Annotated in this window: 48 protein-coding genes (2 of these 48 cut by a window edge); 9 read left to right on the forward strand and 39 right to left on the reverse strand. The window is 59.7% G+C overall.

Features of this window, described 5'->3' with window-relative positions:
* A protein-coding gene (gene map / locus HED64_RS15270) for a type I methionyl aminopeptidase (protein WP_168152851.1) crosses the window boundary here: on the forward strand, positions 1 to 227 show its final stretch. Its footprint begins 538 nt before the window's first position; only the last 227 of its 765 coding nucleotides appear in the window; the start codon falls outside the window, past its left edge; the stop codon is at positions 225 to 227.
* Between the two features lie 102 nt (positions 228 to 329).
* Here map and rbfA read toward each other — a convergent pair whose 3' ends face one another.
* The 5 genes from rbfA to HED64_RS15295 form a co-directional block, all read right to left on the reverse strand.
* Complete coding sequence (gene rbfA / locus HED64_RS15275; protein WP_132361589.1) at positions 330 to 767, reverse strand: 30S ribosome-binding factor RbfA; 438 nt, start codon at positions 765 to 767, stop codon at positions 330 to 332.
* Positions 768 to 905: 138 nt separating this feature from the next.
* Entirely contained in the window at positions 906 to 3,803 is a 2,898-nt protein-coding gene (gene infB / locus HED64_RS15280; RefSeq protein ID WP_168152852.1) for a translation initiation factor IF-2, read from the reverse strand.
* A 162-nt stretch (positions 3,804 to 3,965) separates the two neighbouring features.
* Positions 3,966 to 4,334, reverse strand: a complete 369-nt coding sequence (locus HED64_RS15285) for a YlxR family protein (RefSeq protein ID WP_342590743.1) — start codon at positions 4,332 to 4,334, stop codon at positions 3,966 to 3,968.
* Positions 4,335 to 4,517: 183 nt separating this feature from the next.
* Complete coding sequence (gene nusA, locus HED64_RS15290; protein ID WP_168152853.1) at positions 4,518 to 5,492, reverse strand: transcription termination factor NusA; 975 nt, start codon at positions 5,490 to 5,492, stop codon at positions 4,518 to 4,520.
* 1 nt (position 5,493) lies between these two features.
* Entirely contained in the window at positions 5,494 to 6,072 is a 579-nt protein-coding gene (locus HED64_RS15295) for a ribosome maturation factor RimP (protein WP_132361595.1), read from the reverse strand.
* 119 nt (positions 6,073 to 6,191) lie between these two features.
* Here HED64_RS15295 and HED64_RS15300 point away from each other — a divergent pair, with 119 nt between their 5' ends.
* The gene (locus HED64_RS15300) at positions 6,192 to 7,412 is read left to right on the forward strand and encodes a hypothetical protein (protein ID WP_168152854.1); all 1,221 of its coding nucleotides are present in this window, start codon (positions 6,192 to 6,194) and stop codon (positions 7,410 to 7,412) included.
* Between the two features lie 145 nt (positions 7,413 to 7,557).
* Here HED64_RS15300 and HED64_RS15305 read toward each other — a convergent pair whose 3' ends face one another.
* The 13 genes from HED64_RS15305 to HED64_RS15365 form a co-directional block, all read right to left on the reverse strand.
* Positions 7,558 to 8,328 carry a sulfite exporter TauE/SafE family protein gene (locus tag HED64_RS15305; protein WP_168152915.1) on the reverse strand — a complete coding sequence of 257 codons (771 nt, stop codon included), beginning with the start codon at positions 8,326 to 8,328 and terminating at the stop codon, positions 7,558 to 7,560.
* A 47-nt stretch (positions 8,329 to 8,375) separates the two neighbouring features.
* Complete coding sequence (locus tag HED64_RS15310) at positions 8,376 to 10,175, reverse strand: proline--tRNA ligase (protein ID WP_168152855.1); 1,800 nt, start codon at positions 10,173 to 10,175, stop codon at positions 8,376 to 8,378.
* A gap of 301 nt (positions 10,176 to 10,476) precedes the next feature.
* Positions 10,477 to 11,340, reverse strand: coding sequence for a hypothetical protein (locus HED64_RS15315; protein ID WP_168152856.1), 864 nt, complete (start codon positions 11,338 to 11,340; stop codon positions 10,477 to 10,479).
* Positions 11,341 to 11,657: 317 nt separating this feature from the next.
* Positions 11,658 to 12,860 carry a hypothetical protein gene (locus tag HED64_RS15320; protein ID WP_168152857.1) on the reverse strand — a complete coding sequence of 401 codons (1,203 nt, stop codon included), beginning with the start codon at positions 12,858 to 12,860 and terminating at the stop codon, positions 11,658 to 11,660.
* Positions 12,861 to 13,372: 512 nt separating this feature from the next.
* Positions 13,373 to 14,209: a hypothetical protein gene (locus HED64_RS15325; RefSeq protein WP_168152858.1), complete on the reverse strand. Its 837-nt coding sequence runs from the start codon at positions 14,207 to 14,209 to the stop codon at positions 13,373 to 13,375.
* Positions 14,210 to 14,396: 187 nt separating this feature from the next.
* A complete protein-coding gene (locus HED64_RS15330; protein ID WP_168152859.1) occupies positions 14,397 to 15,203 on the reverse strand; it encodes a hypothetical protein in 807 nt (268 codons plus the stop codon).
* Positions 15,204 to 15,285: 82 nt separating this feature from the next.
* On the reverse strand, positions 15,286 to 16,194 hold the full coding sequence (locus tag HED64_RS15335) for a GNAT family N-acetyltransferase (protein ID WP_168152860.1): 909 nt from the start codon (positions 16,192 to 16,194) through the stop codon (positions 15,286 to 15,288).
* Positions 16,148 to 17,293 carry a flavodoxin-dependent (E)-4-hydroxy-3-methylbut-2-enyl-diphosphate synthase gene (gene ispG / locus HED64_RS15340; protein ID WP_425351810.1) on the reverse strand — a complete coding sequence of 382 codons (1,146 nt, stop codon included), beginning with the start codon at positions 17,291 to 17,293 and terminating at the stop codon, positions 16,148 to 16,150. The genes HED64_RS15335 and ispG overlap by 47 nt, the downstream gene beginning before the upstream one ends.
* 169 nt (positions 17,294 to 17,462) lie before the next feature.
* Positions 17,463 to 17,762: a YciI family protein gene (locus tag HED64_RS15345; RefSeq protein WP_168152862.1), complete on the reverse strand. Its 300-nt coding sequence runs from the start codon at positions 17,760 to 17,762 to the stop codon at positions 17,463 to 17,465.
* Between the two features lie 111 nt (positions 17,763 to 17,873).
* Positions 17,874 to 18,500: a TetR/AcrR family transcriptional regulator gene (locus HED64_RS15350; protein ID WP_168152863.1), complete on the reverse strand. Its 627-nt coding sequence runs from the start codon at positions 18,498 to 18,500 to the stop codon at positions 17,874 to 17,876.
* The gene (locus HED64_RS15355) at positions 18,497 to 19,546 is read right to left on the reverse strand and encodes a saccharopine dehydrogenase family protein (protein WP_168152864.1); all 1,050 of its coding nucleotides are present in this window, start codon (positions 19,544 to 19,546) and stop codon (positions 18,497 to 18,499) included. Before HED64_RS15355 ends, HED64_RS15350 begins: the two co-directional genes overlap by 4 nt.
* A gap of 260 nt (positions 19,547 to 19,806) precedes the next feature.
* On the reverse strand, positions 19,807 to 20,787 hold the full coding sequence (locus HED64_RS15360; protein WP_168152865.1) for an aldo/keto reductase: 981 nt from the start codon (positions 20,785 to 20,787) through the stop codon (positions 19,807 to 19,809).
* Positions 20,788 to 20,934: 147 nt separating this feature from the next.
* Positions 20,935 to 21,774, reverse strand: coding sequence for an SDR family NAD(P)-dependent oxidoreductase (locus HED64_RS15365; protein WP_168152866.1), 840 nt, complete (start codon positions 21,772 to 21,774; stop codon positions 20,935 to 20,937).
* 148 nt (positions 21,775 to 21,922) lie between these two features.
* Between HED64_RS15365 and HED64_RS15370 the strand changes: the two genes are divergently transcribed.
* On the forward strand, positions 21,923 to 22,822 hold the full coding sequence (locus tag HED64_RS15370; RefSeq protein WP_168152867.1) for a helix-turn-helix domain-containing protein: 900 nt from the start codon (positions 21,923 to 21,925) through the stop codon (positions 22,820 to 22,822).
* Between the two features lie 176 nt (positions 22,823 to 22,998).
* On the opposite strand, the gene HED64_RS15375 is transcribed toward HED64_RS15370, so the two are convergent.
* Positions 22,999 to 24,579, reverse strand: coding sequence for a glycoside hydrolase family 68 protein (locus HED64_RS15375; protein ID WP_342590744.1), 1,581 nt, complete (start codon positions 24,577 to 24,579; stop codon positions 22,999 to 23,001).
* 285 nt (positions 24,580 to 24,864) lie between these two features.
* Here HED64_RS15375 and HED64_RS15380 point away from each other — a divergent pair, with 285 nt between their 5' ends.
* A complete protein-coding gene (locus HED64_RS15380) occupies positions 24,865 to 26,493 on the forward strand; it encodes a glycoside hydrolase family 32 protein (protein ID WP_425351809.1) in 1,629 nt (542 codons plus the stop codon).
* A 7-nt stretch (positions 26,494 to 26,500) separates the two neighbouring features.
* Here HED64_RS15380 and HED64_RS15385 read toward each other — a convergent pair whose 3' ends face one another.
* The 6 genes from HED64_RS15385 to HED64_RS15410 form a co-directional block, all read right to left on the reverse strand.
* Positions 26,501 to 27,535: a LacI family DNA-binding transcriptional regulator gene (locus HED64_RS15385; RefSeq protein ID WP_168152869.1), complete on the reverse strand. Its 1,035-nt coding sequence runs from the start codon at positions 27,533 to 27,535 to the stop codon at positions 26,501 to 26,503.
* Positions 27,536 to 27,691: 156 nt separating this feature from the next.
* The gene (locus HED64_RS15390) at positions 27,692 to 29,071 is read right to left on the reverse strand and encodes a M50 family metallopeptidase (RefSeq protein ID WP_342590745.1); all 1,380 of its coding nucleotides are present in this window, start codon (positions 29,069 to 29,071) and stop codon (positions 27,692 to 27,694) included.
* The gene (gene dxr, locus HED64_RS15395) at positions 29,068 to 30,288 is read right to left on the reverse strand and encodes a 1-deoxy-D-xylulose-5-phosphate reductoisomerase (protein WP_168152917.1); all 1,221 of its coding nucleotides are present in this window, start codon (positions 30,286 to 30,288) and stop codon (positions 29,068 to 29,070) included. The genes HED64_RS15390 and dxr overlap by 4 nt, the downstream gene beginning before the upstream one ends.
* A gap of 170 nt (positions 30,289 to 30,458) precedes the next feature.
* Entirely contained in the window at positions 30,459 to 32,078 is a 1,620-nt protein-coding gene (locus HED64_RS15400) for a tripartite tricarboxylate transporter permease (RefSeq protein WP_425351811.1), read from the reverse strand.
* A 15-nt stretch (positions 32,079 to 32,093) separates the two neighbouring features.
* Positions 32,094 to 32,597 carry a tripartite tricarboxylate transporter TctB family protein gene (locus HED64_RS15405; RefSeq protein WP_168152871.1) on the reverse strand — a complete coding sequence of 168 codons (504 nt, stop codon included), beginning with the start codon at positions 32,595 to 32,597 and terminating at the stop codon, positions 32,094 to 32,096.
* Entirely contained in the window at positions 32,594 to 33,601 is a 1,008-nt protein-coding gene (locus tag HED64_RS15410; RefSeq protein WP_168152872.1) for a Bug family tripartite tricarboxylate transporter substrate binding protein, read from the reverse strand. The genes HED64_RS15405 and HED64_RS15410 overlap by 4 nt, the downstream gene beginning before the upstream one ends.
* A gap of 316 nt (positions 33,602 to 33,917) precedes the next feature.
* Between HED64_RS15410 and HED64_RS15415 the strand changes: the two genes are divergently transcribed.
* Both HED64_RS15415 and HED64_RS15420 read left to right on the forward strand, forming a co-directional pair.
* Positions 33,918 to 35,438 (forward strand): sensor histidine kinase, encoded by a 1,521-nt coding sequence (locus HED64_RS15415; RefSeq protein ID WP_168152919.1) that lies wholly within the window; start codon positions 33,918 to 33,920, stop codon positions 35,436 to 35,438.
* On the forward strand, positions 35,435 to 36,115 hold the full coding sequence (locus tag HED64_RS15420) for a response regulator (RefSeq protein ID WP_168152873.1): 681 nt from the start codon (positions 35,435 to 35,437) through the stop codon (positions 36,113 to 36,115). The genes HED64_RS15415 and HED64_RS15420 overlap by 4 nt, the downstream gene beginning before the upstream one ends.
* On the opposite strand, the gene HED64_RS15425 is transcribed toward HED64_RS15420, so the two are convergent.
* Complete coding sequence (locus HED64_RS15425; protein ID WP_168152874.1) at positions 36,112 to 36,645, reverse strand: MaoC family dehydratase; 534 nt, start codon at positions 36,643 to 36,645, stop codon at positions 36,112 to 36,114. The genes HED64_RS15420 and HED64_RS15425 overlap by 4 nt on opposite strands.
* A gap of 179 nt (positions 36,646 to 36,824) precedes the next feature.
* Positions 36,825 to 37,988, reverse strand: a complete 1,164-nt coding sequence (locus tag HED64_RS15430; protein ID WP_168152920.1) for an acyl-CoA dehydrogenase family protein — start codon at positions 37,986 to 37,988, stop codon at positions 36,825 to 36,827.
* A 279-nt stretch (positions 37,989 to 38,267) separates the two neighbouring features.
* Here HED64_RS15430 and HED64_RS15435 point away from each other — a divergent pair, with 279 nt between their 5' ends.
* Positions 38,268 to 38,882, forward strand: a complete 615-nt coding sequence (locus HED64_RS15435) for a TetR/AcrR family transcriptional regulator (protein ID WP_168152875.1) — start codon at positions 38,268 to 38,270, stop codon at positions 38,880 to 38,882.
* A gap of 16 nt (positions 38,883 to 38,898) precedes the next feature.
* A complete protein-coding gene (locus HED64_RS15440) occupies positions 38,899 to 39,384 on the forward strand; it encodes a GNAT family N-acetyltransferase (protein ID WP_210149784.1) in 486 nt (161 codons plus the stop codon).
* Between the two features lie 87 nt (positions 39,385 to 39,471).
* On the opposite strand, the gene HED64_RS15445 is transcribed toward HED64_RS15440, so the two are convergent.
* The 11 genes from HED64_RS15445 to HED64_RS15495 form a co-directional block, all read right to left on the reverse strand.
* Entirely contained in the window at positions 39,472 to 41,175 is a 1,704-nt protein-coding gene (locus HED64_RS15445) for an ABC transporter ATP-binding protein (RefSeq protein WP_168152877.1), read from the reverse strand.
* The gene (locus tag HED64_RS15450; RefSeq protein WP_168152878.1) at positions 41,172 to 42,212 is read right to left on the reverse strand and encodes an ABC transporter permease; all 1,041 of its coding nucleotides are present in this window, start codon (positions 42,210 to 42,212) and stop codon (positions 41,172 to 41,174) included. Before HED64_RS15450 ends, HED64_RS15445 begins: the two co-directional genes overlap by 4 nt.
* 40 nt (positions 42,213 to 42,252) lie before the next feature.
* The gene (locus HED64_RS15455; protein ID WP_168152879.1) at positions 42,253 to 43,770 is read right to left on the reverse strand and encodes an ABC transporter permease; all 1,518 of its coding nucleotides are present in this window, start codon (positions 43,768 to 43,770) and stop codon (positions 42,253 to 42,255) included.
* 115 nt (positions 43,771 to 43,885) lie between these two features.
* A complete protein-coding gene (locus HED64_RS15460) occupies positions 43,886 to 45,688 on the reverse strand; it encodes an ABC transporter family substrate-binding protein (protein WP_168152880.1) in 1,803 nt (600 codons plus the stop codon).
* Between the two features lie 452 nt (positions 45,689 to 46,140).
* Positions 46,141 to 47,844 carry an ABC transporter ATP-binding protein gene (locus tag HED64_RS15465; RefSeq protein WP_168152881.1) on the reverse strand — a complete coding sequence of 568 codons (1,704 nt, stop codon included), beginning with the start codon at positions 47,842 to 47,844 and terminating at the stop codon, positions 46,141 to 46,143.
* Positions 47,841 to 48,845 (reverse strand): ABC transporter permease, encoded by a 1,005-nt coding sequence (locus tag HED64_RS15470; RefSeq protein ID WP_168152882.1) that lies wholly within the window; start codon positions 48,843 to 48,845, stop codon positions 47,841 to 47,843. The genes HED64_RS15465 and HED64_RS15470 overlap by 4 nt, the downstream gene beginning before the upstream one ends.
* The gene (locus HED64_RS15475) at positions 48,838 to 49,764 is read right to left on the reverse strand and encodes an ABC transporter permease (protein WP_168152883.1); all 927 of its coding nucleotides are present in this window, start codon (positions 49,762 to 49,764) and stop codon (positions 48,838 to 48,840) included. The genes HED64_RS15470 and HED64_RS15475 overlap by 8 nt, the downstream gene beginning before the upstream one ends.
* A gap of 171 nt (positions 49,765 to 49,935) precedes the next feature.
* Complete coding sequence (locus tag HED64_RS15480) at positions 49,936 to 51,573, reverse strand: peptide ABC transporter substrate-binding protein (RefSeq protein ID WP_168152884.1); 1,638 nt, start codon at positions 51,571 to 51,573, stop codon at positions 49,936 to 49,938.
* Between the two features lie 245 nt (positions 51,574 to 51,818).
* Entirely contained in the window at positions 51,819 to 53,165 is a 1,347-nt protein-coding gene (locus HED64_RS15485) for a dihydrolipoamide acetyltransferase family protein (protein WP_168152885.1), read from the reverse strand.
* Positions 53,162 to 54,169 carry an alpha-ketoacid dehydrogenase subunit beta gene (locus tag HED64_RS15490; RefSeq protein ID WP_168152886.1) on the reverse strand — a complete coding sequence of 336 codons (1,008 nt, stop codon included), beginning with the start codon at positions 54,167 to 54,169 and terminating at the stop codon, positions 53,162 to 53,164. The genes HED64_RS15485 and HED64_RS15490 overlap by 4 nt, the downstream gene beginning before the upstream one ends.
* Positions 54,166 to 55,296, reverse strand: a complete 1,131-nt coding sequence (locus HED64_RS15495; RefSeq protein ID WP_168152887.1) for a thiamine pyrophosphate-dependent dehydrogenase E1 component subunit alpha — start codon at positions 55,294 to 55,296, stop codon at positions 54,166 to 54,168. Before HED64_RS15495 ends, HED64_RS15490 begins: the two co-directional genes overlap by 4 nt.
* 186 nt (positions 55,297 to 55,482) lie before the next feature.
* Between HED64_RS15495 and HED64_RS15500 the strand changes: the two genes are divergently transcribed.
* Positions 55,483 to 55,968: an Lrp/AsnC family transcriptional regulator gene (locus HED64_RS15500; protein WP_168152921.1), complete on the forward strand. Its 486-nt coding sequence runs from the start codon at positions 55,483 to 55,485 to the stop codon at positions 55,966 to 55,968.
* Between the two features lie 112 nt (positions 55,969 to 56,080).
* Here the strand turns inward: HED64_RS15500 and HED64_RS15505 are convergent, their stop codons facing one another.
* Positions 56,081 to 57,671 carry the 3' portion of a solute symporter family protein gene (locus HED64_RS15505; protein WP_168152888.1) on the reverse strand. The gene runs 38 nt beyond the window's last position, so only the last 1,591 of its 1,629 coding nucleotides appear in the window; the start codon falls outside the window, past its right edge; the stop codon is at positions 56,081 to 56,083.

Consider the following 57,671-nt stretch of genomic DNA (forward strand, 5'->3'; position numbering starts at 1 on the left):
CGATGCACCAAGATCCACACATCGCCAATATTGGCCGCCCCGGACGCGGCTACAAGCTGCGCGCCGGGCTGCTGCTGGCCATCGAACCGTGGGTCATGTTGGACACCGCCACACTAAAAACCGATGCCGATGGCTGGACGCTCAAGAGTGCCACCGGTGCGCGCACCGCGCACACCGAACACACCATCGCCATCACCGAGGATGGCCCGCGCATCCTCACCCACTAGCTGCGAGATCGATTTCAGCAGTCAACAAAAAGGTCGTCCCGGCATCCACTCTCAAGTGGATGCCGGGACGACCTTTTCAGCTGGTGAAGCTAGGCCTAACGCTTAGGCGTTTTCCTCTTCTTCTTCATCACGCTTGTACGGATCTGCTTCTCCAGCAAAATCCTTGCCCTGGGCCAGGGCTGCAACTTCTGCATCCTTGGCCTTGGCTGCCCGAAGAAGGTCTTCGAGGTTCGAGGCGTTCACCGGGATCTCGTCCGCGATGAATTCAACGGTGGGGGTCAGACGAACCGTCAGGTTCTTTCCGACCTCCTTGCGCAGAACACCCTTGGCTTTTTCCAGGGCTGCTGCTGCATCGGCCTTGGCTTCAGCGTCGCCGAAGACCGTGTAGTAGATGGTGGCGTGCTGCAGGTCGTTAGTAACCCGTGCGTCGGTGACCGTGATGGCCTCCACGCGGGGATCCTTGACTGCCTTGCCCAGTGCTTGGGCAACAACCACCTTGATGCGTTGGGCCAGTTTAGCGGCGCGTGCCGAGTCGGCCATGATCACTCCTTCTTTTTCACGTCTTGAAAACTACGAATACATGCTGTGCCGCGGATGCAAGGGGTGCGTATCCGGCCATCTCTGGCCGAATACGCACCCTTACCTTGCTACCGCTGTACGTCTAAAACCGGTGAGGGTTTAGACGCGGGGCTTTTCGCGCATTTCGTAGGTCTCGATGAAGTCACCGTCGGTAACATCGTTGAACGAGCCCAGGCCGATACCACACTCGAAGTCCGTACGGACCTCGGTGGCGTCGTCCTTGAAGCGCTTGAGCGAGTCAACGGTAAGTCCTTCACCGATGACCTTGCCGTTACGCGTGACACGAGCCTTGGAGTTACGTCGGATGGTACCCGAGCGAACGATCGAGCCGGCAATGTTGCCGAACTTCGAGGAACGGAAGACCTCGCGGACCTCCGCGGTGCCCAGCTGGACTTCCTCGTACTCGGGCTTGAGCATGCCCTTAAGAGCAAGCTCGATGTCGTCGATGGCGCCGTAGATGACCGAGTAGAAGCGCATGTCGACGCCTTCTTTGTCGGCCAGATCTGCAACACGCTCGGCCGGCTTGACGTTGAAGCCGATGATGATGGCATTATCAACGGTCGCCAGGTTGACGTCGTTCTGGGTGATGGCGCCAACACCGCGGTGGATAACGCGCAGCTGCACGCCTTCTCCAACATCGATCTTGAGCAGCGAATCTTCCAGGGCTTCCACGGCACCGGAAACGTCACCCTTGAGGATGAGGTTAAGGGTATCGATCTTGCCATCGGCAACAGCCTGGTCGAAGTCTTCCAGGGTGATGCGCTTACGACGCTTGGCCAGTGCCGCGTTGCGGTCAGCAGCTTCGCGCTTCTCGGCGATCTGGCGAGCGGTGCGCTCGTCATCGGTGACCAAGAAGGTGTCACCTGCACGCGGGACCGAGGACAGGCCAAGGACCTGAACCGGGCGCGAGGGCAGGGCGATATCGAGGTTGTCACCGTTCTCGTCGAACATGGCACGCACACGGCCGTGAGCGGTACCGGCAACGATGGTGTCACCAACTGCCAAGGTACCGGACTGAACCAATACCGTAGCAACAGCGCCACGACCCTTATCCAAGTTCGCTTCGATAGCAATACCGCGAGCGTCCTTGTCCGGGTTGGCACGCATGTCCAACGCGGCATCGGCGGTCAACAGCACCGCGTCAAGCAGCTCGTCGATACCGACCTTGCGCAAGGCCGAGACGTGGATGAACATGGTGTCGCCACCGTATTCTTCCGGAACCAGGCCGTATTCGGCCAGCTGGCCCTTGACCTTGTCCGGGTTCGCTGAATCCTTATCAACCTTGTTCACTGCCACAACGATCGGGACACCGGCGGCCTTGGCGTGGTTGAGTGCTTCAACGGTCTGCGGCATAACGCCGTCGTCCGCTGCAACAACCAACACGGCAATGTCGGTGACCTTGGCGCCACGAGCACGCATGGCGGTGAACGCCTCGTGACCCGGGGTGTCAATGAAGGTGATCGCGCGATCGATTTCCTCGTGCACGTGGTGGATCTGGTAAGCACCGATGTGCTGGGTGATACCGCCGGCTTCGCCCTCAATAACGTTGGACTTACGGATGGCATCAAGCAGACGGGTCTTACCGTGGTCAACGTGACCCATGATGGTGACAACCGGCGGACGTGCCTCAAGCATGTCCTCGGTTTCTGCTTCAAGTTCAGCGTCGAAGTCGATCGAGAACGAGGCGAGCAATTCGCGCTCTTCGTCCTCGGGGGAAACGACGGTGACAACGTAACCGAGCTCGGTACCCAAGACGTCAAAGGTGGCCTCATCCAGTGACTGTGTGGCGGTAGCCATTTCTCCCAAGTGGAAGAGCACTGTCACAAGAGCTGCCGGGTTGGCGTTGATCTTGTCTGCGAAGTCGGTGATCGATGCGCCACGGCGCAAACGAATCTCGGTGGATCCGTTGCCGCGAGGCACCGAAACGCCGCCAAGGCTCGGAGCACTCATCTGCTCGAGTTCCTGGCGCTTAGCGCGCTTCGACTTACGCTGCTTGCCACGGCCTGCGCCGCCCTTACCGAAGGCACCCTGCGTACCACCGCGACCGCGGTTCGGACCGCCGCCGCCCTTGTAGCCGCCGCCACCGGTACCTGCACCGGGAGTACCCGGAGCTCCGCCCGGGGCGCCGCCCGGACGTGCCGGACCGCCACGGCCGCCGCCGCCACCGGGACGTCCACCGGCCGGAGCCGGACGTTCGGTGCGGTTAGGCATCATGCCGGGAGTAGCGCGAGCGCCTCCCGGGGTGCGCGGACCTGCGGCACCTGCCGGACGCGGAGCGCCCGGACGGGGGCCACCGGAGCCTGCTGCCGGGCGGGGTCCGCCGGCACCTGCTGCGGGACGAGGTCCACCGGCACCGGCCGGGGGACGCGGTCCACCCGGACGCGGTCCAGCGGCGCCTGCGCCACCGGAGTTACGCATGCCCTGCTGAGGAGCGAACGGGTTGTTACCCGGACGCGGTCCGCCTGGCTTGGAACCCGGGCGCTGGCCCGCGGGACGATCGGTGCGCTCGGTACGCTCTGGGCGTTCGTTGCGGTTGTTCTCACCGGCCGGGCGCATGCCCTGCTGGGAGGAGAACGGGTTGTTACCCGGACGCGGTGCACCGGGCTTGGCGCCCGGACGCGGTGCGGCCGAGGCAGCCTTGGGAGCTGCCGGAGCGGCGGGTGCTGCTGGTGCAGCTGCCGGGGCCGAAGCAACCGGAGCCGAAGCTGCCGGTGCGGCGGGTGCCGCCGGAGCCGCGGCAGGCTTGGAGCCTGCGGGCTTCGGGGCGGAAGCTGCCGGGGCGGCCGGAGCTGCTGGTGCAGCTGCGGGAGCCGGGGCTGCCTTGGGTGCTGCCGGGGCAGCGTTCGGGTACGCGGCGCGCAGCTTGCGCACGACCGGTGCCTCGATGGTTGAGGATGCGGAACGGACGAATTCGCCCATTTCCTGCAGTTTAGTTACTGCATCCTTTGAAGTGATTCCGAGCTCTTTAGCAAGCTCGTGTACGCGGACCTTAGCCACATTTCTCCTGTCTGAAGGTCCGCGCCCACTTTTAAAAAGTTTTTGGCACGAACCAACGTTTACTGTCTAGCCCAGCATCCAAATCGGATGCCACAGGCGCTGTGGCGCTTAACCGATGTGTCATCGTTAGGCGCTCATCGCTTGGAACTCATCGGGTTTCCATCAGTTTTCTGACCCGCTTTCAGGTTGGACGTTCGTAAAGGCCGGTTTCCCAGGTTGGGTCCTGTCCTTGGCCCTCGACTCCGATACCAGAGCGGAAACATCCACGTTCGTCCTGAAAGACCGCGCGAATGCTCCGCGCTTCACGGCGCGTTGAGCACAATCCGGGTTCGGGTGCAGCCAAGCACCTCGCCCGGCGAAACTCCGAGTAGGATCCGGCACGGGAATGGATTTGCCATTCTCGACCGTCAACACCCAGCGCTTCAGCTGGTTCTGGTCCACCACCTCGCGGCAACCAATGCACGTGCGCTGCGGCTGTTGCTGCAATGACACGTTCGGATCTTCTCCCGCATTTGATTTACCACGTTGCACAGTGGACCACAGATAAGTCTAGCGCGTTTCGCGATTTCGTGGAGCGTGCCCTGGCCCACAATGCAGAGCCTCGCCCCGAGGAAGCCGCGATGCGCAAAAAGGCCGCCGCGTCCCGACTACCCTTGGGCCGGTGCACCTAGGGTGTCCGGCGGGTAGCGGGGGCGCGACGGCCCAGCGCATGAATTACTTAGCGTCTACGGCATCCGAGATGATATCGATGCGCCAGCCGGTGAGCTTGGCGGCCAGACGGGCGTTCTGCCCCTCCTTGCCGATGGCCAGCGAGAGCTGGTAATCGGGAACCACAACGCGGGCCGAGCGGGTGTCGGGATCGGTGATGGTCACCGAAACGACCTTCGACGGGGACAGTGCCGAAGCGATGAACTTCGCCGGATCCTCGTTGTAGTCAACAATGTCGATCTTCTCGTCATTGAGCTCGGTCATCACGGCGCGCACACGTGAACCCATTTCACCGATGCAGGCACCCTTGGCGTTAACGCCGGCGATGTTGCCCTGCACGGCAATCTTGGTGCGGTGTCCGGCTTCGCGAGCCAGTGCCATGATTTCCACGGCGCCGTCGGCGATCTCCGGGACCTCAAGTTCAAAGAGGCGACGAACCAGGTTCGGGTGTGAACGCGAGAGCGTAACGGCCGGACCCTTGGGGCCACGGTTAACATCCACGACGTAGCAACGGATGCGGTTGCCGTGGGTGTACTTCTCGCCCGGGACCTGCTCCGGTGGTGGCAGCAATGCCTCGACGGTACCCAGGTTCACCTGGATCATGATCGGGTTGTTGCCCTGCTGGATCTGTCCGGAGACGATCTCGCCGATCTTATTCTTGAATTCACCCACGACGTTGTCATCCTCGGCATCGCGCAAGCGCTGCAGGATGATCTGGCGTGCGGTGGATGCGGCGATGCGGCCGAATCCGGTGGGGGTGTCGTCAAACTCGCCCACCACGGTGCCGTCTTCTTCGGTTTCGGTGGCGAAGATCGTCACGTGGCCGTTGCGGCGGTCAACCTCGGCGCGTGCCTGCGGCATCGCTCCGGGAGACTTCTGGTACGCAATGAGCAATGCCTGCTCAATGGTGGGGATGAGAACCTCGATCGGGATTTCCCGTTCGCGCTCCAGCATGCGCAGCGCGCTCATATCAATGTCCAACTCAGGCCTCCACGTTTTCTTCGTCTTCGTCATCCAGCTCAATGGCCGTGATGTCCGCGCTCTCGGCGCGTGCAAAATCCACCTCGACGTTGCCGCGGCGGATTACTTCAAATGCCAGGGTGCGGGGTTCGCCGACCTTGGGCTTCATGCCTTTTTTGACCGGAATGTCCGGAATGATGGTGATCCCGGAATCGGTCACCTCGATCAGGCGTCCGAGTAGGTTGTCCTCGCCGATCACGTTCACCTTGACCAGGCGCCCGACATTGCGGTGCCAGTGGCGCGGCAGGGTCAATGGGCGTGAGGTTCCGGGAGAGGAAACTTCCAACTCGTACGGAGCGGAGGTATCAAACGGATCGGTATCCAGGGCCTCGGAGATCGAGCGGGACACCTCCGCAATCTGGTCAAGCACAATGCCGTCGGTGCCGTCGATCAAATCGATGACCACGTGCACGATGCGCTGGTCCCCAGCCTTGCGAACCTGCACTTCTTCAAGTACAAGCTGGTGGGAGGCGACGGTGGGCTCCAGTAGCTTGGTGAGGCGTTCTGCCTCGAGCTGGGTGTCTGCCGTGTTACCGGTCATGAAAGTCCTCCCACATTATTCGATGTTGTGAATCCTAGGGTAGCGACTTTTGTGCCGCTACGTCTTCCACCGCGTGGCACAAATCCGTCGCGAGGACCACTCATGGGATGATCAAGGGGATGGATAAGCAGCCACATAACCCCAAAAGTACCGATCCGACCGGGCGCCGTGCCCAGTTTGCGCGCCGCCGTCTCACGGTACTGGTGGTGGGGTTGTTGGTGGCCGGAGCAACGCTCGGTACCGGGATCTTTATGAACCGGGAAACCCCTACATGGCAGCGAATTTTGGGTACCGAGCCGGTAGTTATTCCGGAACCAAAAGCCACCGATGAACTACCCCTGATGCTCGCGTCCGTCACGCAGATGCTGCAATACCCCGACGCTTCCACCGGCGCAAAAACGACCACGGTCTTAGCCGCGACGCAGACGATGCTTCGGGAGCATGTCGAATTACTCACACCGGGCGCTTTGGCCGCCCTCGAGACCGCACAAAGCCCCGCCTCCGACCAAAATTCGGAGCCCGCACCCGTCGCCGCGGTCCCACCGCTGAGCGTCTCGGAGTTTTCTACCGACCTGGCACAGGCGGGTAATGGCCTGCTCAAAGCGGCACTGAGTGCGCAGGAGCAGGAGGCCCGCAGACTTTCGGGGTCGGGCATCGAGTTGGTGCTTCAGGCCCGCAGTGTGCTGGCCGCCAGTGGGGCCAGTGATGCGACGCTCAACGCCCTACCCTCCCCCCTCACGGAGCTAGAAGCATCAACCGAGGCAGCGTCGAGCAAGAGAGCGAAGCAGGGTCCGACCGTGGATCAGGCGGCGCTGGCGTCGATGCCCGCGTTTGTCGTGGATGCCTGTCCTCCGGACACAACTACTGCCACCACCACAGACACAGCTGCGAACGGTTCCGGCGCTGAGCTAGGTGGCATCGTTGATGCCGCCTACCGCATGGGTTATGCCTACAACGTTGCTGGCGCACGGACCAGTGGTGCACTGCGCAGCACGGCATGGGAGCGCTCGGAGGTACTGGTGGATTTTGCTTCGGCGCTGGAGACGAAACTGAATGCCGATCATGACTGTGCACCACTGCGCCAGGCCGCGTATCAATTACCCAAGGACGCGGTCAAGAACCCGATGGATGCGGCGCGTAGCGGTGAGGGCCAATTGGCGCTGCTGCTCCGTGACGGGGCTGCTGGCCAAAGCGGGGAGGCCCGGACGTATCTCTTGAGCGCCGCCTACTCCCAGGCGTTGGCGGCTCGGCAGCTCAGCGGAAAGACCGTGGACTTCACTGCCGTTGAACCTGCAACCGCGGAAAGCGCCGACGAAGCCTCCCCGACACCCGCCAACTAACCGCACACCGGCGCCAGAGCGGTTAAAACACGAGGGTGGCTCTGGTGGCCGTGGATATCTCCACGGCCACCAGAGCCACCCTCGCTGTCTAGACCGGTCATTGCAGGCACTGGCCACTCCCCCGGTTGCCGGGTTGAGCAGCTGCCTACGCGGCGGGGAACAGCACGTCGTAACCGAGCTTGATAATCAGCGCGCCAACAACGCTCAAGAAAACGATCCGGATGAACTTACTGCCCTTGGAGACCGCCATCCGTGCGCCCAGGTAGCCACCTGCCATGTTCGCTGCGCCCAACACCAACCCGATCCCCCAGAGCAGATGCCCGGTGGGAAGGAAAAATGCCAGCGCACCGAGGTTGGTGGCCATGTTCACGATCTTGGCCTTGGCACTGGCCGCCAGGAAGTTGTAGCCCAGCATCGCGACCATGGCGATGATCAAAAATGATCCGGTGCCCGGGCCAATCAGCCCGTCATAACCACCGATAACCAAGCCAATGACACCCGCTACCGCGTAGTGCCGCGAGCCGGTATAGCGCAACTGCGTGAGCTCACCGGCATTTGGCCTAAAGACGGTAAAGAGGCCCACGGCAATAAGTGCGGCGATGATCACGGGTTTGATGACCTCGGCCGGCAGCAACGTGGCCAAAATGGCCCCACCAAAGGAGCCCGCCAACGCCACCATGGCCATGGGAATGGCGGTCTTCAGATCCGGGTGCGCGCGCCGGTAGTAGGTCACGGCACTGGTGGTGGTCCCGAAGATCGAGCCCATCTTGTTGGTGGCCAGGGCCTGCACCGGGGAGATCCCCGGTACCAGCAACAGCGCCGGAAGTTGGAGCAGTCCCCCGCCGCCAACGACCGCATCAACCCAGCCGGCAGCAAAACCTGCCAACACAATCAGCGCGATGGTTCCGGGCTCCATTCCCTGGAGCCCGGAACCATCCAGCAAAGTTGCTGCTTCAATCACGCTTAGCTCTTGGCCAGAGCAATCAGCTGCGCAACCACTTCGTCTACTGCAACGTCGCTTCGCTCACCTGTGGCGCGGTCCTTGACCTCAACCAGACCGTCGGCCAGGCCGCGGCCGATGACCACGATGGTCGGAACACCGATGAGTTCGGCGTCGGAGAACTTCACGCCGGCCGAGACCTTGGGACGATCATCGTAGATGACCTCCACGCCCGCTGCGTGCAGCTCATCGGCGATCTTCTGGGCGGCCTCGAAGAGTTCAACCTGCTTGCCGGTGACCACCAGGTGCACGTCGGCCGGGGCCACGTTGCGCGGCCAGACCAGGCCGTTCTCGTCGTGGTTGGATTCGGCCAGGGCTGCCACCGCGCGGGTAACACCCACGCCGTAGGAACCCATGGTGACAACCTTGAGCTTGCCGTTCTGGTCAAGCACCTTCAGTTCCAGAGCCTCGGCGTACTTGCGGCCGAGCTGGAAGATGTGACCCATCTCGATGCCACGGGCGGTTTCCAGCGGTCCGGAACCGTCCGGTGCCTGATCTCCGGCGAGTACCTCAACACACTCGATGGTGCCGTCGGCGGTGAAGTCGCGACCAGCCACCAGACCGAAGACGTGCTTGCCGGCTTCGTTGGCGCCGGTGATCCAGCTGGTTCCCGAGACCACGCGCGGGTCAAGCAGGAACAGGATCTTGGAGCTTCCTTCAAGGCCGAGCACCTTGGCGTCTTGACCCAGACCCGGGCCGATGTAGCCCTTGATCAGTGTCGGGTTCTTCTTGAGGTCATCCTCGGTTGCTGCCTCGATTTCCACCTCGCCACCGATTTCCAGGTGGGCGGCGATGTTTGCCTCAACACGCTTGAGGTCCACGTTGCGATCCCCGGGCAGCCCGATGGCTACCAGCTGGCGTTCGCCGGTGGGCAGCTTGGCCGCCAGCACCACGTTTTTCAGGGTGTCGGCGGCGCTCCAGGCGCCTTCGGCGCGCGGGGCAACCTCGTTGGCGCAGTTGACCAGAGTCTCGATGGTCGGAGTGTTCGGGGTTTCTTTGACCTCGAAAGCCGCAGCGTTGGTGAAGTCGATGTCCGCCGGTACAACGGTGGTCACTGCCTCAACGTTGGCAGCATAGCCGCCGGCGGAGCGGACGAAGGTGTCCTCACCGATCGGGGTCGGGTGCAAGAATTCCTCGGACTTCGAGCCGCCCATGGCACCGGCGGTGGCGAAGACCGGCAGAACTTCCAGGCCCAATCGGGAGAAGATCTTCAGGTAGGCGCCACGGTGTGCCTGGTAGGCCTCTTCGAGTCCCTCATCATCAATGTTGAAGGAGTAGGAGTCCTTCATGATGAATTCGCGGCCGCGCAACAGGCCCGCGCGGGGACGTGCCTCATCGCGGTACTTGTTCTGAATCTGGTACAGGTACGCCGGCAGATCCTTGTAGGAGCTGTAGAGGTCCTTCACCAGGAGGGTGAACATTTCCTCGTGGGTCGGGGCCAAGAGGTAGTCGGCACCCTTACGGTCGGTCAGGCGGAAAAGTCCGTCACCATATTCGGTCCAGCGGCCCGTGGTTTCGTAAGGTTCGCGCGGCAGCAGTGCCGGGAAGTGAACTTCCTGAGCACCAATGGCGTTCATTTCCTCGCGAATGATGGCTTCCACCTTGCCCAGGACGCGCAGGCCCAGTGGCAGCCAGGTGTAAATTCCGGGAGCGGCACGGCGAATGTATCCGGCGCGGATCAGCAGCTTGTGGCTGGCGACCTCGGCATCTACCGGATCTTCGCGCAGCGTGCGCAGGAATAGGGTGGAGAGCTTAAGAACCACGCTAACTTTCCATTTCCGCGGCCTGTTTCCAGACCACAACATAGTGGGGGCAGATAAATCGTTTGTGCAGCCGGCGCACACCGCTCGATGTAAATCTCAATCGGGATTTTCGTGAGGCAGCGCTGCGGCCAACCACCTCACGATTTCTGCCACACCAAAAATGGTGTGCAGGGCAGCGTGGAGCAGCAAGGCACTTCCCCCATCTTACGTCGCTGCCCGGGTGCCATGTGGCACCCGGGCAGGCGAACTGGTCACCGGAGAACCGCGTGTGGGCTACCCGACTACCGTGGGTCGATCTTTTTTAGTAACCGGCCATGTGCAGCAGAGCCAGGTCGAGGTATTCCTCTGCCCGCGCCACCGCGACATCGGCGTCCTTGGGGCTGACGATGGCGACACCGATGTTGTTTACGCCGTCGTATCCACTGACCGACAACGTCTGAGTTTTTTGTCCCGCCATGTTGATCTCGGTCATGGTGGCGATGGTCTTTTCGGCCTTGGTGTTGGCCTTCCCGGTTTCCACGGCGGCAGTGATCTCTTGCCCACCCATGGTCATGGTGAATTCGCTGCAGTCCTTGGAGCTAGATTCCGCCATCGACTTAGCGGTAGCAATATCGGAGGCATCGTCAAACGAACCGATGCTCACTACCATTCCTGCATCGTTGGAGCTGCGGGGAATGCTGACGGAAACCATGTTCATATGACTCATCAAGTCCATAGATCCCGATGATGCATAAACTCCACATTCTGCGGGGCTGACCTTCATGCTGGCGATCAATTTCTTGCTTTGATCCGCTGAGGCTTTCAGCTCGGCATTTTTAATGATCTTCACGCCGCCCTTCTCGTAGTAGCTTTCGAGCGACTGCGCTACCTCGAGTAGTTCTTGGGCAGTGAGCTGATCTTCGGAAGCGGAGTGGTTGGATCCTGCATCCGCCGAGGCCGAAGCGCTGGAGGACTCGGAGGTCGAACTAGAGCCGGAATCGGACGTGATTTCGGTGGCGGCAGGCGTTGTTGCGGAGGCTTCCGGGGTGGGGCTGGCGGAGGGCTGCACTGTTGCGGACGGACTTGGTGTCGGTGATTCGGCCGAGTCGGAACCCATAAGTCCGGAGCAGCCCGATAATGCGAGCGTTGCGGCGAGCGGCAAGGTCCAGATAGCTATCTTTTTCATCTTTGATCCTCATGTCGTGGGAGTGATTCACGGCGATGACGGCGACGATCCGCTGCCAATAAGGTACACATTACACAATAAAACCAGTTGGCGGAGTAACTCCGTGCCAAGTTCTTCCATTGCTAGTGGTCGGTTGCCTCAACCGGATGTGCTCAAATATCCGATTGCAATTTCCATATCTCCTAACGGACGCAGAGATATTTCGGACAGATATCCGCACTGAACGATGCGCCTTGACGTTATCAAAAATGTTGCTCAAAGAATTGAAGAATATACATTGCGGTCGTCATCTACCGCGAAGGATAAATGGCGAGTTTCTAAGCTGTGGCGGGTCGGACGCTATCGGTCGCTTCATTGCTTCCGACGTTGTCCAGCACTGTCTTTGCTTTTTGGTCAACGAGCCCCATAAATAGTTGTTGGCTAGCACCAAAGATGATGGCCCATGCCAAGATTTGTCCGGAGGTATCCAATGCTGTGAGGCCAGGGATGATTCCGCCGCTCAAAAGCATCAATCCGAGAACAGCAGTCAATGCGCCAATCGGCAATTTGATAAAAGCCAAGGCAATTGCGGGGTTGTAGGGTGTTGAACTTCCAGAAACACGCCTCAATGAGGAAGCCCCCGAAATGGCTGCAGCAACCAACCCAATGAACTCGATGAGAAAAATATCGTGGTTTGATGTAGAACTATTTTTCGCCTCCGTCATGACGGCTGCGTTCTGCTTTTCGGAGTCCACCTTCTCGGCCGCTGTCGCTTCTGGGTTGTCAGCAGGAAGGACAACAGTAGTTTCCAGCGACAAGCAGATGACCTTGGTTGGCTCAGTGTCGACAAAGCAGGGAGACAGCACGGTATGGAATTGACTACCTACAAAGCCCAATGCCACGGTCAGCATTACTAAAATACCTATGGACGTCCAAATGATCCGAACAAAGTTCCTGAGCTTTGCATACTCCACTTGATAGGCCCGATGAGCTGCTTCACTCACAGAAACGAGGTTACTTCTTGTTTCATCATCTAATGCTGGCACCGGCACCGGCACCGGAACAAGATCCGGTAGGGCAGCTGCGGCGGCAGCGAGATTGCCCGCTTGGGTGATCACAGAACGATCTTGGAGGATCTTTTCCAAACGGATGCGGAGTGGATCGTTGGCTGCCAGATGGGCTCTGGCGCTCGCGTGGATGGTTGGCAGATGGCCAATCATGTATGCATCGTTCCCCCTGCGCAGAAGCAAATCTTCTATTGCATGCATGCGCTCCAAGGCCGGACCAGCCGCAATATTTCCGGCCGCTCCAGGAAGCCATCGGCGATCGCCCGAAAGGGCGCGTCCTTTCACAAGATGTTTTTCAATCCCTTTATCTAGACCAGAAAAGGCTACTTGCTGCCCAGGAACGGTTATGTCCGCAGGGTTGCCTTCCTTAACCTCTGTCGCTATCACTTGGAGCTGGTCAAACCTAGAGTTCATCTGCTGAACCCAGCGGTTCCGCCGGCGCATTTTGGTGTTCCATGCACCTAAAGTACTCACAGTTGCTACCTACTCTCTATCGAGCGAGGAAACGATTTGAAAGCCGGATACTTATCCCCACGCAAGCACCCTTCGGCGTGTCCAAAACCTGCAATTTTTTCAGTGTCACTCTTGAGGTGACTCCCCTGATACCCCGTATGTCTGAACCTCGTTGACTTATGGTGCTCCTCAACTCAGCTAAATACTAGAACGGAGTTGGACCGTGTGTACGGCGCGCAGCAGCAACAGTTCAGCAGCCGTTCTCATGTTCCTTCTCTGCATCAGAAGTCGGCTATCAACGACGCCGTCAAAAGGGTCGCTTCTTCAATTCTTCAACAACCACGACGATCTCTCATTTGGTGTGAAAAACCGTGATTGAGCATTTTCATGCCGGCAAAAAAAGTCGAGGAAATCGTGCACCGTTGGCCCGAACGGTACAAAGTTTGCAGCTAGCTGCCCGTCAAACCGTGGAGACAATTGCATCACCGCCACGACGGAGTAGTTCAGTTGTGCGTTAGCGGATCAATAAATTTTTAATAACCAGCGATATGAATCAACCCCTGGTCAACATATTCCTCGGCCTTGGCCCTAGCCACATCAAGATCCTTAGGCTCGGAGATGCTCACGGAAACGGTATTCACACCGTCATACCCCGAAACGATCAAGTTTTTCGCGTATTGTTCCCCGGACTTAAGATCCGCAACAGTCCCAATCGTGGTCTCTGCATTGGTGGTGGCCGGCAGGTCTTCCACGGTGGCAGTGACCGTCTGGCTGAGAACCGTCATGGTGAAGCTACTGCAATTTTCGGAGCTGGTTTTGGCTTTACCGATCATCGTCTGGACATCGGCAGGATCATCGTAGGAGCCCAGGCTGACGCTCATGCCGGCGTCATTCGAATCGCCAGCGAATGTCGCGGTAATGATGTTCAGGTGCGAGTTCATGTCGCTGCCCGCCGCGGCCGAGTACACAGCGCACACCGCGGGAATAACCTCCGAACTTGCCAGCTGCTTTTCCGACTGGGCTGCAAGAGCTTTATTCTCGACATCACCGACGATTTTAATCGCGGACTGACCGTTGTAGCTTTCAATCGCACCTGCCACCTCGGTCAGCTCGTCGGCGCTGAGTTGGTCGGCGGATGCGGAGTGGTTAGGACCTGCATCCGTGCTGAAGCCCGAGTCGGTCGTGGTCTCCGCTGCTGGCGTTGTATCGGACAAAGGTGGCGCCTCGGTTGATTCACTCGCCGAGGTTTCGGGAGTCGATGCTTGGCTTGGCTGTACCGATTCCTTGTTGTCGGACCCTAGGAGCCCAGAGCAGCCGGTCAGTGCGAACGTGGCGGCCAGCGGCAAAGCCCAGATTGCTATCTTCTTCATCTTCGTTCCTCATGATCTTGAGAAGGACGCGTGGAACTAACGGTGGAGAATTACCGTTCGCAAGCAACACATTACACAGTAAAACAATCTCAAGGAGTAACCCCGTCTGTGGGTACACGAAGGATTTTCGTCGTTTTCTGTTTCAGGATTCGTCGGAGTCCGCACCGCCAGATCCGTGGGCGGGAAATTAGGAGGTCGGTGCCGCTTCTGGCAGGGCGCGCAAGATGGTGAGCATCGATTCCACGTCGGCAAGAGCGAGCGCGGTGGACTCCTCGGGAGCCTTCTTCACGATTCGTGTCGCGCTCACCATGACGTTCCCATCGATGGCACGGATGGAAATTTGTTGGCTTTTGCTTCTTCCATTAACGCTCTCGAGCAGGGTCGCTGCCGTAAACGGTGCCGAACTCGTGGCGTCAAGGCTCGAGAGCGTGTAGCTAACCTTTTGCCCGTCGCTGGTGATGCTGTAGGTACCGCAGGAAGCATCGAGGTGCTGTTGAGCTGCAACATCTGCCACCAGTGCGTCACGATCTCGGTAGGCTGCCACCGTTAGGGCACCGGCATTTGTTGCAGGTAGCACCGCGGCCGCCACGGCTGACTTCTCGAGTTGATCCTGCAAGTTACCAATACCGTAGAGGCCACAGGTGGCAGGAACCACGGTGATGCCTTCGAGCCATTTCTGGGCCGCCGGAAGCTGCTTGCGCAGAGCCTGCTGGTCGTTAACGATGGTGCCCTTGGTTCCTTTGGCCCACTGCTGCATGGCGGAGCTCAACACTGTCGCGTCAAAATATCCGAGCTCCTTGGCATTGCCCGGAACCGTCGAGGATTCGGTGCTTCCCGGCGCGGTGACCGGCACCTCTACGGAGTTGGGGGTAACGCTGACCGGGGCGGGTTCCGGAGTTTTGCTGCAGCCGGCAACACCCAGCACGAGGCCCGCGACGGCAAGAGCAGTTGCCGTGGCTCGGATGGCTTGGCTGGCGTTGAGGTGGCGGGGCATTATTATCTCTGGCTTTCCGGTGGGCATTTCACGATGAGAGTTCGAACGCCGATGCTGCTAGCGCCGTGACTGTATCGCAGGTTCAAAAGAGGATGGTGGCAAATTCGCCAACCTCCTCGAAGCCGACTTTGCGGTAGGTGGCAATGGCGGCAGAGTTGTAATCGTTGACGTACAGGCTGGTGGTGGGAGCCAGCGCGAGGGCATAGTTCGCGGCTGCCGCCATGTATCCAGCTGCCAACCCGCCGCCACGGTGTTCCGGGGCCATCCAGACACCCTGGATCTGGGTAGCCCGCGAACTGACGGTTCCCAACTCCGCCTTGAACCGGATTTCACCGGCGCCATCCATATCAATGAAGGAATGTCCGGCATGAATCAGCGACCGGACGCGGGATCGATAATAGGATCCTCCGTTGACCAACGGCGAGTAACCCAGCTCTTCGGTAAACATCTTGGCGCAGGCGGGGAGGACTTTCTCGTACTCCCCCGGGGTACTGAGGCGAAGGCCGGTGTTCGGTTCAACCGCTGGGGGGCCACTGAGCGTCATGAATGGTTGATTGGGGCGCACACTAAATGCCCGCTGTGATCCGTGAACCAACACCTTCCATATGCCCATCACTGCCTCGGCAGGGCCGAAGCAGGAGGCGAAGGTGCGGTTCAACGCTTTCACGACGTGCCCGAAGTCCTCGGCGTCCTCGGAGGTGATATTGATCGGGACTACATTCGCGCCGATCCAACAGGCCGAAACCAACTGTGCGCCGTGAAAACGGCCAAGAATCAGTGATCCGCCCAGCCCCGGACGGGCCGAACCCGTCACGGCCAACTGGGCATCCATGAAGATGTTGACCACAGGATCCACCGAAATGAGGGCGCGAAGAGCCGCGGTGTCCGCATCGTCAAGGACGCGGATCTCTGCCGACAGCGACTCTCCGGCCCCCGGGTTACGTCTAGCTGACGGTAACCACGGGACCACCTTGGACAGGATTTTCTCCACCCGGGTCCCCCATTTCCTCGGCGATGCGCATCGCCTCTTCGATCAGTGTCTCAACAATCTGGTCTTCGGGCACGGTCTTGATGACTTCGCCCTTCACAAAAATCTGTCCCTTGCCATTGCCCGAGGCAACACCCAGGTCGGCTTCGCGAGCCTCGCCGGGACCATTGACCACACAGCCCATGACCGCTACACGCAGCGGAATGGTCAGGCCCTCGAGCCCGGCGGTGACCTGCTCCGCCAGAGTGTACACATCAACCTGGGCACGGCCACAGGAGGGGCAGGAAACAATTTCCAGCTTGCGCGGCCGCAGGTTCAGCGACTGCAGAATCTGGTTGCCCACCTTGACCTCTTCCACCGGCGGGGCGGAGAGCGAAACGCGGATGGTGTCGCCGATGCCGCGCGAGAGCAAGGCTCCGAACGCGGTAGCGGACTTGATGGTGCCCTGGAAGGAGGGACCGGCCTCGGTGACGCCCAGGTGCAAGGGCCAGTCACCACGTTCGGCCAGCAGTTCGTAGGCCCGCACCATGATCACCGGGTCATTGTGCTTGACCGAGATCTTGAAGTCGTGGAAGTCGTGTTCCTCAAAGAGTGATGCTTCCCAGACGGCGGACTCAACCAATGCCTCGGGGGTGGCCTTGCCGTACTTCTTCATCAGATCCGGGTGCAAAGAACCGGCGTTAACGCCGATGCGAATGGAGGTTCCGTGGTCCTTTGCGGCCGCGGCGATCTCCTTGATCTGGTCATCAAATTTGCGGATGTTGCCCGGGTTCACCCGGACGGCAGCGCAACCGGCCTCGATGGCGGCAAATACATACTTCGGCTGGAAGTGGATATCGGCAATCACCGGGATCTGTGACTTCTTGGCAATGATCGGCAGGGCCAACGCATCATCGGCGGACGGGCAGGCAACTCGCACGATGTCGCAGCCGGTGGCCGTGAGCTCCGCGATCTGCTGCAACGTTGCGTTGATGTCGGTGGTCGGCGTCGTGGTCATCGATTGGATGCTGATGGGACTGTCGGATCCAACTCCGACCGAGCCCACCTTGATTTGGCGGGTCTTGCGGCGTGGAGCAAGAACCGGTGGTGGGGTCGACGGCATGCCAAGGCTGACCGGGATCGAGGTCAAGAGGTCCTCCGAAATATTGAGCGGGCGAAAGTTACCTCCATTATCCCCCCGCGCACTACCCATCCGGGGCAGTAATCTCGCAGGGCGAAGCCGGAGGCATAAGTAACGGCGTTCCTGGCCCGTTGCTTATGCGGGTCAAGGCCTAGGCGTGGTGACTGAGTTCACCCAATACCGGGCTCCACTCGGTCATGCGCAAGGCAGCGATCGAACCAATGATGGCAAACGGATCATTTTTCAGCGTCTGGGCCAAGACTTCCTGACTCGGGGCGGCAATCAGCAATAAGGCACCGGAGCCATCGGCATAGGGACCCGAGGCCACCAATGCTGTGCCATCTTGATCCGTTCCCAGACCGGCGAGGAAATCACGGTGCGCGGGGCGATGCTCGGCACGAACATCATCGGAACCGGCTGCGTATACATATTCAACTGCGAAAACACTCATGAGCAACAGCCTAACCGTTCGGTTAAGCAAAACTGATGACCGATGCGACATACGGCATGAGGACAGCCGTAATTACTCTTTGTGTCGGGCATAGGTCCGGCAACCCCAGCGTCAGGAGTCGCTGTGGGCCGGGCAATCGTGAACCAGCCACTGAGCGGTTTGAATCAGCTGAGCATCGATCGATTCGCCATGCAGCCCCCCGATGGTTGAGCGGGTGACAGCTGCCCCCTCAAAGAGGCTCACAATGGTTCCGGCGACCGCATGTATTTGTTCCTCTGCCAACGCCGGTCGTGCCTGACGAACGACCGCGCCCACATACCCGGCGTAACTGGCATAGAAGGCCCTGACTGCCGTCGCAATTTCTGGATCCGAGGAAGCAATGGCCCAAATTTCAAAGTGCATGCAAACACCTGTCACCTCCGAGTGTTCCACGAGAAGTGCGGTAATCAATCGATGGGATTCGGCACGCGAAAGGGTTCCCGGCGCTCCCGGAAAATCAACAATCACGGGGCCAGCCACCTCGGTGAGGCGCTGCAGGGATTGTTGCAGCGACCGTTCAAGGACCGCCCGAATCAAGTCCGCTCTGGTGGGGTAATAGTGTTGCAGGTGTCCCACGCGCACCCCGGCCGCTGCGGCAAAATCGCGCATGGCCGATCCGGCGTTGCCCTTGGTTGATAGCACCTCGACGGCAGCATCCAGAATCGCTGCTTGCCTGAGTGCACCCTTGTTTCCGGTCATGAAATCAATATTGTCACACCGTGCCTTTTGAGCTCCGCGAGGGCCCGGGTGAGAGACGCTGTGCTCTCGGGGAAGCCCACGCCGGGCAATGCCTTCGGGTCAAGAACATTCTGTAGTCCCAAAAGTCCGCCGAGCGCCGTGAGATGGGCTTGACCGGCAGGATCTGAGATATGAGCAGATCGCGTGCCGTGAGCACCATGCACATCGATGCGGATATGTGCGGTGCCTCCGGTGCCCGGTGAATACAACAGGGAACGCCGCAGTCCCCGCCACCGCTCACCACTGCCCCAGCGGAAGAGTCCCACCGACTTCGCCATCAAAAGCGCGGTGGTTGATGCATTGGAGCTAAATCCGATGCGGGTTGCTGCGCTTGTTGCCCCCAAGGTCATCGGAAACGTCAATTGCTCTGGAGTATCCAGCCGCGCCACTTTGGTCCGGTAACCTGCGATATCTACCCAGCGCGTATCACTCAGTGGGCTGACTACGTGGGGGTGCCCGTTTTCGGTGATTTCGAAGTCTTGTCCGAGTCGATCAATAAAGTCGACCGAGTCGGCACCTGCTTGGTCATTGGTGTCATAACGGATGGCGACATCAATTTGCTGAAGTCCCCCAAGGTCCTCAGCCAGCGAAGCGGCAACGATACTAACGACACCTCCCATCCAGGCCGAGCTCAGCAGCACCGGGGCCGTGGGTGAGAGCAAGCTGGTTTGCGCTACTGCGCGAGCGAGTCGAGATGTCCAGCGAGTGATATCCACGTAGGGAATTCCTGCGCTCACTGCCGCACGTAGAACTCGGTCTCCCGGATCATTCACCGTGCTGATGACAGCCCGAACCGAAGCGGTAAATGGTGTGGGGTCATCAAGATCCCACTTCCTCACCTCGAGGTTGTACTCATCGGCGAGGTGGGCACCGCGCTGAGGATTTCTTCCCGTCAGTAACAACGGCCATGACGGTGCGGCGAGTCGCGTGAGCGCGGTGCCCACGATCCCATACCCACCAACAATCAGTACCGGTCCGGCTACCTGGTATTCAAGGTTATCGTTCATGATTCAAACTTTAGGTCAAATGACCTATTAAGTAAATTTGCGTTGCTCACGCTCCGCCAAGAATGCGAAAACTGAAAAAATGCTGAGGAATCGAAGTGATTCTATGGCTGCTCACCCGGCAATTAATGACAAAAGCGAACCCAGTCCACTGCTCTCATTGGCAGTAGACCGGGTTCGCTTCGAGGCGGTCTCGATGGAAAGTCACCGCACCCGTCAGCTGCATCTCGAACGGTCCTACCCGAAATGCAGCCCTCCCGCGGCTAACGGTCAATCGACGCCATGTTCACTTTGTCATGCCGTTCGCCGGCGGCCGGCTGCAGTGCTTCTAATCGATTCATTTGGTCCTCGGAAAGCTCGACGGCGTCGGCTGCCGTGTTTTCTTCGACGCGGCCGACTCGCCGAGTGCCTGGGATGGGAGCGATGTCGTGGCCGCGAGTGAGAATCCAGGCCAGGGCCGTCTGCGCAGCACTGGCTCCGATTTCTGCGCCAATTGCCTTTACCGCTTCGACGATCGCGAGGTTATGCGAGAAATTTTCACCCATGAATCGAGGGTTAGTTTTGCGCCAATCATCCTCGAGGAAGTCATCAACCGAGCGAATCCGACCGGTTAGTAAGCCGTGTCCGAGCGGCGAGTATGGGACCAAACCGATGCCCAGTTCGCGCAGCAGTGGCAGGATCTGCGCTTCGACGTCGCGACTCCACAGCGAGTATTCCGTCTGCAGCGCGGAGACCGGCTGCACGGCATGCGCGCGGCGGATGGTCTCCGGGGAAGCTTCGGAGAGACCGAAGTGCAAGACCTTGCCCTCGGAGATCAGTTCCGCAACAGCTCCGGCTGTCTCCTCAATCGGAACGTTCGGATCCACGCGGTGCTGGTAGTACAGATCGATGTGATCTGTTCCCAAACGCCTAAGTGATCCTTCGATGGCGGTTCTGATGTTGGCAGCGCTACTGTCGGTGATACCAGGTCCACCGCCGGCGTGGGAGACGAGCCCAAACTTTGTCGCCAACACGACGTCATCGCGACGGCCCTTGATGGCCTGTCCAACAATTTCCTCGCTGAGGAATGGGCCATAAATTTCGGCGGTATCAATGTGAGTAACACCTAGTTCCAGGGCGCGGTGGATCGTGCGGATTGACTCCGCGTTGTCCAGGGCACCCTCGCTGGTATAGGTGCCCGCCATGGTCATGGCACCGAGCCCGATGCGTGAAACTCTTAGTTCGCCGAGACGTGCATTCAACATTCTTCTGATCCTTCTTAATATTGGGTTGGGTGCGGCTTCCCTGTAACTACCGCTGGTACCGCGACTTCGGCGTGACGATGCCACCCGGCACATCACCCTCACAAGGTCGCCGACAGCTGAGGAGGAATTGAGCCTCCACAGAATTGCCTAGTCGTTTGCGATAGCCATGTTCGAGGACAGTTCGCGATGGGCATCCACTTGCGCCAGGAGCAACTGGGCCTTCTCTTCGGCGCCGGCAACAATATCGACTCCAGCCACGAATCGCAGTGGCGGTGTTTCCAGCGAGGCCAAGGTGATCAGCGCGGATCCAAGCTTGGCAGGATCCCCACCCTGTAGCCCGTTCATGCTCTTCCACGCCGCGATGGTTTTAGAGGTGCGTTCCGCGTAGTCAGCGATGGAGAGTTCCGGCCAGATCGAGGATGCACCTTCAACTAGCAGCTCGGTGCGGAAGAAACCCGGCTCCACAATAGTGGTGCGAATGCCAAAGGGCTCAACGTCAAAGCTTAGGGACTCCATCCAGCCTTCCAGCGCAAACTTCGAAGCGGCGTATGCTGCGCAGAATTCCTGACCGATGAGCCCTGCCGCGGAAGTGATGGTGAAGATGTGCCCGCTGCGCTGCTGACGCATCTGCGGCAGGATGGCGCGGGTGACATTCAGCGGGCCAAAGAAGTTGGTTTCCATCTGCAGACGCATTTGGCGATCGCTGATTTCCTCGAAATATCCGGCATAGAAGTTACCCGCGTTATTCACCAGGACATCGATGCTCCCGAAGCGCTCGACGGCTGCCTGTGCGGCGGTGACCGCTGCCGCCGCATCGGTGATATCTAACGAGAGTGCCAAAAGGTTTTTGTGTTCGCCGAGGGCGGCAGTGACCTTGTCGGCGTCGCGGGCAGTGCCCACCACGCGGTGTCCAGCGTTGAGTGCGGCCATGGCCAAGTCGATACCCATTCCCCGGGCTGCTCCGGTGATAAACCAAACGTTGCTCATGCTCTTGCCTCTACTGTTCGTGACGCCGACCCGATTCGGTGGCTGATGCAACAAGTCAACAAGCAAGTAAAAAGTAGAGCCAGACCCCAGCTATGGGTTCCCTGGCAGGGCACCGCTAACAGTCGAGCGGTGGGGTATCTTCGAGAATATGGACAACCAGAATGACCTCAGCGAGTTCCTCGTCTCGCGGAGGGCAAAACTCAATCTGCAACAGGCTGGCCTCCCGGACTATGGTGGGCGCCGCCGCGTACCGGGGCTTCGACGCGAAGAGGTTGCCCTGTTGGCGGGAATGAGTTCCGAGTATTACAAACGCCTCGAGCGGGGCCACGCCAAGGGTGTCTCCGAAGCCGTCATCAACGGCATTAGCCGTGCCCTGCAATTGGACGCTGCCGAGCAAGCGCATTTTTACGAACTGATCCGCAGCGCAAATACCAGTACCCGTCCTCCACGTGGACGCACCACCCGCAAAACTCAGCTTGGAGCGGCATTCCAACAGACCATTGACGCCATGAATAGCGTCCCGGTCTTTGTACAGAATGGGCGACTCGACGCGATCGCGACCAATCAGCTCGGACGCGCCGTCTTCTCACCCATGTTCGAAGACACTTCGCAGCCATTGAATGCTGCGCGTTTCGTCTTCCTTGACGACCGTGCCCAGACCTTCTACCAAGATTGGGAGGCCAACACACGCCAGATCGTTGCCCTGCTGCGTGTAGAGGCTGGTCGCTCTCCCTACGACCGAGAACTCAGTGACCTCGTCGGGGAGCTCTCCACGCGTAGCGAGCTTTTCCGCAAACTTTGGGGATCCCATGACGTGCGTGAACACCGCAGCGGCACCAAGAGCATCCACCATCCCGTTGTTGGTGATCTGGAGTTGAATTATCTTGGACTGGATGTGAGCTCCGAAAAGGGAATCCAGATGCTGGTGTTTTCCGCTGAGCCGGGCTCCGCGTCCCATGATGGATTGCAGCTTCTGGCAAGCTGGGCGCAAACGCACCTGCGTGACGCTCTACCCAAGTCAACTATCAACAACGCTCACAACAGCTGACGAAGTCTCAAGGATTCGTTCGCTGGTCGCCGCCGGCGTGTTCTGCTGCGGCGTGAAATGGATGTTACCCAGATAGCGTCGGAGCAAAGCAAAACGGTCGGTGTAGCTCGACTCAACGTAGAGCTACACCGACCGTAAGTTGTCAGCTCAAGATCTCTGAGCTGGAACTAAGACAATTACTTGGCGACAGCTCCGTTGACCTTGAGCTCGCGGTTCGAAGGGATGTCCGCCCAACCGCCAAGACCCAGATTGCCGTAGGAGCGATCCACGGTTGCCGAGGCTCCTTCAATGTTCAAACGAACTGTCGGGCCGAGGGTGCCGCCACGCACGAAGTTATCCTTGGTTCCGATGGTGTCGATGAACGACTGCACCAGGCCATTAGGCATCACGTAGTGCGAGTAGGCCTGGAACTGTCCCGGGTGCTGGTTGTAGTCAGGAGCAAACGGAGTACCGGCAGCGAAGTTCAGGTTGGTGGGGCTTCCCAGGGCCAGGCCCGAACCGCGGTTCAGCGGCTGGTAATCGCTGCGGATTCCGTTACCAACAAAACCGTAGACGCCTTCCGGGCCGTCAATGCCGGCAGCGAAGGTCGAGCGGTGGCTAATGGTGAACAGGTAGTACTTCCCGTCCTTCATGTAGATCTGCGGACGTTCGGTCTGGTCCGTGACGCAATTGGCCGACAGGATCGGCGGCAGGAACTCCCACTTGGTCAGGTCCTTGTTGGTTGCACGGGCTAGGCCCACGTTACCGATCTGGTACGTTGCACCAGACTTGTTAACTTCGGCAACGGTTTCGCCGTTGGTCTCACCCTCGTTGTAGCCGAGATCTTCTGCGGTGCATTGGGCTTCGTCGCGCTTCTGAGCGGTGTTGCCTTCGAAGACCATGTAGGTCTCGCCCGGGTGGGCCGGATCTTCAAAGGTGAACGGGTCGCGGAAGTTGAAGAACTGGTTCTGTTCGGCATTCTGGTAGAGCTTTCCATCGGCCTGCAAAAGGTCGGTGACCTTGTTGAAGCCGGTGAACTTCACGCCCTTCTTGTTGGCGTGTACGTGACCGACGCTCAGCGCGATGCGCGGGTCATAGGCCTTGATGTCGTTGCCGGACTTGTCGCGGTAGAACGCAACATCGGTGAAGAACAACTTGATCTCGCCGTTTTTGGTGACACGCGCCGAACCTGACCACTGGGTCTGGTGGCTGTAGGACTGATCCTCGAAGATCTTGCCGGTGACGCCTTCATCAAAGACCTGACCGCCGTAGGTCCAACCGCCGTTTTCGGGACGGTCGGCGGCGGGTACGCCTGCGGGGCGGTAGAAGTAACCGATGCGCGCATACTGGTGGCGCTCATCGAAGCCCAGCTTGCGATCGGCAACCAGCGAGAAGATGATCTCCTGGCCGTTGACACTGTACTGATTGGCGTCCTCGTCGGTCAGGGGCCAGGTATCCCAGACCCAGACCTTTTCGTTGCTCATGTCAGGGAAATCCTGAGAAACGGTCGGCATGGTGTACTCCTCGGGCATGGAGTTCTCCCGCGATCCGGCCGTCGTATCGGACATGGCCTTCAGCTGCTTGGCGTCAGCTCGAGTCCAACGTGCAGTGAAGTCATCTAGGGGGCTGTGTGCCTCTTGGGTGTGCTTGGTGGGTGCCGGGAAGCCTGGCGCAACGTCCGTTGCGGCTAGCGCTGGTCCAGCGAGCAGGGTGGCACTGAGTGCCCCCAAGCCTAATATGGCGACCAGCAGGCCGCTCTTGGTGCGTGTCTTGTTCACGATCGTTTGCCTTTGGTTCGATTAGGAATCGGACAATCGCTCAAACAGGGACGCACATTCTCTCCACAGAAAAACCTAGGCAGATTCATAGCCGATGTCAAACGTTCCAAAACGTTTTGGAAGTTATGTCACATTTGTTGGCAAAACGTTTTGGTAGTCGGATACGGTGGTTTCCGGTCACTCGAAGTGATGCACGTTCTCTCCCCCCCAATTTTTGCGACGACGCAGAGGCTCTGCCGTCCAGCGGTGGAGTTTCTGCACTCATCCTCCGAAAGACCCATGTTCATGCCAAGGCACCGATTCCCTTTGTCCTACTTCGCCGTAGTCCTGATCTGTGTTCTGGTTCTCGCTGCGTTCACCTCCTTGGTGCTAATGCGGCCCGCTACTGAAACACCGGCGGCCACGCAGACGACCACACATCCCACGACGGACAACGAAAAATTTCAGCGGCCACAGGATTGGTCCCCATATCGTCCTGCGACGCACATAACTCCGGCGAACAACTGGATGAACGATCCACAGCGCCCGTTTTTCCTCAATGGGCTATGGCACTTTTATTACCTCTATAACGCCGACTACCCGGATGGAAACGGCACCGCCTGGTTCCACGTCACCTCCACCGACATGGTGCATTGGAAAGACGAAGGCGTTGCCATCGAGAAGTACACCAACGGTCTTGGCGACATCTGGACCGGCAGCGCGGTCGTTGACACTCAGAACACCGCCGGATTTGGCAAGGATGCAGTGGTTTCCCTCGTCACCCAGCAAGTAGATGGAGTACAACGCCAGTCCCTGTTTTACTCCACGGACGGTGGCTACTCGTTCACTTCCTACAAGGGAAACCCGGTCATGGACAACCCCGGCCTAGAGGCCTGGCGTGATCCGAAGATCGTTTGGGACGAAGAACGCTCCCAATGGCTCATGCTGTTGGCCGAGGGCAACAAGATAGGTTTTTACACTTCCCCAAATTTGAAGTCCTGGACCTATCAGTCGGGATTTGAGCGTAATGATCTGGGTGTCATTGAATGCCCCGACCTGTTCGAGATGGCCGTGGATGGCGACCCGGAGCGCACAACCTGGGTACTAGGAATCAGCGCCAACGGCGAAAGCACCGGACGTACCACCGGCTACACCTACTGGACCGGATCATGGGACGGAACGAACTTTGTCCCGGAACAAGATGACCCCCGATGGCTTGATGCCGGAGCTGATTTCTACGCGGCAGTTACCTGGGATGACCCGAATGCCGAAAATCCACTGGCGCAGCGCTATGCGATCGGCTGGATGAACAACTGGGCGTACGCCGGAGCGCTACCAAAAGAGGACTGGTCCGGTGGCACCATGTCCACCGTGCGCCAGCTTTCGTTGCGCACCGTTGACGGACAGCCACAGCTGAACTCACAACCCATCAACGCCATCACTGAGCTCGAAGGTGGGCAGCAACAAACCGAGGCCCAGCAACTTGAGCAGAACAACCCGGTCAGCCTCCCGCGACCTACCACTGACGCCTATCGGTTACGCCTGAGCCTGGCTCCGGATGCGAAACATCCGGCTAAGGAAACACTCGTGAAGCTGGAGGATCCCGATGGATCTTTCATCACGCTCGGCTACAACGTCGGCAACCAGACATTGTCCTTGGCCCGTGATTCCGACAAGATCGCTGGCCAGATGCCGGAGGCCTACCGCCAAATCCGCAGCGAAAAGGTTCCTCTCCGCGATGGCCGGCTGAACCTAGATGTGGTTGTTGATACGACCTCGGTGGAGCTCTTTGCCCAAGACGGTGAGGCAGCATTAAGTTCAATAGCTGTGCTCTCCCCGGGACAACACGAGCTCAGCATCGAATCCCTTGGCGGCGATACCCAGCTACTTTCGGCCACCCTCAATCCACTGGCAGTGACCGCCTCAACCCGCTAAGAAATCTTTAGCTCGAGGGTGGCGCAACCGAGCCGCGCTGGATCAGCGGACAAGGGAGCTTCTTCTGAATGGCGTCCGTTGGTTTTGCACCCACCTGCTCAAAGAGCCGGGACACCGCCCAGCGCCCCATCTCATAATGAGGCAACGCAATGGTCGTTAGTGTCGGCACTAGGGCAAGCGAAATCAGTTGAAGATCATCCACCCCAACAACCGAAACATCGTGCGGGATGGAGAGCCCAAGTTCTCTGGCTGCTTGGTAGACACCCATAGCCGCCTCATCGTTGAAGCAGAATATCGCGGTGGGGCGGTTGGGTCGATCCAACAGCAGACGAGCCGCGGCACGCCCACCGGCCGCATCACCGCTGGTCGGAACGATCAGCGATTCATCAACGGTGATTCCTGCTTCCTCCAGCCCCTTTCGATAGCCGCGCTCTCGGCCCCATGCCGCAGGCACTGATTCGGGAATGGTCGTGAAGCCAATCCGGCGATGTCCAAAACTCGTCAGGTGCCGGGTCGCCTCCAGTCCGATCCCCTCCTCATCCGGAACGATCGAGGAGAATTGGGAATCGGATGTTGAGGCATTGGCCAACACCACCGAAACACCATCCAGTTCCTGCGGCACGGTGACCTCTTGGTGGTACATACGCGCATAGACCAGCCCATCAACCCGATGATCCCGCAACGTCCGGATGCCCAGCTGCTCCTGCTCCAAGATGGCATGTGAATCAAGAATCATGAGGACACTTTGGTGTTCGGCGGCGGCATCCTGCGCGCCACTAATCATCTGACCGGCATAGGGAGTCACGGCGATGGTGTCGCTGAGCAGCCCAATCGTGTACGTGCGTGCACTGCGCAGACCTCGAGCTCGTGGGTCCGGAGAATAGCCCAAGCGCTTGGCGGCATCCAATACTCGCACTCGCGTCTCGGCGTTGATTGCGCGAGCACCGCTCAGCGCATGGGACACCGTCGTTGTCGAAACACCCGCTGCTGCCGCAACATCACGAATGCCCACGCGGGCAGTTGCTCCGACATTATTGTCCATTGGTTCATTATATTCAGCTGAGGTGCACATTCATGGCATCCGGACCTCAGCTGCCCCTCTTCCGAGGAGATCCCTTCACCGTCCCAAAAACAATAGCGACCTCGTTCCACTCCCCTATCGGGGCAGTGGAACGAGGCCGCTTCGTGGCGGTAGTGCTCAGCCGAAAAGATTCACCGGTTTCACGATGTCGGCGTAGATGAGCACCGCACCCATGAGCATCATGGCCACCGCCACCACATAGGTCAGCGGCAGCATCTTGGCGATATCCACCGGGCCCGGATCGGGACGGCGGAAGAGCTTGGCGAAGAATCGGCGCACCGATTCAAAGAGCGCCCCGATGATGTGTCCACCGTCGAGGGGCAACAGCGGGATCAGGTTGAAGACGAACAGGGCAATATTCAGCCCGCCGATCAGCGAGATGAGGCTGGCGGCCTTGTCGTTGATGCCGATGAGGTCCGTGGCGCTGATTTCTCCGGCAATGCGGCCCACGCCCACCACGGAGATCGGGCCATTGGGATCGCGTGGTTCATCGGAGAAGGCGGCCTTGGCCACCTGGGCAACACGTGCCGGAAGATCTAGCACCACCGCTGCCACACCGGAGATCTGTGTTCCCACGGCGGGTAGGACATCGGTCACCGAGCCCTTGACGTTTTTGACGCTCGAACCCATTCCGATGAAGCCAACATCAACGGTTTGCGTTTTACCCTGCGCGTCGGTCACCGCCATGCCATTCGCGTCAATCATCGGGCGTTCGGTCTTGTACGGGGTGATCGTGGTCGAATGCTCAACACCATCACGCATGTAGGTCAACGGGACGGCAGTACCGGCATGAGAACGAATCGCCTGGGTCAGCTCAACCCACGCGGTGTCTCCCACCGGAGCACCATCAAAGGTGGTGATGGTGTCGCCCGGGCGCAACCCGGCGGCGTAGGCCGGGCCCGGTGCATCGGTGGGCAGACAGCCATTGTTCACCGAGGCATCACGCGTAGATTCCTCACCGAGCGGCACCACACACTGGTACACCTCGGACACGGTGGTGGTCTGGGCCGGGGCTCCAAACCCGACGGTGACAATGCCAATCATCACCACGCCAATGAGCAGGTTCATCACCGGGCCGCCAAGCATGATGATGATGCGCTTGTAGACGGGAAGCTTGTAGAACAGTCGGTCATCATCCCCCGGCTGCAGCTGCTCCGCGGCAGCATGCCTGGCCTCGTCGGCCATCTGCTGGAACATGCCGGTGGAGGACTTGCGCAAAATCGGGGCATCCGTGGCCCCCACGTCACCCTTGTTCTTGGCCGGCGGGTACATCCCAATCATGGAAATGTAGCCACCCAACGGGATGGCTTTAAAGCCGTATTCGGTCTCTCCGCGCTTAAAGGAGAAGACCGTTTTGCCAAAGCCAATCATGTATTGGGGCACACGCACGCCGAAGCGCTTGGCCGGGAGAAGGTGCCCGACCTCGTGTAGGCCGATGGAAAATCCAACGGCAACCACCATGATTAAGACACCGAGGATGAAAAGTAGAACGCTCACAGTGATTCCAAACGCTTGGCGGCGGTGTTTCGTGCCCACGACTCTGCGGCCAAGACCGCATCCAGATCTAGGGTCCCGGTCTCTGGGGTGTAATCCTGCAGGACCGACTCGATGGTTTCCACGATGTCGGTGAAGCAAATGCGCCCGGCATGGAATCCGTGCACCGCCTCCTCATTCACCGCGTTGTAGACGGCCATATGTGTGGGCGAGGCGGCAGAGGCGGCCTTGGCCAGCTTGATCGCACCGAAGGCTTCCTCATCCAACGGTTCAAACGTCCAGGACGCAGAGCTGGACCAATCGCAGGCGGTGGCCGATCCGGGCACCCGGTGCGGCCAGCCGATGCCCAGCGCGATGGGTAGCGCCATGTCCGGCGGGGAGGCCTGGGCGATGGTGGAGCCGTCGATGAACTCCACCATGGAGTGCACGATGGATTGCGGGTGCACCACTGCCTCGATGCGTTCTAGGGGAACGTCAAAGAGTAGGTGTGCCTCGATGACTTCAAGGGCCTTATTAACCATGGTGGCCGAATTGGTGGTGATGACCTTACCCATGGCCCAGGTGGGGTGGGCCAGTGCCTGAGCCGGGGTGACGGAGCGCAATTGCTCGTAGTTCAAGCCGCGGAAGGGACCGCCGGAGGCCGTAACAATGAGCTTGTGCACCTCATCGGGGGTACCCGAGCGCAGCGCCTGAGCGATGGCCGAGTGTTCGGAATCCACCGGGACCAGCTGACCGGGGGCCGCTGCCTGTTTGACCAGGGCACCACCGACGATCAATGATTCCTTATTGGCCAGCGCCAACAGGTGACCGGCCTTCAGCGCCGCCAGGGTGGGTGCCAAGCCGATGGACCCGGTGATGCCGTTGAGCACCACATCGGCGTCCGAATACGCTGCGATCTGGGTTGCCGCATCCGCTCCGGCAAAAAGTATGGGGGCATATCCGTGTTTGCCTGCGGCGGTCGCTGCCGCCTTGATGGCCGTGTCAAGAGCCGCCAGATCCGGGTTCGCGCTGCCGACAGCGGCAGCGGAGGTGGCCACGGCCTGGCGGGCCAAAAGTTCAAGGTTGTACCCGGCGGAGAGTGCTGCCACGGCAAATAGTTGCGGCGCGTTGGCAATCACATCAAGTGCTTGGGTTCCAATGGAGCCGGTGGACCCGATCAGGGTGATGCGGCGGATGGATCCGGGCACCGGTGGGACGAAGTCGATGGCCGGGGCCTGCATGGAAAGCTGCTCGTTGTTCACCTTCCCATTATGTCCGCTATATCTGTGCCAACCCAATGAGCGAGCCCACGGCACGCTGGAGCGACTACCGCGCTTAAACGGCTTCGGCCACCGTTGGGCCCCAAAACAACGGGGAAAACGGTGGCCGAAGCCGGGTTTACACTCGGGCGTTAGGTGCGTGGTCGATCACCACGGTGCGCACCGTGGTGCACCTCGTGATCCTTCGCGCTGTCTGCGTCGGTTGAAACGGCCAGCGCACTCTGGGTCTCGGCTTCCTCCGGAACGCTTTCGGCGAGTTCCTCGATACCAGCGGCGGCCTTCGGGAACAGTCGGCGCAGCAGCTTCGCAATCAGTGGCCAGAGCAGGACCACGGCAATGATCACGTAAGCGACCACGGCCACTGGTTCACTGAACAGGCCCGCCGGATCCCCCGAGCTCAGCTGCAGGGACTTACGCAACTGCGCCTCGGCCCGGGGGCCAAGGATGACACCAATGATCAGCGGCAGCACCGGAATGCCAAAGCGACGCATCGCGAAGCCCAGCACACCCAACACCAGCAGCACCATTAAGTCGAAGGCCTGCAGGTTTACCGAGTAGGCGCCCAGCGTGGCGAAGAACAAGATGCCCGCGTACAGGTAAGGCCGCGGTAGCTGCAGCAACTTGGCCCAGAGCGGTGCCATGGGAAGGTTGATCAGCAGCAGCAGGGCGTTACCGATGAACAGGCTGGCGATCAACGCCCACACCAGCTTCGGTTCCTCCTCAAAGAGCAACGGGCCCGGCTGGATGCCGAACTGCATCAGCGCCAGGAGCATGACTGCGGCGGTGGCGTTGGTTGGTAGGCCAAGGGCCAGCATCGGGGTTAACGTTCCGGCAGCGGCGGCATTGTTTGCAGCCTCCGGCCCGGCGACACCCTCGATGGCGCCATGCCCGAACTCCTCCGGGTGTTTGGAGAGCTTCTTCTCGGTGACATAGGACAGGAACGTCGGAATTTCCGCACCACCGGCCGGCAGGGCGCCAAAGGGGAACCCGAAGGCCGTACCGCGCAACCACGGCTTCCATGAGCGCTTCCAGTCGGACTTGCCCATCCAGGGGCGGCCGACCGGAATCGTGTGGGTCGTGGTCTTGCGCAGGTGCGCGGCGATCCACAAGGCCTCACCGATGGCGAAGATCGCCACGGCAACCACCACGATATCCAGCCCGTCCGCCAGCAACGGCTGGCCAAAGATCAGCCGGCCCTGTCCGCTGACCGGGTCCATGCCCACCAGACCAATCGCTAGACCTAGGCCCAGTGCGGCAAAGCCGCGCAACTTGGAGGATCCCAGGACCGCCGTGACAGCAACGAGTGCCAGCAGCATGATCGCCAGGTAGCTGGGGTTACCCAGGGATACGGCGAACTTGACCACCCATGGTGCGATGGTCGCCAACAGCGCGGTGCCGATGGTGCCGGCGACAAACGAACCGATGGCTGCGGTGGCCAGAGCCTGCGCCGCGCGTCCGGCCTTGGCCATCTTGTGGCCCTCGATGGCGGTGATCACCGTAGAGGACTCGCCGGGGGTGTTAAGCAGGATCGAGGTGGTCGAGCCACCGTACATGCCGCCGTAGTAGATTCCGGCGAACATGATCATGGCCGCTGTGGGTTCCATACCGTAGGTCACCGGCAGCAGCAGCGCGATGGCCATGGCCGGGCCGATGCCCGGCAGCACGCCCACAGCGGTTCCCAGCAACACGCCCAGCACGGCGAAGAGCAGGTTGATGGGGGTTGCCGCGGTGGCGAAGCCCTGCATCAGCATGTTAAATGTTTCCACTTAGAGCACTCCCTTAAGCAGTCCGACCGGCAGGTGGATGCCCAGCCCCAGATAGAACCCGTAGAAGGTGCCCACGGCCAGGGCCACGGAAATCAAGGGGTCTCGAATGAAATTGCGACCGCCGAGGGCCAGCACGCTGCCCCAGAACAGGATGGTGCCGGAAATGACCCAGCCGAGCATGTCGATAAAAAGGATGTTGATGATGAAGACCAGGCTCAGTGGCACCACGACCTTCCAGTCGATGGGCGTGCCGATCTCGATGTCCTCGCCGTCCTCGGGTTCCGCCGATCCCCCACGCAGGACGTTGATCGCGAGCATCACGGCGCAGATGATCAGCAGTGTGGCGACGATGTAGGGAACCGTCTTGGGTCCCAGTCCATCGGACTGCTGGTAGGGCACCTTCAGACCGATCGCATCAACCAAGACGATGACCCCAACCGCTCCGAGCAAGGCCGCAAAGCCCAGCTCGGAGCGGTCTTTGAGCCATGTGGCTACTGGTTTCATGCCAAGCCGAGCGCGCTCAGGACGTCGGAAACTCGCTTGTCCTGGTCGGTAAGGAAGGTAGAGAACTCATCGCCGGTGATGAAGGCGTCAGTCCAGCCGTTATCGCTCAGGGCCTTCTTCCATTCCTCGGTGCCGTGCATTTTCTCCAGCGTGGCGATCCAGCGGGCCTTTGCCTCGTCGGTGATGCCCGGAGGGGCCACGAGTCCGCGCCAGTTGCTGAACTCCAAATCGATGTTCGATTCCATCAGGGTCGGTGCGTCAACACCCTCCAGGCGCTCGGCGCCGGAGGTGGCGAGCACCCGAACGTCACCGGATTCGATCTGCTTGAGGAATTCGCCGGCACCGGAGGCAGCAAAGCCCAACTTGTTGCCCAGGATCGCGGGCAACAAATCGCCGCCGCCGTCGTAGGAGACGAAGTTGACGTCCTTCGGGTCAATGCCCACGGTCTGGGCCAGCTGCATCGGCAGCAGGTGGTCCGGGCCGCCGGGTGAGGAGCCGCCGCCGACGGCGACCTTGGAGGGGTCCTTCTTCCAGGCCGCCACCAGATCATCGATGGTCTTATATGGTGAATCCTTCGACACCATGATGGCTCCGGGTTCCTGGATGAGTCGGGCAATGGCGGTGGTGTCGGTCAGTCGCGCGTCGGTCTTGTTGGTGTAGCTCGCGCCCACCACTCCTAGGCCCATGAGCATGCCCAGGTCGTTGTTGCCCTTTTCGTTGACGAGGCGGGCCAGGCCCACGGTTCCACCTGCGCCCGCGAGGTTAAAGACCTCAACGGACTTGGCGATGTCCGTTTCTTCCATGACCTTGGCGCCAACGCGGGCGGTGGTGTCGTAGCCGCCGCCGGGGCTGTTGGGGACCATGATGCGCAGGCCGGTCACCGGGCCGGATTCGGTCGCGGCGCCGGAAGTGCCGGCGTCGTTGCCGGTCACCCCACAACCGGTGGCGGCGAGCATGATGCCGGCGGCAACTGCTGCCAACCGCAAGATATTGGAGCGTCCCATGTTTCTTCCCAATCTTCAAGAAGCGAGTGAATGATGTGCACCACATTAGGGCGATATCACTCCGGGGCAATTCTTGTGTTCGCAAAGAAAGTTTTGTTCATTGTGTTCACCGTCACATTCGTTGCTCGGTATCGGTTTCGGTAGAGTTCACGCCGATGGCACATGCGAGATGAGGCGATAGGCGCCGGGTCCGAAGTGGCCTGCGAAAGGACCGCGCGTGTCCAGCCAGAGTCTCACCCCGCGGTTCGGGCGAACCGCCCGATTTAGCCTCGCCGGCCAGTTCCTGGGATTGCAATTGTTGATCCTGCTGGCGGTGATGGTCGGGGTCCTGGCCATGTCTCTGGCCCAGGCGACAGCAACATTTGAACGGGTGGAGTCACGCCGCGCACTCTCCGCGGCCGAGAACCTCGCCTCGATCCCGTTGGTTCGGGCCCTCTTGCCCGAGGCCAAACCACGCTTCGGTTCGGCACTTCCTTCCATCGCCGAATCGGTCCGATCCGTCTCCGGCAGCACCGAATCCCTCTTGGTCACCGCTCAGGGCATCGTTGTCACTTCCTCGGACCCGTCCCTGATCGGGCAGCAATTTCCACTTGGCGCCTCCGAGGTGATGCAGGGACGGGCCTGGACCGGGTCGACCGTGCGAAGCGGCGTGAAGACTCTTGAGGCCCACGTCCCAGTCCTTGATGACGATGGAAAGCTCGTTGGCTTTGCGGCCGTGGGTAGAACCTACCCCTCCCTATTTGAACGACTGCTCGATGCCACCCCCAACTTGTTGGTCTATCTGGGAGTTTCGGTGGCTCTGGGTACGCTCGGGTCCCTGCTACTCTCGCGGCGGGTGAAGCGGCAGACTCTGGGCCTGGAACCGGCGGAGATCACCGGTCTGGTTGAACACCGCGAGGCCATCCTGCACGGAATTAAGGAGGGTGTGGTGGCCATCGATCTGCGCGAGCGCATCACCTTGGCCAATGACGCGGCGCGCCAACTGCTGGGCTGGGGCGAAGACTGCGAGGGACAGAGCCTTCACGAGCTGTCGATTGATGCGGCGCTCCGCGAGGTGCTGACCGTGGAGCAGGCGAACGCCGACCGGCTGGTCGTGGTCGGCGAGCGCGTGGTGGTGCTTAACCGACGCCCCATGCAATCTAGGGGCAAGGTCGTCGGATCGGTGACCACACTGCGTGATCGCACCGAGCTCAGTTCCCTGGAGAAGGAATTGGGGGCCACGCGCATGACCACCGAAACCCTGCGTGCCCAGACCCACGAATTTGCCAACCAGTTACACACCATCTCCGGGCTGATCCAGCTGGAGGAATATGATGAGGTGCTTTCCTACGTGAACGGGGTGAGCTTCAGCCGTACCCAACTACTCGATGACGTCACTCACCGGGTGGCAGACCCCACCGTGGCGGCGCTACTGATTGCCAAGTCTGCGCTGGCCTCGGAGCGGGGTGTGGGGATCGATCTAGATCCGACCTCGCACCTGGGCCGGGTGGATGAGGCACTCTCCCGGGATCTGACCACGGTGGTCGGCAATCTGGTGGACAATGCCATCGACGCCGTGGCCGGACGCGAGAGCGCTCGAGTGAGGGTTCGCTTCTCGGAGGAGGACGGCGAGGTGGTGCTCCAGGTCCATGATTCCGGCGAGGGTATCACCGCCGAGAACGTTGCTAAGATCTTCGTGCAGGGCTTCACCACCAAGTCCTCCGCCTCCGCGGCCGGGCGTGGTTTTGGCCTGGCGTTGAGCCGACTGGTGTGTTTACGCCGCGGCGGTGACATCACCGTGGCCAACAAGGAAGGTGCCCTCTTCACGGCACGTCTGGGGAAAAAGGTGCAGTCATGATCGCAGTGCTTATAGTCGACGACGACTTTATGGTCGCGCGGATTCACTCCGGATTTGTGGCGCAGATGCCAGGATTTGAGGTCGTTGGGGTCGCCCGCACCGGGGCTCAGGCACTGGAGCAGGCGCTGCGCCTCCAACCGGACCTGGTTCTGCTGGACATCCACCTGCCAGATATCTACGGGTTGGACTTACTGGGCCAATTGCGCACCGCGGTGCCAGATCTTGACGTTTTGGTGATCAGTGCTGCCCGCGAGGCGGACACGGTGCGCCGGGCGCTGCGTGGCGGGATCGTGCATTACCTGATGAAGCCATTCACCGCCCAGGACCTGCACCAGCGACTGGAACACTACCGCAGCACCTATCGGTCACTCGGTTCCTCGGACACCGCCGAACAGTCGGATGTTGATGCGGTGTTCTCCATGGCCGGTTCCGATAAACCCCTGCCCAAGGGCTGTGGTGCCGAGACCATGGAACGCGTTCAGGCCACCTTGCGACTGGCCGAAGCGGATTTCTCCGCGTTGGAGGTCGGTGAATTGCTGGGCCTCTCGCGGGTCAGTGCACGGCGCTACCTGGAGTACCTGCACGAAACAGGGGCGGTACAAGTAGATCTGCGTTATGGCGGTGGACGTCCCGAGCGGCGCTACCGGTGGATCCCGACGCGCCGCACTGGGCTCTAGAGCCAGTCGTCCACCGCATCCGGAGCATTCTCCTGCTGGCGCAGGTGTTCCTCACGGGTGAACATCAAGCAGACTCGGGTGGCCTCGGCGACTGTCACTCCGTCCTGGTTCTTGCCCACGTGGATAAACGTTGCCACCCCGAGCCCCGGTTTGGAGCTTGAGGGGCGCAGGTCAGCGATGCGGGTCTGGGTGTAGAGCGTATCCCCCGGGAAGAGTGGATGCGGGAAGCGCACATCGGTTAGGCCCAATTGACCCAACAGTGTTCCCTGGGTCAGTTGGGAGACCGACTGACCCACCATGGTGGCCAGGGTGAACATCGAGTTCATGACTCGGCGTCCGAAGGGCTGGGTGGCGGCGAATGCCGCGTCAAGGTGCAGCGCCTGGGTATTCATGCTCAGCGTGGTGAATAGGACGTTGTCGGCCTCGGTCATGGTGCGCCCGGGTGAATGGACGTAGAGCGCCCCGGCATCCAATTCCTCGAAGTACAGTCCCCGCTGATGGATCTCGCGTACATCCTTATTCTCAGCCATTGTCATCACGCACCTTTAAGTTGTCGTCCGATCCACCGGCCCGCCCAGCGCGCTCTCGTACTTGGCCTGCGGCTTTGGGGCGGGCGGCGGATCTTGATGGTCCCTGTTCTTCGTATCCTACAAACTTTTTTTGCTTTTAGTGGGCAAGCTTCGCCCTAGAGTCCTAGAACCTTGGAGCCTTAGAGTCCTAGCGAGCGGGCGATCAGCATGAGCTGCACCTCGGTGGTTCCCTCACCGATTTCCAGGATCTTGGAATCCCGGTAGTGCCGTGCCACCAATGATTCGTTCATGAATCCGTATCCACCAAAGATTTGCGTGGCGTCCCGAGCATTGTCCATCGCTGCCTCACCGGCAACCAGTTTGGCGATGGCCGCCTCGGTCTTGAAGTCCTGACCTGCCAGCATCTTGGCGGCCGCTGCGTAATAGGCCAGCCTCGAGGTGTGCACGCGGGCTGCCATGCGGGCAATCTTGAACGAGATTCCTTGATTGCTCCCGATCGCTGTTCCAAAGGTGGTGCGCGTCTTCGCGTAGGCGGTGGCCTCATCAAGGCAGCCCTGGGCGGCCCCCGTGCCGAGGGCGGCAATGGCGATGCGGCCCTCATCGAGGATGGACAGGAAGTTGGCGTAACCTCGGCCCTGCTCACCGAGCAGGTTCTCTTGCGGCACCGTGGCGTCGGTGAACCGCAGCGGGTGGGTATCGGAGGCTCGCCAGCCGACCTTGTCGTAGGCGGGGTCAACGCTGTAACCAGGGGTGTCGCGGGGCACCAGGATGGTGGATATTTCCTTGGCGGTGCTCCCGTCGGCCCGGGTGCTGGTACCGGTGACCGCGGTGATAGCCACCAAGGTGGAGATGTCGGTGCCCGAGTTGGTGATGAACTCCTTGGAACCGTTGATCACCCACGAACCATCCTGAAGCTTCGCAGTAGTGGCGGTGCCGCCAGCGTCAGACCCGGCACCGGATTCGGTCAGCCCGAATCCGGCCAGCTCCTCCCCCGCACACAGTGCGGGAAGCCAGCGTTCCTTTTGGGCCTGGGTACCGAAGCGGTGGATGGGCATGGCTCCCAAGCTGACACCGGCTTCCAGAGTGATGGCCACGGATTGATCTACCCGGGCCAATTCCTCAATGGCCAGGGACAGCGCAAAGTAGTCCCCACCCATGCCGCCGAATTCTTCACCGAAGGGCAACCCAAACAGGCCCAGCTGCCCCATCTGGGAGACCACGTCATAGGGGAAGGAATGCGCGGCATCGTGTTTGGCAGACACGGGGGCCACCACCTCACGGGCAAATTCCCGAACTGTGCTGCGCAGTTCTCGGTAGTCCTCGTCGAGTTCCAGATTGATCATGATCCGCGTGCTGCCCTTTCGCTGGTACTCGGCTGCGGGTGGCCGCCGAGCATTTCTGGCCCGGGTGGTGTTGACCCGGTGCCTGCCGATGGGTCCGGAAACCAAGAGGTCGCATTCGCAGACCGCTTGGGCTTTACCCGGTGACCACGTATTGTTAGTGATCATTAACTGAGTTCGAGGCTAGTGGCGCGCGGCACACTTGTCTAGGGGCTAAACGGCACAAACGCAGACCCTGATGGGCGCGATTAATGAACCACGGCAAACAAGGAACGGTGAAGGGTGAACGAGATTCTCAAGGACCCTGCAGCGACCGACCGCGAACGCGCCAAGGCGCAACGACGTGAAGACCTTCTCAAAGAGGCCACCCGGCTCTTTGCCATCCATGGTTACGCCGGTGTTTCCCTAGAAGACCTAGGAGCCGCCTGCGGCATCAGCGGGCCGGCGGTGTATCGACACTTCTCCGGGAAATCAGCGGTGCTGATCGCGCTGCTGGTGGGCATGAGTCAGGACTTGCTGGACGGTGGGCAAAAAGTTGCAGCCTCGGGCGGAACCGCCGAGCAGACACTTTCACGGCTTATCGCCTTCCACACCGATTTTGCGCTGGCTAGGCCCGATATTATTCAGGTGCAGGACCGAAACCTCGAGACACTGCCTGCGGCTGAGCTGCAATTGGTACGTAAACTCCAGCGTGCCTACATCGCGCTCTGGACGGATCAATTGCGCCTGATTCACCCCGAGGAAACCACTACGGTAATTCGTTTTCGGGCCCACGCAGCATTCGGCCTACTTAATTCAACCGCCCATTCCGCGCACTCGCCACGCACTTCGAAAGCGGGGTTGCGTAAGCTGCTGAACCAGATGGCCGCATCAGCCCTCTTTACGCAGGTACGCTAGAGCGTAGATGATCCCTATGAGAGAGGCAGTGACCGTGCAGCTACGGCCTTTGCAGCCCGAAGACCTGGACCAGTTCTTCGAACACCAGCAGGACCCCGAAGCCAACCTTATGGCTGCCTTCACCGCGCGGAACCCTGCGGACCGCGGCGTTTTTAACCACCACTGGGGTGCCATCCTCAATGACCCCAAGGTCATTGTGCGCACCATCGAGCACGACGGCGAAGTCGCTGGCTCCATCTTGGTCTTTGAAAACGAGTCCATCCCGGAGATCAGCTTCTGGACTGCCAGCCGCTACTGGGGCCAAGGCATCACCACCTCGGCCGTGGATGCCTTCCTGGCCGAGTACACCGCCCGCCCGCTGCGCGCACGGGTGCCACAGGACAACATCGGCTCCATCAAGATTCTGGAACGCCGTGGCTTCAAGGTCATAGAGGAATCGGCCGATTTCTCCAACGCCCGCGCCGCCGTGGTGAAGGAATTCATCATGGAGCTGGCCAAGTAGTTTTCACGTCTCGGTATAACCGGGGCAAGACAAAAGCCGGGAAATCTTTCGATTTCCCGGCTTTTGTTATTTGCGCGATCCTACCCGCTAGTTCTGCTGGGCCTCTGCCGAGAGCAACAGGCGGCGGGCCTCACGACGCTCGGCCTGCTCACGCGGTTCCGGAACCGGAGCCGCGGCCAGCAACTTGCGCGTGTAATCGTGTTGCGGCGAGTGCAAGACGTCGCTGACTCGGCCCTGTTCCACCGCCTTACCATCCTTCATCACCACAACGTGGTGCGCCAACAGGTCCACCACCGCCAGATCGTGACTGACAAACAGACACGCGAACTCGTAGCGGGACTGCAGTTCTTGGATCATTTCCAGCACTGCAGCCTGCACCGAGACATCCAATGCACTGGTCGGCTCGTCGGCGATGAGCAGTTCCGGGTCAAGCGTTAGCGCCCTAGCGATACAGATACGCTGGCGCTGTCCACCGGAGAGTTCGTGCGGGTAACGGTTAATGACCGTACGCGGCAGATGAACCGCATCGAGCAATTCCTCGGCACGTTTGATGCGCTCGGCACGGGTACCGACCTTGTGCACCACCATCGGTTCGGTAATGCAGTCACCGATCGGGAAGCGCGGATTCAGAGATGCCGCGGGGTCCTGGAAGATGACACCGATCTTGGAACGGATCGCTCGTGATTCTTTGGGGCGCAGCGAGGCCAAATTGGTCCCCTGAACGGCCAACACCCCGGAGGCAACCGGAAGCAGGCCCAACACTGCCTTGGCCACGGTGGATTTGCCGGACCCAGACTCCCCCACGATGCCCAGGATCTTTCCGCGCTCAAGTTCGAAGGACAGGTCATCAACAGCCCGGAATTTGGTGCCGCGCATGTCGTACTCGAGCACCAAGTTTTTGGCTTCGAGCACCAATTCACGATCTAGGCTCACTGGATCCGGCGGTGCCGGAGTCCAGGTGCCGGTCACGTCAACGGCGGCCAATCGTGGCACGGATGCCAGCAATTTCTTGGTGTAATCGTGTTGGGGACGATTCAGCACCTGGTCCACGGTGCCGGTTTCCACCAGCGAACCATGGAACATCACTGCCACACGATCCGCGAGGTCGGCCACCACACCCATGTTGTGGGTGATCAGCAGGATGCCGGTATTCAACTTGTCCTTGAGCTCGCGCAGCAAGTCCAGAATCTCGGCCTGCACCGTGACATCCAGCGCGGTGGTGGGCTCGTCGGCGATGATGACCTTCGGGTCGCAGGAGATCGCCATGGCAATCACGATGCGTTGACGTTGGCCACCGGAGAACTGGTGCGGGTACTGCTTGATGCGTTTGTGCGGATCGGGAATGCCAACCAGCTTCAACAACTCGATGGCGCGCGCGGTGGCTTCCTTGCCGTAGGCCAGACCGTGGAGCTCAAGAGATTCGGTGAGCTGGCGTTCGACGGTGAGCACCGGGTTCAGTGCCGTCATCGGCTCCTGGAACACCATGGCAATCTCGGTGGCGCGCATCTTGCGCATCTTGTTCTCGGCAAGTCCCACCACATTGACGCCGCCAACAAAGGCCTTGCCGGAAATATTAGCGTTAGAGGGCAGCAGACCGATGGCCGCTGTGGAGGTCACCGATTTACCGGAACCCGATTCACCCACCAGGGCCACGACCTCACCCGGGTACACCTCAAGAGAAATTCCCTTAACGGCGTGTACCTCGGAGAATTCGGTTTCAAAAGAAACCGTAAGGTTCTCGAAGCTCAGTGCTGTGGCCCGAGACTCTGCCGATGGTGCGGAGATGCTCATTCGGATACCTCTACCTTCTTTTTACGGCGCTTGGCCTTGCGAGTCTGGCGCGGGTCGAAAGCGTCGCGCAGCCCATCGCCGAGGAAGTTCACGCTCAGTGCGATCGTCAAGATGATCATGCCTGGCCACCAGAACAGCCAGGGGCGGTTGGTGAAGGCGTTTTGGTATTGGCTGATCAGCAGGCCTAGAGAGGAATCCGGGGCCTTGACTCCGAATCCTAGGTAGGACAGGGAGGTTTCCAACAAGATGGCACCGGCGATCGCGAACGTCGCGTTCACGACGATCACGCCAATGGTGTTGGGGAGCAGGTGCTTGAGGATGACGCGGCGAGTGGTGGCTCCCATGGCCTGCGCTGCTGCAACGTATTCGCGTTCGCGCAGCGAGAGAACTTCACCGCGAACCAAACGGGCGAGGCCGGTCCATGTGACCAGGCCCAATACCAGAGCCAGCACGACGGTCGGATTGCCACTGCGCCCGGCAATCTGTCCCAGCACGGCGGCGAGGACCAGGAGCGGGATAACAATAAACAGGTCGGTGAGGCGCATCAGCACCGCATCAACCCAGCCGCGGTAGTAGCCGGCCACGGCGCCGATGATGGCACCGATTACCGTGGCAACAAATCCGACAACTACGGCGATGATGATTGACTGCTGAGTACCGCGCATCACTAGGGCGAAGTAGTCCTTACCTGTGGAGTCCTGACCAAACGGGTGCTCGCCCCAGGCCAGTCCCGGACCTCCCAGCCAGGAAGGCAGCAGTGAGAGGGTGGGATGGCCGCCGTTGATGACGGTTCCAGCCATGGTGTAGTCCTTACCCCACCACCCCGGAATGCCGGCGTATCCGATGGAGGTAAAGGCCATCAGAGCAATGAAGACCAGTAGCACCGTTGAAATCATGGCCGCCCGGTGGGCGATGAAGCGGCGGCGGATTAATTGGCCTTGGCTCAGCGAGGTGGAGTCCTTGCGCGCTAGCGCAGCGTCCTCCGCCTCGGCGAGCAAGACGGCAGCGCCCTCGACCGGTTCCTTTTCGATGGTCATCTGCGTCCCTCCCAGGTCTTGAAGTAATTCTCGTGCTTGTTCATACCCTGATCCTCGGGTCCAGAATTGCGTAGAAGATATCTGCCAGCATGTTGAACACGACCGCGGCGGTTCCGGTCACCAGGAAGAACGCCATCACGGGGGCCGGGTCCACTTGGGTCAGCCCGGTCCTGAACAATTCACCCATGCCGCGCCAGCCGAAGACCGATTCGGTGATCACCGCTCCACCAATCAAGCCCGCGAAGTCGAAGGCGGCGATGGTGGCGATGGGGATCATGGCATTACGGAAAGCGTGGCGGAAAATCACCGTTCGTTCGCTCAGGCCCTTGGACCTGGCGGTACGGATGTAATCCTGTTGTCCTACTTCCAGCATCGAAGAGCGGGTGTAGCGGCTGTAGCTTGCCAGAGAAATAATCGCCAACAGAATGGTGGGAAGCAGTAATTGAGTTCCCTTATCCAGGAAGCTCTCCCAGAAGTCACCGGCAAAGTTCGGTGTTTGCGAACCGATCGTGGCAATCGGTCGTGGCTTCAGCAGGAGGAATCCAGGCCAAGCCCGGAAAATGTGGTCAATGGCGGTCAGTGCCGCCATCACCAGCCCGGTGACGATTGAAACGCCCATGGCGGGGCCTCGCAGGTGCCCGCCCATGTATTTGCCAAGTAATGCCGGAATGATGACCGCAAGGATTGCTCCGGCAATCAGGATGTACCAGTTCGGACTTTCCAGAAGGCCGAAGGTCACGAAGTAAATAATTGCGCCAAGAACGACGGTAGCCACAGCGGGGTAAAGCACCTTGGTATTGCGCAGGCCCACGGTCATGGCCGTGCCGCTGAGCGCCACTCCCAGTCCGAGCAACAAGATTCCGCCGAAACCCAGCTGCGGGTAGCGGAAGAAGTTCAGCCAGGTGAGGTAGGGAATGACTACGGCGACGAAGGCCGCTGCGACAGCAAAGGTAATGATGCGACGCTTGATTGTGCCTGCCAGAAATACCTGCATCAGGAAGCCAACTATCAGCGCGATCACGATGATTTGAAGCGGAGAAAAAGCGGGGTCCTTTATCCAGTCGTTGTACCCAATGGCCATGTACTCCTTGAGCAGCACCGCAGCCCAGAAAACCGGAAGAGAGAAGAAGAGGAAGGTGATGAAGGTGACGCCGTAGTCCAGACCGGAGTACTGGCGAACCGCTGTTAAGACACCAATGGCAATGCCCAATACGGCGGCAAGTACCGTTGCCAGCAAGACTAAACGCAGTGTGGAGCCAGCCGCGAGCGCGAGCAGCGAGTTGACTTCCACTCCCTGTCGGCTCGTTCCCAGATCACATTGCAGCGTGAAACATTTGCCAACGCCCACGAGCCAGGTCCAGTAACGCATGTACCAGGGCATGTCTAGGTTCATGAACTCGATGCGCCGTTGCATCAGAGTTTCGCGGTTTTCCGCATTGCTTTCACGGAGTTCCGAGAGCGGGTCTCCCGAGTTGATCACGAGAACGTATAGCAGGAGCGAGGCGGCGAACAGGATCCCTATCGACGCACCCAGCCTACGAAGAATAAATCTCAACACTGCAAGTAGCTACCTTTCCTAACAGAAGTGTTCGAGGCCTGTGGGCCTTTGAACACGTGGGGCCCGACGCTGGTTGCGCCAGGCCCCACGTTGATGTCGTTCTACCGCGAAGCGGTTATTCTGCGCGGACCCACTGTTCCGCGTTCCAGACCAGACCGTTTTGGGTGGCCGTTTTGCGCACGTTCAAGACGTCGGCGGCAGAGGCTCCCAGACCCGGGTGGGCGAATACCGGGATGCCGTACAGGTCATCCCAGAGCAACTTCTCAATATTCTTGGTTTCCGTAGCGTGGACGGCTGGGTCCAGGGTGGTGGTCAACCGCTCCCATGCTGCGTCAACTTCTTTGTTGGAGTACTTGCCGTAGTTCTGTGGCTTGCCCGATGCGTAGATGTTCTCGCCCGAGGTGATCTGGCCGGAGCCAGCCCAAGCGAACAGTGCTACCTCGTAATCGCCACGCTCCAGGGTTCCACCCGGGGCGAAGAACTTCGCGTCTCCGACGTCAACAACCTTGAATCCGGCCTGTTCGCACGAGGACTTGATGATGGCAACTTCTTCGGTACGCCGCGGGTTAGGAGCGGAGTAACCAATACGAACCTCAGGTGCCGAGACGCCCTCTTTAGCGAGGATAGCCTTAGCGCCCTCAATGTCGACGTTGTCGTACTGTCCGGCATATGAAGCACCGACTACGTCTGCATAGTTATCCTGGAACGGGAATACCTCGCGGGCGTTCATGACCGTAGCTTCCGGGTTCAGCGGCTTGATCAGGTTGTCGACGATCTGCTGGCGCGGTACGCACATGGCGAAGGCCTTGCGCAGCTCCAGGTTATCGGCGAAGAGTGAGCCCTTCCGGAAGTTGAAGTCCAGGTGCTCCCAAGTGAGCGAATCACCCTGGTGAACCTGCACCGAGTCGCCCAAGGCTGTCAGCTGAGCCAGAGTATCAACCGTCGGCTGAGGCTCGATGACGTCGATATCGCCATTCTGCAATGCCTGAACCATGGTGTCCGGTGCGGCGAAGCGGATAACGAGTTCCTTGGTTGCCGCCGGGGTGCCGTAGTAGTTTTCGTTCGCTACGAGGGTGACGGACTGGCCAGGTTCCCAGCTACCCAGCTTGTACGGACCCGAAGACGGAATCAGATCGGCTGCGGGGAGCTTACCCGGTGAGGTGTTCCACCCGGTGTTCCAGAAGGCCGCTGCCTTCTTCAGTGCTGCCGAATCTCCGGAGATAATAGCTTCAGAGAGTTCGGCAGTGGTCATGCCGGCTTGCTTCGCCACAACGTGTGCGGGGCTGTAGATCATGGTCTGGATGGCGAAGTCCGGATCGGGATCCGCGTAGGTTACCGTGAATTCCTTGCCTGCCGGATCGCCCTCGGGGCCCTTAGGGATGGTCTGGCCGAGGTCCTGCGACACCGAGTTGAACAGCGGCTTGTCACCGTTGGCGAGCTTCGTGTTCTGTACACCCCATGCCAGCACAGCGTCGGCGACCGTGATGTCGGTGCCGTCAGACCACTTGGCTTCTGGATTGATGGTGTACTTCACGGTCATCGGATCTTCGCTGACGACCTCGTACTTACCAAGATCTTCGTTCGGGTAGATCTTTCCGTCGGTGCCGAAGTACGTGAAGCTGGCATAGAGTCGGTCGGTGATGGCAGAGTTGTACGTGCTGTACGACTCAGGGGTCAGTCCGTTGTAGCTGATGAATTCCTCAGCACCCACGGAGTAGCTGACCGAGTCATCCTTGGTTTTGATGTCGCCGAGATCGGCGAGACCTGAGTTGGTCGGCTCGACACTGAATTTGCCGTCGGTCTTTGCCGACGTTGCCGACTCGGTGGGGGCATTGCCGCCTCCCGGAGCACATGCAGTAAGTGCCAGTGCGAGTGCAGCACCTACCGCAACAGCTTTGGAAATACGCTGAACACGCATTTCTCCTCCTAATAAGCTTGATCTTCATGTGGTCGGGTAAAACCCCGGATGCGGTCCATGCAGTGTGCGATGCCCCACAATCTAGAACGATAGCGCTGATTACCCCGGATGGATATAAAAACACCGCTTCATATTTTTCCGGTGTTAACCCGCCAGTACCCCACCATCGACTAGGTCACAATTTGAACACGCAACGTGACCGGCGCTACAGGCGCGAAAACTCAAGGATCTGCTTCACATTGAGATTTACCAATTAGTACTCATGGGTAGGCTGAGCGCCTGACGTGAGCTTTATAACGGTTTGGAAACATCCACGAACTTGACGCTCACCTGCCACAATTCGCCGCAAATGACTTTCCTCCCGGACACAGCAGAAGGGGGCAAACCGTAAGGTTTGCCCCCTTCTGTAATCGCTCGGAACGGCTAAGAATCTGCCCCGAAAGAAGAAACTTTTACAGCATGAGTGATGCTCCGGGAATGGCCCGAAGCAGGTTCTGCGTGTATTCGCTCTTCGGGTTATTGAAGACCTCATCACTGGTGGATTGCTCCACGATGCGGCCCTTTTGCATCACACAGACGTCATCGGCGATCTGGCGCACCACAGCCAAGTCGTGGGTGATGAACAGGTATGTGAGGTTCAAGTCCTCCTGCAGCTTGTTCAACAAGTTCAGAATCTGAGCCTGTACCAACACGTCCAAGGCCGAGACGGCCTCATCGCAGATGATCACTTCCGGCTGCAGGGCCAAGGCACGGGCAATGGCAATACGCTGGCGCTGGCCACCGGAGAGTTCATTGGGATACCGGTGCATCGTGGCCGTCGGAATGGCCACGTGGTCAAGCAATTCCTTGACCCGGAGCTGGCGTGACTTTGCATCCCCGATCCCGTGGATGCGCAGCGGTTCCTCGATGGTGCGGTAGATGCTGAACATCGGATCAAGGGAACCGTAGGGGTCCTGGAAGATCGGCTGCACCCGGCGACGGAACTTAAACAGTTCGCGCTCGGACCTGTTGGCCATTTCCTCACCGTCAAAGGTGATTGACCCTTCGGTGGGCTTGAGCAGGTTCAGTACCATCTGGGCGACGGTCGACTTACCTGAGCCCGACTCCCCCACGATGGCCGTGGTGGTGCCGCGCTTGACCGCGAACGAGACATCGTCCACCGCGGTGAAGTCTTCACTGCGCCCCAAACCCTTACGGATCTTAAAGACCTTGGTGAGATTCTTGACCTGCAGGATCTCATCCCTGGCACCCGAGTGATCGGGCTTCACCACTGCATTGACACCCTCGGCCACCTCAACCGGCTGGGATTCCAGACGCTTGGAGGCCAGCGAAGGCGCCGAGGCAACCAGACGCTGGGTGTAGGGGTGTTGCGGGTTGCGCAGAATTTCCAAGGCCGGCCCGGATTCAACAACTTGGCCCTTGTACATCACGATAACCTTCTGGGCACGTTCGGCGGCCAGTCCCAGATCGTGGGTGATCAGCAGAACTGCCGTGCCCAATTCACTGGTCATGGTGTCCAGGTGATCCAGAATCTGCTGCTGCACCGTTACGTCCAGGGCACTGGTCGGCTCATCGGCGATGAGCAGACGGGGACGGCAGGCCAATCCGATGGCGATCAGCGCGCGTTGGCGCATGCCGCCGGAGAATTCGTGCGGGTACTGCTTGGCACGCTTGGCCGCATCGGGCAAACCGGCGTCGGCAAGAACCTGGGCCACGCGCCCGTTCGGATCCTTGCCAGCCAGACCATTGGCCTTGAGCGTCTCCTTGACCTGGAATCCGATCTTCCAGACCGGGTTCAGGTTAGACATCGGGTCCTGCGGAACCATGCCAATGTGGTTGCCACGCAATTCAATAAAGCGCTTTTCCGAGGCCTTGGATAGGTCCTCACCGTCGAAGAGAATCTGTCCGCCGGTGACCTTGCCGTTGCCCGGCAAAAGACCGATAGCGGCAAGGGCCGTAGTCGACTTTCCGGATCCCGATTCGCCCACGATGGCCACGGTCTCACCGGGCATCACCGTCAAGTTGGCATTGCGCACGGCATTGACCGGTCCCCCGGGGGTACTGAAGCTGATCGCGAGGTTTTTGATTTCCAGTAGCGGTCGGTCGTCGTTGGGGTTCATGGCGAAACCGTCCTTGGATTCATTGTTGGTGCTCATCGCCGTGCCTTCGGATCCAGGGCATCACGCAGGGCGTCGCCGAGCATGATGAAGCTCAGGACCGTAATGGACAGCGCAGCTGCCGGCCAGAAGAGGATCGAGGGGTTGTTTCGCACCGAAATCTGTGATGCGGAAATGTCATTGCCCCAGCTCATCACCGAGGACGGAAGGCCCAAACCAAGGTAGGACAAGGTGGCCTCGGCCACGATGTAGGTACCAAGGGAAATTGAGGCAACAACGATGACCGGAGCCAAAGAGTTCGGCACCACGTGACGAACCAGCGCACCAAATTTGGATAGACCCAGCGAGCGAGCGGCCTGGACAAAGTCGGCACCGCGATTTTCCACTACAGCACCGCGTGTGATGCGGGCAATCTGCGGCCAACCAAAGATGGTCAGGGTCACGATGACCGTCCATGGGCTACGCGAATCACGGAACATCGGCAGCTGCATCACGATGATGGCACCGAGGATCAGCGGAAGGGCGAAGAAGATATCACCCAAACGGGCAAGCACGGCGTCAAGCCAGCCACCGTAGTATCCGGCCAAGGCACCCATGATGCCACCAATGATGACCACAAAGATCGTGGTGAAGACGCCGACGATGACGGATGCACGTGCCCCGTAAATCACGCGGGCATAGACGTCACAGCCCTGGAAGTTGAATCCCATGATATGTCCGGGGGCCCGTCCCTCACGGGCATTCTCCAGAGAGCAAGCTGTTGGACTCGTCGAGGAGAACCACTGCGGGAAAATCGACACGAGGATCACCAGCAAGATCAGCAACGTGGAAATGATAAATAGCGGATTCTTACGCAGCGAGCGCCAGGCTTCTGCCCACATGCTCAGAGGTTCGGACCCGATGCTGACCTTGTCGATATCTTGCAGCGGGGTCTCTTCCAATGGAGCCACAAAGTGTTCGATGTGGCGCGTGGAAATTTTGCCCTCGCGCTTTCCGCGCGGTTCGGGTGTCACAGATTCAGGTGTTTGGTTCTCAGACATAACGGATCCTTGGGTCAAGCCACGCGTACAACATATCGACGATCAAGTTGGCGATGACGAAAACGAGCACCAGCACGCTCACGACCGCGACAACCGTGGGAGTTTCACCCTTCAAAATGGCGTTGAAGAGCAGGAGACCAATACCAGGCACGTTGAAGATGCCCTCGGTCACGATCGCTCCACCCATCAGGCCACCTAAATCGGCACCCAAGAACGTGACAACGGGAATCAGGGAGTTACGCAGAATATGGACCGTCACAACGCGTCGACGCGAAAGCCCCTTGGCGGTAGCGGTGCGCACATAGTCGGCGTTCTTGTTCTCGATAATCGAGGTACGGGTCAGTCGCAAAACGTAAGCGAAGGACACCAGTCCAAGCACGAGGGCCGGCAATATCAGGTCTCCCCAGGGGGCGCCTGCGCCCACGGTGGGTTTGGCCCAACCAAGTTTGACGCCAACAACAAACTGCAGCACGAAGCCGAGCACAAAGGTCGGAACGGCGATGACGAGCAGCGAAAGAATCAAAACGGTCGAGTCAAAGGCCTTGCCCTTGCGCAGACCGGCGAAGACACCAAAGGCGATGCCAAAGACGGCCTCAATGGCCAAGGCCATCACGGCTAGGCGAGCCGTGACGGGGAAGGCTCGCCCGATGACGTCGGCCACCGGTTGCCCGGAGAACGTAGTTCCGAGGTCGAAGGTGACGAGGCTCTTGAGATACAAGAGGTACTGAATCCAGAACGGTTGGTCCAGGTTGTACTGGGCGCGAAGTGCGGCTTCAACGGCGGGAGCCATGGGCTTGCCGCCGGAAAGCGCCGCGATGGGATCACCAGGCGTCGCGAAAACCAGGAAGTAAACCAACAGCGTTGCCCCGAAGAATACGGGGATCATCTGCAGGAATCTCCTGAGTGTGAACATTAACATTAAGCACCACCGGGGGTGTAGAGCGGGAATGATTCGGATCTGGGGATAGACCCTTGGGACAGGTGTAAAACGGGCCAGCCGGGGCCGGTCGACAAGCACTGCTCACGCACTAAAGGGGGACTCCGACTTCGAGTCCCCCTGTAGCTCATAAACAGCTAAATATGGATTGGGCTACTTGCCCGTGATGGCGTAGTACAGCGGAACACCATTCCAACCAAACTCAACGTTGGCGACGTTCTCGCTCCAACCACCCTGAACAGCCTGGTACCACAGCGGAACGACCGGGAGATCCTTCAGCAGGATTTCCTGAGCCTCGTTGAAGATCTTGTTGCCTTCTTCAACGCTGGTTGCGCTGAGGCCCTCCTTGAGCTTCTTGTCCAGTGCTGCGGAGGAGTAATCGCCGTCATTCGAACCAGCGCCGGTGCCGTATAGCGGGCCGAGGAAGTTGTAGAGCGACGGGTAGTCAGCCTGCCAGCCGGCGCGTGAGCCACCGGTCAGCTTCTTGGCTGAAACCAGTGTGCGCATTTCCTTGAAGGTCGGGACGGCGTTCAGTTCGGCCTTGATGCCCAGAGTGTTTGAGATCTGGTTAGTCATGGCTTCGATGTATTCCTTGTTGCCGGCACCATCGATGTTCGAGGTAACGGTGAAGACCTTACCGGCGGGCCACGGGTCCATGGCATCTGCCTGGGCCCAGAGTTCCTTGGCCTTTTCGGGGTTGAAGGTCAGAACCTCATTGCCCGGAATGGAATCGGAGTAGCCGTCAAGAACCGGGGAGGTGAAGTCCTTGGCGATCTGCTTACCACCAAAGAAGATCTTCTCGATGATCTGTTCGCGGTCGATGGACATCGAGATGGCCTGACGGCGCAGCTGTCCGGCCTCGCCCTGGTATTCCTTCAGGTAGCTCGGCAGGGTCAGCGTGGCGTTACCTGCATAGGGCTGGTTGACCCAACGGTCGCCGAGGTCAGTTTGGTAGTTGGCCAGTGAGCTCGGCGGGATCAGGTCGATGACATCGAGGTTATTGGCCAACAGGTCCTGGTAGGCGGCGTCATAGGTGTTGTAGACCTTGAAGTCGATACCGGCGTTTGCTGCCTTGCGCGGTCCGTCATAGCTCTCGTTGGGAACCAATTTGATCGAGACGTTGTGCTGCCAACCACCTTCAGCGACCTTGTACGGGCCGTTGCCCACGGGGTTCTGACCGAAGGCTGCAGGATCTTTGAACGCTGCTTCTGGCAACGGGTAGAACGCGGTGTAGCCGAGGCGCAACGGGAAGTCGGATTCGGCCTGAGCCAAGGTGACGGTGAAGGAGCTGTCATCAACGACCTTCAGGCCTTCCATGGTGTCAGTCGTGGCACCTTCGGCGCTGACCTTGTCGTAGCCCTTGATGGACTCGAAGAAGTAGGAGTTCTTCTGGGCGTTCTTTGCCGCAGCACCGAAGTTCCATGCGTCAACAAACGACTTGGCGGTAATAGCCTCACCGTTGCTGAACTTCTGATCGGCCTTGATCTTGATCGTGTAGGTGGTGGAGTCGCTGCTGGTGATCGACTCGGCCAGCTCGTTTACGGCTGCACCCTTGACGTCGTAGCTGACCAGACCGGTGAAGATCAGGTCCATGACGCGACCGCCGCCAACTTCGTTGGTGTTTGCGGGGAGCAAGCCGTTTTCGGGTTCGGTGGTATTCGCCGAAATAACCTTGGAAGCGTCACCGCCGCCCTCCGGGGACGCGGTTTCGTCACCGCCGCCGCAGGCCGAAAGGGTAAGGGCAAGTGCTGCTGAAAGCACAAGGGCCTTCGAAGCGCGGTTAAAACGCATGCTGTCTCCTCAACGAAGTGTTGTTTAGAAGGGTTGGAGTGTGGGCCATGTCATCGGTCCGCACCATGGTGCGGTGAAGTGCATCACTTGTTAGCGAGAATACCCACAAATCTCTGAAACAACTAATGAACTTCTCCGAAAGTGTCAAAAATTTACCAAGCCGAAACATTGCGTCGACTTCGAAATGCACATGGAGGACAAAAAGACAAACACATGTTGAAAACTGCATCTCACGTCACCATTCTCTATATCGACGCGATAAGCAGGGCCGGATCACGCAAGATCAGCCCCAACTCGGAGAGGAACTTTGCTCCTTGTTCCCCGTCAACAACCCGGTGGTCAAAGGAGAGTGAAAGCGTCATCACTTTTCGCAGTGCGACTTCGTCTCGGTACTCCCACGGCATTTTCCGCACCTGTCCGATGGCCAGGATGCCGGATTGACCCGGCGGCAAGATCGGAGTACCTGAGTCCACGCCGAAGACGCCAATGTTACTCATGGTGAAAGTTGCCCCGTTCAGCTGCGCTGGCGTGATGGTCCCAGATCTGGCAGCGGTCGTCAGCGCGGATATTTCACCAGCCACCTGCTCCAAACTCAGAGCATGGGAGCCCTTGAGTACCGGAACCAACAGACCCCGCTCGGTAGCGGCAGCAATGCCAAGATTCACATAGTGATACTCGATGATCTCGCCGCTTGCCTCATCCCAACGCGAGTTCAACCCCTGATGGCGAGCCAGAAGCAAACTCACGGCCTTGGCCACCACCGAGGTGATAGTGATCTTCACATCGGCCAGGCGCGGCATGGCACGCAACCTGTCTACGAGCTCCATGGTCTCGGTGACATCCACGCTCAAAAATTCGGTCACATGCGGGGCGCTGAAGGCACTGGTGACCATGGCGTTTGCCGTTGCCTTACGAACCCCACGCACTGCCACACGCGTTTCGCCTTGATTCTCCTGCGGACTATCGGAAGCAGCCCCGACCGATTCCTCAAGGGAGCGGGCCACCGCTGTGACCACATCCTCGCGGGTGATCAGCCCACCCTCTCCACTTCCGAACACGGTTGATAAATCCAGCTGGCTATCTCGAGCCAGCTTGCGAACCGGTGGTCGGGCTCGAACCGACCCGGTCACCGGACCCGGCACCTGCTGGCGAGTCGACTCGGGCTGCGGTTGCGCTTGCACAGCTGCTGCTGCCACACGCCCACGTCGGCTCGGGCGTCCGGCCGCTTCAACCGCAGCGCCATATCCCACGAGCGTCGGCTGGCGGGCGGAGGCAGTGCCCTCGGCAGCCGTAGTACTTTCCTGCGCTTTTTGAACCGTGGGCTGCTCTGTTTGATGGGTGGCTGGAACATCAAAGGAAATGATCGGGTTTCCGACATTGACCACGGCACCGGCCGGCTCAAAAAGCCGAGTGACCACGCCGCTGAAGGGTGATGGCAGTTCCACCACGGCCTTGGCCGTTTCCACCTCGGCAATGATCTGGTTCAGTTCAACGTTCTCCCCCACGGCAACTCGCCACGAAAGGATTTCGGATTCCGTCAGACCTTCTCCAAGATCCGGCAAATTAAAGAGCTTCTCCATGGTCGCGCTCATCCTTCCTCTCCCCTCGATGTACCGCCGCGGCGCATGGCCCTATCCACGCCGTCAAGAATTCGATCAAGGTCCGGCAAATGATGGGACTCAAGTTTGGCCGGCGGGTATGGAATATCGAAACCTGTCACCCGCACCGGAGCATGGTCCAAATAGTCAAAGCAGGACTCGGTAATACTGGCCGCCAGTTCGGCGCCCAATCCCCCAAAGCGTGAGGCTTCGTGGGTGATCACCAAACGCCCAGTTTTACGTACCGAGGCGTTCAGCGTGGCAAAATCCACCGGTGACAGGCTGCGCAGATCGATGACTTCAATGTCGATTCCCTCGTCTTCGGCCGCGGTCGCGGCATCCAAGGCCGTCTTCACCAACGGCCCGTAGGCAACTAGGGTCAGGTCTTTGCCACTACGCGCCACCTTGGCACGGTACAACGATCCCGGTTCCGGGATCAGCTCCGTGTCCACTTCACCACGGGTGTGATACCTGCGCTTGGGTTCAAGGAAGATCACCGGGTCATCATCGGCGATGGCCTGCTGCAACATGGTGTAGGCATCTTGCGGATTCGCCGGCGCCACCACCCGCAAACCGGCAGTATGCGCAAAGTAGGCCTCGGGCGATTCGGAGTGGTGCTCCGGGGAACCGATTCCACCGCCGAAGGGGATGCGAATGGTCACCGGCAGTTTCACGTTGCCACGGGAGCGGAAGTGCATCTTGGCCAGCTGGGAAACAATCTGGTCAAAGGCTGGGTAAACAAATCCATCAAACTGGATCTCCACCACCGGGCGGTAGCCACGGAAGGCCAAGCCAATGGCGGTACCGACGATGCCGGATTCCGCCAGCGGGGTGTCAATGACGCGATGCTGACCAAAGTCTTTTTGCAATCCATCGGTGATCCGGAAAACGCCACCGAGCTTGCCAATGTCCTCCCCCATCAACACAACCTTCGAGTCGCGCTCCATAGAGGCGCGCAGCCCCGTGTTCAGTGCTTGGGAAAAAGTCAGAGATTTCATGCCGTGGCCTCCGCTGTTGATTCGAAGGAGCGCAGGTAGCGCTGATGGAAATCACGCTGTTCATCCAACCCGGCATGATCATGCGAATAAACGTGGGCGAAGAGATCGCTCACCTCGGGGTCCGGCATGGAAGTAATGGCCTCGCGAAGACCCGCCGCAAGCTTTTCGGCTGCGTCGTCGGCGCGCACCTTCAACGCATTCATGTCCGAGCCGAGTCCATCAAGGTGGGCTGCCACCCGATCCAGCGGATCCTTCGCTGCCCATTCTTCCAATTCCAGGGCATCGCGGTAACGCGTGGGATCATCGGCCGTGGTGTGGGCACCCATCCGATATGTCAGTGCCTCAATGAAGGCGGGTCCACTGCCGGTGCGCACGTGGGCAAGTGCCGCACGGGTTGCTGCCATCACGGCGATCACGTCATTGCCATCCACTCGCCAGGTGGCCAGACCGAATCCGGCGGCCCGGTCCGCGATGTGCCCGGTGGTTTGCCGGGCAACGGGCTCGGAGATGGCCCACTGATTGTTCTGGCAGAAGAACACCAGGGGCGACTGGTAGCTGGCGGCGAAGACCATGGCCTCGCTGACATCACCCTGGCTGGTGGCACCATCCCCGAAATAGGTGATGGCGGCGGCGGAGGATCCATCGAAGCGCAACCCCATGGCGTACCCGGCCGCGTGCAGCGTCTGGGCGCCGATGACAATCTGCTGGTTGGCCATATTTACCTCATATGGATTCCACCCGCTGGGTGCTGCCCCGCGCCACATCCGCAATAGGTCACTCGGTGCCACCCCGCGGCAATAGGCCACACCGTGTTCCCGGTAGGAGGGGAAGATGAAATCGTCGTTTTCCAGCGCACGGCCGGATCCAATTTGTGCCGCTTCTTGTCCGAGCAGCGGTGCCCAAAGGCCCAGTTCACCCTGACGTTGCAGGGCCGTGCCTTCGGCGTCTAGGCGGCGGATCGACACCATGTCGATGTACAGATTTTCCAGAGCATCGGCATCGATGTCGGTGACCCATGGATCAAGTTCGGGGCATAAGTGGCGGGTGCCATCCGGTCCCACTATTTGGAGCAGAGCGTCGGGGCCGGGATCGGCCGTGGAGTCAAACGTAGGGGACACGGTCAGCATCCTTTGCGTCGGTTGCGGAGTCAGTTGTGGGATTCCTGTGGGACGTCCCAAAACTGCCGGTGTGGCATCATCGCCAGCACCCTACCTGTGATGCTACTCACGTAATCCGATACGCACAATCGTTGAGGGACAAATTGGGCAGCTTGCACTATCGATGGCCATGACACGGTGCTAATCTTGCGCATTATGCAACAACTTGACGCAACCGACCTGAAAATACTTTCCGCCATGTGCCGCCATCCGAAGGCCAGCGCGGTGTCCTTGGCCACCGAATTGGGGCTGAGCCGCAATACCGTTCAGGCACGGTTGGCACGGATAGAAACGGGTGAGGCGCTCTTGCCCTTTGAACAGCGCGTCAATCCGGCGGCCCTCGGTTTTGGGCTAGTGAGTTTCGTGAATATTCATGTGCGCCAGCGAATGCTGCACAGCATCGTGGAGCAGCTGCGCACCATTCCGGAGATTGTTGAGGCACACGGTGTCACCGGATCCGCCGATATCCTCGCGCGCGTGGTGGCGGCAAGTGCCGAGGAACTGTTCCGAGTTAACGGACAGATCTTGGACATCGCCGGCGTCGAACGAGCCGACACCTCACTCTCGATGGCCGAACTGATCCCCCACCGCACCCTGCCACTGATGGAGCTGGGATTGGGAAATACTCCGGGCAGCAACTGACCTTCCTTTTCCCTTGCGGGCACCAAAGCGGCGCCACTTCTAGATGAAGTGGCGCCGCTTTGGTGTTTATGCTCGGCGGCGGACTTTAGGCCCACCGCTTTGGTTCATTTTCTTAGTGGTCCACGGCCTTTTCGGCGCCGATGCCGGTGAGTGAACGAACTTCCATTTCCGCGGACTTGATCGGATCTTCGGTGTTCTTATCCAACACCGAGCCCAACCAGCCCAGGAAGAAGGCCAACGGGATGGAAACGATGCCCGGGTTTGAGAGCGGGAAGATCGAGAAGTCGGCTCCAACGATCATCGAGGTCGGCAGACCGGACATGACCGGGGAGAAGACAATCAGGATGATGGCCGAGGCCAAACCGCCAACCATGGACCAAACGGCGCCTTGGGTGGTGAACTTCTTCCAGAACAGCGAGTACAGGATGGTCGGCAGGTTGGCCGATGCTGCCACCGCGAAGGCCAGAGCCACCAGGAAGGCAACATTCTGCCCCTGAGCACCAATGCCGCCGACAATCGCGAAGATGCCGATGACGATGACGGTGCGGCGGGCAACCTTCATTTCCTTCTCCGGAGTGCTCTTACCCTTGGCGATCACCGAGGCGTAGACATCATGAGCGAAGGAAGCTGCAGCGGTAATGGTCAGACCCGCCACCACCGCCAAGATCGTGGCGAAAGCAACGGCGGAAATCAAGCCGAGCAACAGCGGGCCACCGAGTTCGAAGGCCAGCAGCGGAGCCGCGGAGTTCACGCCACCGGGGGCGGCCTTGATCTTATCCGCACCAATCAGCGCGCCGGCGCCGTAGCCCAGCACCAGGGTGAAGAGGTAGAAACCACCGATGAGCCAGATGGCCCAGACAACCGACTTGCGTGCTTCCTTGGCGGTGGGAACCGTGTAGAAGCGCATCAGCACGTGCGGCAGACCAGCAGTACCGAGCACCAGTGCCAGAGCCAGAGAGATGAAGTCGATCTTTGAGGTTTCGGATTTGCCGTACTGCATGCCCGGGTTCAGGATGTCGGGGGTACCGGCGGATTCAACCGCGGCACCCAGCAGTGCGGAGAAGTTGAAGCCGAACTGGGCCAACACCATGATGGTCATGACAAACGCGCCGGCGATCAACAAGCAGGCCTTGATGATCTGTACCCAGGTGGTGCCCTTCATGCCGCCGATCAGCACGTACATGATCATCAGGGCGCCAACAACAACGATGACCAGGGATTGGCCGAGCTTGCCGTCAATACCCAGCAGCAGGGAAACCAGCGCGCCGGCGCCAGCCATCTGAGCCAGCAGGTAGAACACGCAGACCGCGAGGGTGGAGATGGCGGCGGCGATGCGCACCGGACGCTGACGCAGGCGGAAGGACAGCACATCGGCCATGGTGAACTTGCCGGTGTTACGTAGCAGCTCCGCGACCAGCAGCAGGGCCACCAACCAAGCAACGAGGAAACCGATGGAGTACAGGAAGCCGTCGTAGCCGTTGATGGCGATGGCCCCGACGATGCCCAGGAAGGACGCGGCGGAGAGATAGTCTCCGGCGATCGCCGTACCGTTCTGGGTTCCGGTGAAGGAACGGCCACCGGCGTAGTAGTCAGCGGCTGTCTTGTTGTTTTTTGAGGCCTTGAGCACCACGATCAGTGTGATGCCCACAAAGAGGCCGAAGATGCCGATGTTGACCCACGGGTTTCCGACCTTGGTCGATTCG

This window comes from Paeniglutamicibacter terrestris (assembly GCF_012271785.1).
Lineage (GTDB): Bacteria > Actinomycetota > Actinomycetes > Actinomycetales > Micrococcaceae > Paeniglutamicibacter > Paeniglutamicibacter terrestris.

What these genes read in the sequence shown, in the direction of transcription:
- HED64_RS15485 (WP_168152885.1), bottom strand. Translation starts at nt 53,165, where the DNA reads ATGAGCGCGACCATGGAGAAGCTCTTTAATTTGCCGGATCTTGGAGAA.
- HED64_RS15405 (WP_168152871.1), bottom strand. Translation starts at nt 32,597, where the DNA reads ATGAAACCAGTAGCCACATGGCTCAAAGACCGCTCCGAGCTGGGCTTT.
- HED64_RS15415 (WP_168152919.1), top strand. Translation starts at nt 33,918, where the DNA reads ATGGTCGGGGTCCTGGCCATGTCTCTGGCCCAGGCGACAGCAACATTT.
- HED64_RS15480 (WP_168152884.1), bottom strand. Translation starts at nt 51,573, where the DNA reads ATGCGTTTTAACCGCGCTTCGAAGGCCCTTGTGCTTTCAGCAGCACTT.
- HED64_RS15315 (WP_168152856.1), bottom strand. Translation starts at nt 11,340, where the DNA reads ATGAAAAAGATAGCTATCTGGACCTTGCCGCTCGCCGCAACGCTCGCA.
- HED64_RS15500 (WP_168152921.1), top strand. Translation starts at nt 55,483, where the DNA reads ATGCAACAACTTGACGCAACCGACCTGAAAATACTTTCCGCCATGTGC.
- HED64_RS15475 (WP_168152883.1), bottom strand. Translation starts at nt 49,764, where the DNA reads ATGTTAATGTTCACACTCAGGAGATTCCTGCAGATGATCCCCGTATTC.
- HED64_RS15425 (WP_168152874.1), bottom strand. Translation starts at nt 36,645, where the DNA reads ATGGCTGAGAATAAGGATGTACGCGAGATCCATCAGCGGGGACTGTAC.
- HED64_RS15450 (WP_168152878.1), bottom strand. Translation starts at nt 42,212, where the DNA reads ATGACCATCGAAAAGGAACCGGTCGAGGGCGCTGCCGTCTTGCTCGCC.
- HED64_RS15305 (WP_168152915.1), bottom strand. Translation starts at nt 8,328, where the DNA reads ATGGAGCCCGGAACCATCGCGCTGATTGTGTTGGCAGGTTTTGCTGCC.
- HED64_RS15325 (WP_168152858.1), bottom strand. Translation starts at nt 14,209, where the DNA reads ATGAAGAAGATAGCAATCTGGGCTTTGCCGCTGGCCGCCACGTTCGCA.
- HED64_RS15400 (WP_425351811.1), bottom strand. Translation starts at nt 32,078, where the DNA reads ATGCTGATGCAGGGCTTCGCCACCGCGGCAACCCCCATCAACCTGCTC.
- HED64_RS15490 (WP_168152886.1), bottom strand. Translation starts at nt 54,169, where the DNA reads ATGAAATCTCTGACTTTTTCCCAAGCACTGAACACGGGGCTGCGCGCC.
- HED64_RS15465 (WP_168152881.1), bottom strand. Translation starts at nt 47,844, where the DNA reads ATGAGCACCAACAATGAATCCAAGGACGGTTTCGCCATGAACCCCAAC.
- HED64_RS15440 (WP_210149784.1), top strand. Translation starts at nt 38,899, where the DNA reads ATGAGAGAGGCAGTGACCGTGCAGCTACGGCCTTTGCAGCCCGAAGAC.
- HED64_RS15365 (WP_168152866.1), bottom strand. Translation starts at nt 21,774, where the DNA reads ATGAGCAACGTTTGGTTTATCACCGGAGCAGCCCGGGGAATGGGTATC.
- HED64_RS15345 (WP_168152862.1), bottom strand. Translation starts at nt 17,762, where the DNA reads ATGAGTGTTTTCGCAGTTGAATATGTATACGCAGCCGGTTCCGATGAT.
- HED64_RS15430 (WP_168152920.1), bottom strand. Translation starts at nt 37,988, where the DNA reads ATGATCAATCTGGAACTCGACGAGGACTACCGAGAACTGCGCAGCACA.
- HED64_RS15410 (WP_168152872.1), bottom strand. Translation starts at nt 33,601, where the DNA reads ATGGGACGCTCCAATATCTTGCGGTTGGCAGCAGTTGCCGCCGGCATC.
- HED64_RS15460 (WP_168152880.1), bottom strand. Translation starts at nt 45,688, where the DNA reads ATGCGTGTTCAGCGTATTTCCAAAGCTGTTGCGGTAGGTGCTGCACTC.
- ispG (WP_425351810.1), bottom strand. Translation starts at nt 17,293, where the DNA reads ATGCCGTCGACCCCACCACCGGTTCTTGCTCCACGCCGCAAGACCCGC.
- HED64_RS15385 (WP_168152869.1), bottom strand. Translation starts at nt 27,535, where the DNA reads ATGGACAATAATGTCGGAGCAACTGCCCGCGTGGGCATTCGTGATGTT.
- HED64_RS15445 (WP_168152877.1), bottom strand. Translation starts at nt 41,175, where the DNA reads ATGAGCATCTCCGCACCATCGGCAGAGTCTCGGGCCACAGCACTGAGC.
- HED64_RS15300 (WP_168152854.1), top strand. Translation starts at nt 6,192, where the DNA reads ATGGATAAGCAGCCACATAACCCCAAAAGTACCGATCCGACCGGGCGC.
- HED64_RS15350 (WP_168152863.1), bottom strand. Translation starts at nt 18,500, where the DNA reads ATGACCGGAAACAAGGGTGCACTCAGGCAAGCAGCGATTCTGGATGCT.
- HED64_RS15360 (WP_168152865.1), bottom strand. Translation starts at nt 20,787, where the DNA reads ATGTTGAATGCACGTCTCGGCGAACTAAGAGTTTCACGCATCGGGCTC.
- HED64_RS15420 (WP_168152873.1), top strand. Translation starts at nt 35,435, where the DNA reads ATGATCGCAGTGCTTATAGTCGACGACGACTTTATGGTCGCGCGGATT.
- HED64_RS15330 (WP_168152859.1), bottom strand. Translation starts at nt 15,203, where the DNA reads ATGCCCCGCCACCTCAACGCCAGCCAAGCCATCCGAGCCACGGCAACT.
- HED64_RS15355 (WP_168152864.1), bottom strand. Translation starts at nt 19,546, where the DNA reads ATGAACGATAACCTTGAATACCAGGTAGCCGGACCGGTACTGATTGTT.
- HED64_RS15380 (WP_425351809.1), top strand. Translation starts at nt 24,865, where the DNA reads ATGCCAAGGCACCGATTCCCTTTGTCCTACTTCGCCGTAGTCCTGATC.
- dxr (WP_168152917.1), bottom strand. Translation starts at nt 30,288, where the DNA reads ATGCAGGCCCCGGCCATCGACTTCGTCCCACCGGTGCCCGGATCCATC.
- HED64_RS15295 (WP_132361595.1), bottom strand. Translation starts at nt 6,072, where the DNA reads ATGACCGGTAACACGGCAGACACCCAGCTCGAGGCAGAACGCCTCACC.
- HED64_RS15470 (WP_168152882.1), bottom strand. Translation starts at nt 48,845, where the DNA reads ATGTCTGAGAACCAAACACCTGAATCTGTGACACCCGAACCGCGCGGA.
- HED64_RS15370 (WP_168152867.1), top strand. Translation starts at nt 21,923, where the DNA reads ATGGACAACCAGAATGACCTCAGCGAGTTCCTCGTCTCGCGGAGGGCA.
- HED64_RS15495 (WP_168152887.1), bottom strand. Translation starts at nt 55,296, where the DNA reads ATGCTGACCGTGTCCCCTACGTTTGACTCCACGGCCGATCCCGGCCCC.
- rbfA (WP_132361589.1), bottom strand. Translation starts at nt 767, where the DNA reads ATGGCCGACTCGGCACGCGCCGCTAAACTGGCCCAACGCATCAAGGTG.